General features: G+C 71.8%; 44 protein-coding genes and 2 pseudogenes (2 of these 46 running past the window's edge). 15 read left to right on the top strand and 31 right to left on the bottom strand.

Going from position 1 to position 57,084, the window contains the following annotated elements; translation table 11 throughout:
* On the bottom strand, positions 1–402 hold the 5' portion of the coding sequence (locus SGA01_RS04925; protein WP_174867208.1) for a SigE family RNA polymerase sigma factor. It extends 138 nt beyond the left edge of the window; 402 of the gene's 540 nt are visible here — the first part of the coding sequence; it begins with the start codon at positions 400–402; its stop codon lies off the left edge, out of view.
* Complete coding sequence (locus tag SGA01_RS04920) at positions 383–1,540, bottom strand: LacI family DNA-binding transcriptional regulator (RefSeq protein WP_229918304.1); 1,158 nt, start codon at positions 1,538–1,540, stop codon at positions 383–385. Before SGA01_RS04920 ends, SGA01_RS04925 begins: the two co-directional genes overlap by 20 nt.
* Positions 1,541–1,813: 273 nt before the next feature.
* Here SGA01_RS04920 and SGA01_RS04915 point away from each other — a divergent pair, with 273 nt between their 5' ends.
* Complete coding sequence (locus tag SGA01_RS04915) at positions 1,814–4,690, top strand: glycoside hydrolase family 2 TIM barrel-domain containing protein (RefSeq protein ID WP_141293653.1); 2,877 nt, start codon at positions 1,814–1,816, stop codon at positions 4,688–4,690.
* Here the strand turns inward: SGA01_RS04915 and SGA01_RS04910 are convergent, their stop codons facing one another.
* From SGA01_RS04910 to SGA01_RS04875, 8 genes are all read right to left on the bottom strand, one after another.
* Complete coding sequence (locus SGA01_RS04910) at positions 4,691–5,740, bottom strand: rhamnogalacturonan acetylesterase (RefSeq protein ID WP_141293651.1); 1,050 nt, start codon at positions 5,738–5,740, stop codon at positions 4,691–4,693. It abuts the gene before it with no gap.
* A 17-nt stretch (positions 5,741–5,757) separates the two neighbouring features.
* The gene (locus SGA01_RS04905) at positions 5,758–8,490 is read right to left on the bottom strand and encodes an exo-rhamnogalacturonan lyase family protein (protein ID WP_141293649.1); all 2,733 of its coding nucleotides are present in this window, start codon (positions 8,488–8,490) and stop codon (positions 5,758–5,760) included.
* 572 nt (positions 8,491–9,062) lie between these two features.
* Entirely contained in the window at positions 9,063–9,647 is a 585-nt protein-coding gene (locus SGA01_RS04900) for a hypothetical protein (protein WP_141293647.1), read from the bottom strand.
* The gene (locus tag SGA01_RS04895; protein WP_141293645.1) at positions 9,644–10,516 is read right to left on the bottom strand and encodes a carbohydrate ABC transporter permease; all 873 of its coding nucleotides are present in this window, start codon (positions 10,514–10,516) and stop codon (positions 9,644–9,646) included. Before SGA01_RS04895 ends, SGA01_RS04900 begins: the two co-directional genes overlap by 4 nt.
* Entirely contained in the window at positions 10,513–11,547 is a 1,035-nt protein-coding gene (locus SGA01_RS04890) for a carbohydrate ABC transporter permease (protein ID WP_141293644.1), read from the bottom strand. The genes SGA01_RS04895 and SGA01_RS04890 overlap by 4 nt, the downstream gene beginning before the upstream one ends.
* Positions 11,547–12,797, bottom strand: a complete 1,251-nt coding sequence (locus SGA01_RS04885) for an ABC transporter substrate-binding protein (RefSeq protein WP_141293642.1) — start codon at positions 12,795–12,797, stop codon at positions 11,547–11,549. Before SGA01_RS04885 ends, SGA01_RS04890 begins: the two co-directional genes overlap by 1 nt.
* Positions 12,798–12,990: 193 nt before the next feature.
* Complete coding sequence (arfA, locus tag SGA01_RS04880) at positions 12,991–14,505, bottom strand: arabinosylfuranosidase ArfA (RefSeq protein ID WP_141293640.1); 1,515 nt, start codon at positions 14,503–14,505, stop codon at positions 12,991–12,993.
* Positions 14,506–14,688: 183 nt separating this feature from the next.
* Positions 14,689–17,592 (bottom strand): glycoside hydrolase family 48 protein, encoded by a 2,904-nt coding sequence (locus SGA01_RS04875; protein ID WP_141293638.1) that lies wholly within the window; start codon positions 17,590–17,592, stop codon positions 14,689–14,691.
* A gap of 326 nt (positions 17,593–17,918) precedes the next feature.
* Here SGA01_RS04875 and SGA01_RS04870 point away from each other — a divergent pair, with 326 nt between their 5' ends.
* A complete protein-coding gene (locus SGA01_RS04870) occupies positions 17,919–19,433 on the top strand; it encodes a cellulase family glycosylhydrolase (protein WP_141293636.1) in 1,515 nt (504 codons plus the stop codon).
* 82 nt (positions 19,434–19,515) lie between these two features.
* A complete protein-coding gene (locus SGA01_RS04865; protein ID WP_141293635.1) occupies positions 19,516–21,279 on the top strand; it encodes a glycoside hydrolase family 6 protein in 1,764 nt (587 codons plus the stop codon).
* A gap of 147 nt (positions 21,280–21,426) precedes the next feature.
* Here SGA01_RS04865 and SGA01_RS04860 read toward each other — a convergent pair.
* Positions 21,427–22,101, bottom strand: a pseudogene (locus tag SGA01_RS04860) (MmyB family transcriptional regulator); the annotation flags it as partial.
* Here SGA01_RS04860 and SGA01_RS41735 point away from each other — a divergent pair.
* From SGA01_RS41735 to SGA01_RS04850, 3 genes and pseudogenes are all read left to right on the top strand, one after another.
* Positions 22,051–22,173, top strand: coding sequence for a hypothetical protein (locus tag SGA01_RS41735; protein ID WP_255325151.1), 123 nt, complete (start codon positions 22,051–22,053; stop codon positions 22,171–22,173). The pseudogene SGA01_RS04860 and the gene SGA01_RS41735 sit on opposite strands and share 51 nt — an antisense overlap.
* Positions 22,174–22,208: 35 nt before the next feature.
* Positions 22,209–23,183, top strand: a pseudogene (locus SGA01_RS04855) (aldo/keto reductase).
* Between the two features lie 44 nt (positions 23,184–23,227).
* Entirely contained in the window at positions 23,228–24,079 is an 852-nt protein-coding gene (locus tag SGA01_RS04850) for an aldo/keto reductase (RefSeq protein ID WP_141293633.1), read from the top strand.
* Between the two features lie 129 nt (positions 24,080–24,208).
* Here SGA01_RS04850 and SGA01_RS04845 read toward each other — a convergent pair whose 3' ends face one another.
* Complete coding sequence (locus tag SGA01_RS04845) at positions 24,209–25,276, bottom strand: LacI family DNA-binding transcriptional regulator (protein WP_141293793.1); 1,068 nt, start codon at positions 25,274–25,276, stop codon at positions 24,209–24,211.
* A gap of 332 nt (positions 25,277–25,608) precedes the next feature.
* Between SGA01_RS04845 and SGA01_RS04840 the strand changes: the two genes are divergently transcribed.
* The 4 genes from SGA01_RS04840 (at position 25,609) to SGA01_RS04825 (ending at position 30,501) form a co-directional block, all read left to right on the top strand.
* Complete coding sequence (locus tag SGA01_RS04840; RefSeq protein WP_141293631.1) at positions 25,609–26,946, top strand: ABC transporter substrate-binding protein; 1,338 nt, start codon at positions 25,609–25,611, stop codon at positions 26,944–26,946.
* 90 nt (positions 26,947–27,036) lie between these two features.
* Complete coding sequence (locus tag SGA01_RS04835; protein WP_055640315.1) at positions 27,037–28,041, top strand: carbohydrate ABC transporter permease; 1,005 nt, start codon at positions 27,037–27,039, stop codon at positions 28,039–28,041.
* A 4-nt stretch (positions 28,042–28,045) separates the two neighbouring features.
* Positions 28,046–28,987, top strand: coding sequence for a carbohydrate ABC transporter permease (locus SGA01_RS04830; protein WP_141293629.1), 942 nt, complete (start codon positions 28,046–28,048; stop codon positions 28,985–28,987).
* A gap of 71 nt (positions 28,988–29,058) precedes the next feature.
* Positions 29,059–30,501: a GH1 family beta-glucosidase gene (locus tag SGA01_RS04825; RefSeq protein WP_141293627.1), complete on the top strand. Its 1,443-nt coding sequence runs from the start codon at positions 29,059–29,061 to the stop codon at positions 30,499–30,501.
* 71 nt (positions 30,502–30,572) lie between these two features.
* On the opposite strand, the gene SGA01_RS04820 is transcribed toward SGA01_RS04825, so the two are convergent.
* A complete protein-coding gene (locus SGA01_RS04820; RefSeq protein ID WP_141293625.1) occupies positions 30,573–31,781 on the bottom strand; it encodes an erythromycin esterase family protein in 1,209 nt (402 codons plus the stop codon).
* A gap of 58 nt (positions 31,782–31,839) precedes the next feature.
* On the opposite strand from SGA01_RS04820, the gene SGA01_RS04815 reads away from it, so the two are divergent.
* Positions 31,840–32,574, top strand: coding sequence for a TioE family transcriptional regulator (locus tag SGA01_RS04815; protein ID WP_141293623.1), 735 nt, complete (start codon positions 31,840–31,842; stop codon positions 32,572–32,574).
* A 162-nt stretch (positions 32,575–32,736) separates the two neighbouring features.
* Positions 32,737–33,639: a glycerophosphodiester phosphodiesterase gene (locus tag SGA01_RS04810; protein ID WP_141293621.1), complete on the top strand. Its 903-nt coding sequence runs from the start codon at positions 32,737–32,739 to the stop codon at positions 33,637–33,639.
* A gap of 16 nt (positions 33,640–33,655) precedes the next feature.
* On the opposite strand, the gene SGA01_RS04805 is transcribed toward SGA01_RS04810, so the two are convergent.
* From SGA01_RS04805 to SGA01_RS04790, 4 genes are read right to left on the bottom strand one after another with little or no spacing between them, the layout of a single operon-like run.
* Positions 33,656–34,744 (bottom strand): CU044_5270 family protein, encoded by a 1,089-nt coding sequence (locus SGA01_RS04805; RefSeq protein WP_141293619.1) that lies wholly within the window; start codon positions 34,742–34,744, stop codon positions 33,656–33,658.
* On the bottom strand, positions 34,741–35,406 hold the full coding sequence (locus tag SGA01_RS04800; protein WP_141293617.1) for an RNA polymerase sigma factor: 666 nt from the start codon (positions 35,404–35,406) through the stop codon (positions 34,741–34,743). The genes SGA01_RS04805 and SGA01_RS04800 overlap by 4 nt, the downstream gene beginning before the upstream one ends.
* A 45-nt stretch (positions 35,407–35,451) precedes the next feature.
* The gene (locus tag SGA01_RS04795; RefSeq protein ID WP_141293615.1) at positions 35,452–35,970 is read right to left on the bottom strand and encodes an HD domain-containing protein; all 519 of its coding nucleotides are present in this window, start codon (positions 35,968–35,970) and stop codon (positions 35,452–35,454) included.
* A 7-nt stretch (positions 35,971–35,977) separates the two neighbouring features.
* On the bottom strand, positions 35,978–36,913 hold the full coding sequence (locus SGA01_RS04790) for a hypothetical protein (RefSeq protein ID WP_141293613.1): 936 nt from the start codon (positions 36,911–36,913) through the stop codon (positions 35,978–35,980).
* Positions 36,914–37,042: 129 nt separating this feature from the next.
* On the opposite strand from SGA01_RS04790, the gene SGA01_RS04785 reads away from it, so the two are divergent.
* On the top strand, positions 37,043–37,708 hold the full coding sequence (locus SGA01_RS04785; RefSeq protein ID WP_229918302.1) for a class I SAM-dependent methyltransferase: 666 nt from the start codon (positions 37,043–37,045) through the stop codon (positions 37,706–37,708).
* A gap of 10 nt (positions 37,709–37,718) precedes the next feature.
* Here the strand turns inward: SGA01_RS04785 and recQ are convergent, their stop codons facing one another.
* The 8 genes from recQ to SGA01_RS04740 all read right to left on the bottom strand — a co-directional run bounded on the left by recQ (position 37,719) and on the right by SGA01_RS04740 (position 49,294).
* A complete protein-coding gene (gene recQ, locus SGA01_RS04780) occupies positions 37,719–39,776 on the bottom strand; it encodes a DNA helicase RecQ (protein WP_141293611.1) in 2,058 nt (685 codons plus the stop codon).
* A gap of 114 nt (positions 39,777–39,890) precedes the next feature.
* Positions 39,891–40,661, bottom strand: coding sequence for a DsbA family oxidoreductase (locus SGA01_RS04775; protein WP_141293609.1), 771 nt, complete (start codon positions 40,659–40,661; stop codon positions 39,891–39,893).
* A complete protein-coding gene (locus SGA01_RS04770; protein ID WP_141293607.1) occupies positions 40,658–44,464 on the bottom strand; it encodes a multicopper oxidase domain-containing protein in 3,807 nt (1,268 codons plus the stop codon). Before SGA01_RS04770 ends, SGA01_RS04775 begins: the two co-directional genes overlap by 4 nt.
* Before the next feature lie 123 nt (positions 44,465–44,587).
* A complete protein-coding gene (locus SGA01_RS04765) occupies positions 44,588–45,892 on the bottom strand; it encodes a methyltransferase domain-containing protein (protein ID WP_229918301.1) in 1,305 nt (434 codons plus the stop codon).
* On the bottom strand, positions 45,889–46,779 hold the full coding sequence (locus SGA01_RS04755) for an iron-containing redox enzyme family protein (RefSeq protein WP_141293605.1): 891 nt from the start codon (positions 46,777–46,779) through the stop codon (positions 45,889–45,891). Before SGA01_RS04755 ends, SGA01_RS04765 begins: the two co-directional genes overlap by 4 nt.
* Positions 46,776–47,573, bottom strand: coding sequence for a dihydrodipicolinate synthase family protein (locus SGA01_RS04750; protein ID WP_141293603.1), 798 nt, complete (start codon positions 47,571–47,573; stop codon positions 46,776–46,778). Before SGA01_RS04750 ends, SGA01_RS04755 begins: the two co-directional genes overlap by 4 nt.
* A gap of 1 nt (position 47,574) precedes the next feature.
* A complete protein-coding gene (locus tag SGA01_RS04745) occupies positions 47,575–48,120 on the bottom strand; it encodes a DUF6190 family protein (protein WP_141293601.1) in 546 nt (181 codons plus the stop codon).
* Positions 48,110–49,294 carry an aminotransferase class I/II-fold pyridoxal phosphate-dependent enzyme gene (locus tag SGA01_RS04740; protein ID WP_055640328.1) on the bottom strand — a complete coding sequence of 395 codons (1,185 nt, stop codon included), beginning with the start codon at positions 49,292–49,294 and terminating at the stop codon, positions 48,110–48,112. Before SGA01_RS04740 ends, SGA01_RS04745 begins: the two co-directional genes overlap by 11 nt.
* Positions 49,295–49,737: 443 nt before the next feature.
* Between SGA01_RS04740 and SGA01_RS04735 the strand changes: the two genes are divergently transcribed.
* Positions 49,738–50,349 carry a TetR/AcrR family transcriptional regulator gene (locus SGA01_RS04735; protein WP_141293599.1) on the top strand — a complete coding sequence of 204 codons (612 nt, stop codon included), beginning with the start codon at positions 49,738–49,740 and terminating at the stop codon, positions 50,347–50,349.
* A 189-nt stretch (positions 50,350–50,538) separates the two neighbouring features.
* Here the strand turns inward: SGA01_RS04735 and SGA01_RS04730 are convergent, their stop codons facing one another.
* Together SGA01_RS04730 and SGA01_RS04725 are read right to left on the bottom strand one after the other, a co-directional pair.
* Positions 50,539–51,108, bottom strand: a complete 570-nt coding sequence (locus SGA01_RS04730; RefSeq protein WP_055640330.1) for a YceI family protein — start codon at positions 51,106–51,108, stop codon at positions 50,539–50,541.
* 18 nt (positions 51,109–51,126) lie between these two features.
* On the bottom strand, positions 51,127–51,456 hold the full coding sequence (locus SGA01_RS04725; RefSeq protein WP_055640331.1) for a rhodanese-like domain-containing protein: 330 nt from the start codon (positions 51,454–51,456) through the stop codon (positions 51,127–51,129).
* An 84-nt stretch (positions 51,457–51,540) separates the two neighbouring features.
* Here SGA01_RS04725 and SGA01_RS04720 point away from each other — a divergent pair, with 84 nt between their 5' ends.
* The gene (locus tag SGA01_RS04720; protein ID WP_055640332.1) at positions 51,541–52,002 is read left to right on the top strand and encodes a MarR family winged helix-turn-helix transcriptional regulator; all 462 of its coding nucleotides are present in this window, start codon (positions 51,541–51,543) and stop codon (positions 52,000–52,002) included.
* A gap of 12 nt (positions 52,003–52,014) precedes the next feature.
* On the opposite strand, the gene SGA01_RS04715 is transcribed toward SGA01_RS04720, so the two are convergent.
* From SGA01_RS04715 to SGA01_RS04700, 4 genes are all read right to left on the bottom strand, one after another.
* Positions 52,015–53,523: a M48 family metalloprotease gene (locus SGA01_RS04715; RefSeq protein WP_167534012.1), complete on the bottom strand. Its 1,509-nt coding sequence runs from the start codon at positions 53,521–53,523 to the stop codon at positions 52,015–52,017.
* Positions 53,524–53,883: 360 nt separating this feature from the next.
* Complete coding sequence (locus SGA01_RS04710; RefSeq protein ID WP_229918300.1) at positions 53,884–54,426, bottom strand: Pycsar system effector family protein; 543 nt, start codon at positions 54,424–54,426, stop codon at positions 53,884–53,886.
* Positions 54,427–54,428: 2 nt separating this feature from the next.
* Positions 54,429–55,637 (bottom strand): SPFH domain-containing protein, encoded by a 1,209-nt coding sequence (locus tag SGA01_RS04705; RefSeq protein WP_141293595.1) that lies wholly within the window; start codon positions 55,635–55,637, stop codon positions 54,429–54,431.
* Positions 55,638–55,774: 137 nt separating this feature from the next.
* Positions 55,775–57,084 carry the 3' portion of a hypothetical protein gene (locus SGA01_RS04700; RefSeq protein WP_141293593.1) on the bottom strand. The gene runs 1,057 nt beyond the window's last position, so only the last 1,310 of its 2,367 coding nucleotides appear in the window; the start codon falls outside the window, past its right edge; its stop codon occupies positions 55,775–55,777.

The raw sequence follows: 57,084 nt of genomic DNA, 5'->3' as shown, positions 1-57,084 counted from the left end.
GTCGAAGGCGTGCCGCAGCACCACGCAGGCGCGCTTGCGGAAGGGCAGGGAGCGCAGCGCCGTCCGTACGTCGAGGACGGCCGGGACGTCGGGGTCCTCGACGTGGTCCGGGCGCCGGTCCCAGAACGCGGCGATCCGGCGCCGCTCGCGCACGGTGCCCCGGATCCGGGTGCGGACGAGGTTGGCGACGACGCCCCGGGCGTAGGCGGCGGGGTGATCGGCGGCGCGGACCCGGTCCCAGCGGTGCCACAGGGCGAGCATGGCGTCGGCGGCGAGGTCGTCGGCGGCGTCGGTCTCGCCGGTCAGCAGGTGCGCGAGGCGGGCGAGTTCGGCGTAGTGGCGCGCGAAGAAGGCCCGGAACTCCGTCGCGCTGTCGTCGGTGTCAGCGTCCACCGTGACCACGACGGCCCTCGGTGGACGCGACCTGCGATTCGGTCGGTTCGGCGCCCGACGCCGTGCCCGCACCCGTACCCGCACCCGCACCCGTGCCCGCGACCGCACGAGTGGCGCCCGCCGCCGGCCCCGTGCTCGCGCGCTCGGTCAGTAGGGGCGCGATCAGTTCCGTACCGCGCGCGGCCTCTCCCCGGAGGCGGGCGACGAGCCGTTCCACGGCGAGCCGCCCCATCTCCTGGGCGGGTACGGAGACCGCGGTGAGCGGGACGGAGGCGTGGACCGCGACCTGGTCGGGGCAGATGGCGGCGACGGAGACGTCCTCGGGGACCGCGCGGCCCTGGTGGCGCAGGAGCGCGAGCAGCGGTTCGACGATGGCCTCGTTCTGGACGACGAGGGCCGTGGTGCCGGGGCGTTCCTCGAAGATACGGGTCACGGCGGCGGCGACGGCCGCGTAGGTGCCCTCGACCGGCCGGTGGAGCAGCCCGACGCCGTGCGCCTCGGCGGCGGCCCGCAGCCCGGTGAGCGTGCGGGCGGCGAAGCCGGTGCCCCGCGCGTAGACGGCGGGCGGCTCGCCGAGGACGGCGATGCCGGTGTGGCCGAGGCCCGCGAGGTGCTCGACGCAGCGCGCGCCGGCGGCCTCGAAGTCGAGGTCGACGCAGTCGAGAACGGTCGAGTCGGCGGAGTCGACGGTGTCGGCGGACGCGGCGGGGAGCCCGATGAGGACGGCGGGACGCTCGGCCTCCCGGAGGCAGGGCAGCCGGGGGTCGTCGAGCTCGACGTCCATGACGATCATGGCGTCGGCGATGGCGCTGCCCTCCACCCGGCGGACGGCCTCGGGGCCCTCCTCGCCGGTGAGCAGCAGCACGTCGTAGCCGTGGGAGCGGGCGGTGGTGGTGACGGCCATCGCGATCTCCATCATCACCGGCACGTAGAGCCCGGTGCGGAGCGGCATCATCAGGGCGAGGATGTCGGTCCGGCTGCTGGCGAGCGCGCGGGCGCCGGCGTGCGGCCGGTAGCCGAGGGCGTCGATGCTGTGCTGGATCCGCTCGCGCGTGGGGGCGGATATGGAGCGCTTGCCGCTGAGCACGTAGCTGACGGTGCTGGCCGACACCCCGGCGTGGCGGGCGACATCGGCGAGGGTGACCACGTGCGCGCTCCTCGGCAGTTCCCGGTGTTCCGGGCGACCGCCCGACGGTGATGGTTCCGGGCGACCGCCCGTTGATCCGGCTCCCGACCCTAAGCGGCTGCTCGACGAGCTGTCCAGGCGGGTCGCGAAGAGTCCAAGGGTCCGGTGGCCGCGCGGGGTTGTGCGCCGGTCTCCCGCGCGATGGGATGGATCTCGGACGGAAAGCGCTTTCTGCATCACTGACCTCTCCTTTCCCTCCCACACACTCCTTTCACTCACTCCGTCAGGAGCACCATGGACGCCCTGCCCTGGTACGAAGACCTCTCCCCCGGCCGCGGCACGCTCCCGCCCCGCGCCTGGTACGCCGGCTCCGACGCCGCCGCCTTCTCCCTGAACGGTTCCTGGGGCTTCCGCCTCTCCCCCACCGCCGACGCCGAGTACGAGTCCTTCGCCGCCCCGGACTTCGACGCGAGCGGCTGGAGCGCGATCACCGTCCCGGGCCACTGGGTGCTCCAGGGCAAGGAGAAGGAGTACGGCGGTCCCGCGTACACCAACGTCCAGTACCCCTTCCCCGTCGACCCGCCCCGGGTCCCCACCGAGAACCCGACCGGCGACCATCTGCGCCGCTTCGACCTGCCCGACGGCTGGCCGGCGGACGGCCGGGCCGTCCTCCGCTTCGACGGGGTCGAGTCCTGCGCCCGGGTCTGGCTCAACGGCACGGAGCTCGGTGACTTCAAGGGTTCGCGGCTGGCCCACGAGTTCGCCGTGGGACACCTCCTGAAGGCCCGGGACAACGTCCTCGCGCTCCGCGTCCACCAGTGGTCCTCCGGCTCCTACCTGGAGGACCAGGACCAGTGGTGGCTGCCGGGCGTGTTCCGTGACGTGACCCTGCTGCACCGGCCGGCGGGCTCCCCCGGCGACTTCTTCACGCACGCCTCGTACGACCACACCACCGGCACCGGCACCCTGCGCGTCGACTGCGACGTGCCCGGCCGCGTGACCGTGCCCGAGCTCGGTCTCGACCTCGCCACCGGAGAGGCGGTGACCGTGCCGGTCGAGCCGTGGAGCGCCGAGGCGCCCCGGCTGTACGAGGGCGTACTCACGGCCGGCGGCGAGCGGATCCCGCTGCGGATCGGCTTCCGGACCGTGGCCGTGGAGGACGGGGTCATGAAGGTCAACGGCCGCCGGATCCTCTTCCGTGGCGTGAACCGCCACGAGTTCCACCCGGAGCACGGCCGGAGCCTGGACCTCGCAACCATGCGCGAGGACGTGCAGCTGATGAAGCGTCACAACATCAACGCCGTGCGCACGTCCCACTATCCGCCGCATCCGGCCTTCCTCGACCTGTGCGACACGTACGGCCTGTGGGTGATCGACGAGGGCGACCTGGAGACCCACGGCTTCCAGGACCTTGGCTGGCGGGGCAATCCGGTCGACGACGAGCGCTGGACCCCCGCCCTGCTCGACCGGGCGGCCCGGCTCGTCGAGAGGGACAAGAACCATCCCTCGGTGGTCGTCTGGTCGCTCGGCAACGAATGCGGCACCGGCGCCGGTCTGACCGCCATGGCCCGGTGGATCCGCGACCGCGACCCGTCCCGGCTCGTCCACTACGAGGGCGACCGCTCCTGCGCGGACACCGACCTGTACTCGCGGATGTACCCGACGCACGCGGAGGTCGACGAGATCGGCCGCCGGGCCGACGAGGGACCCGAGGCGAGGCGCCGACTCCCCTTCGTCCTCTGCGAGTACGCGCACGCGATGGGCAACGGCCCGGGAGGACTCTCCGAGTACCAGCGGCTGTTCGAGACCTACGAGCGCTGCCAGGGCGGCTTCGTCTGGGAGTGGATCGACCACGGTCTCGTCCACCCGGTCCACGGCCACGGCTACGGCGGCGACTTCGGGGAGGAGGTGCACGACGGGAACTTCGTCTGCGACGGGCTGCTCTTCCCCGACCGGACGCCGTCGCCGGGGCTCGTGGAGTACAAGAAGGTGATCGAGCCGGTACGGATCACCCCCGGCCCGGCGAACTCCGTGCGGGTGGCCAACGGCCACGACGTCGTCGATCTGGCGCATCTCGCCTTCACCTGGTCCTTCCTGGCCGACGGCGAGACCCTCGCCACCGGCCCGCTCGACGTCCCGCCGCTCGCCTCCGGAGCGAGCACGCGGGTGACCCTGCCGACCGCGCCCGCCCACCCGGCGGACGCCGAAACCCTGTGGACCGTCCGGGCGTTGCTCGCGCACGACACGGCGTGGGCGCCCGCCGGGCACGAGGTGGCCTGGGGACAGATCCCCGCCTCCGCGCCGGCCCCCGCACCACGGAAGGCGACCGGTGCGCGGCCCGTCCGCTCGGCCGGCCGGATCACCCTCGGCCCCGCGGTTTTCGACGCCCGTACGGGCGAGCCCCTCGCCGTGGGCCCCCTCCCCGTCACCGGCCTGCGCCTCGACGTCTGGCGGGCACCGACGGACAACGACGAGGGCGCGCCCTGGCAGCCCGACGACCGCCACGGACCGCTCTGGCGCGAGCTGGGCCTGCACCGGATGCGGCACCGCCTCGACGAAGTCGTCCTGGAGGACGACTCCTTGACCGTACGGACCAGGGTGGCGCCCGCCGCCAGGGACTTCGCGCTGCGCACCACGTACCGCTGGACCTCGGACGGCACCGCCCTGAGGCTCTCCGTCGAAGTCGTCCCCGAGGGCGAGTGGCGGGTGCCGCTGCCCCGGCTCGGCGTCAGGCTCGGGCTGCCGGCCGCCCTGGACCGGGCCGTCTGGTACGGCGCCGGGCCGGGCGAGGCGTACCCCGACACCCGGGCCGCCGCGCGGCTCGGCCGCTGGGAGGCTGCCGTGGACGCGCTCCGGACCCCGTACCTGCGACCGCAGGAGAACGGATCCCGGGTCGACACCCGATGGCTGGAGCTGACCTCGGGGAGCGAGGGCGTGCGGGTGGAGGGCGATCCCGCCTTCGCGTTCACCGCCCGTCGCTGGACCACCGAGCAGCTGGACGCCGCCGCCCACGACACCGACCTCGTCGCGGGCGACACGCTCTGGCTGCACCTGGACCACGCCCAGCACGGCATCGGCTCGCAGTCCTGCGGACCGGGTGTGCTGCCGGAGTACCGGCTGGACGCGGCCGCGGCGACGTTCGCCCTGACCTTCACCCCCGTGGCGCGTTAGTCAGCGGAGCAGCCGGTCCGGGAGGATGTCCCGGGCCCGCAGCTCCGCGGCGACGAGGGCCGCGTACTCCGTGGCCCCGCGGACCGAGGTGTGGGTGTTGTCCCGCTTCTCGGTCGTCAGGTAGAGCGCCTTGGAGGCCTCGGGCCCCAGCTGTTCGACCCGCGCCTTCGTGAGGGCGGTGAGGTCGATCAGCGGGGTGCCGAGGGAGGCCGCGAGGGCGCGGATCTCGGCCGGGTGGTCGACGCCGAGGCCGTTGACGAGCAGCGCGATGCCGTTGTCCAGGGTGCCGTCGGCGTTGAACCAGCGGCGGACGATCGGGGTGACCAGGACGGGTTCGCCGCCCCGGGCCCGTACCCGCTCGACCAGGCTGGTCAGATTGGCGCGGTAGGTGGCCGCGTCGGTCTGCTTGTCGTTGTGGGCGAGCTGGATCAGGACGGGGTCGCCGGGGCGGATCGCCGCCTCGACCGTGTCGAAGAGCGCCGGGTTCGCCAGGAAGGTGACGGTGCTCTCGCCGGAGTCGGCGTGGTTGGCGACGGCGATCCCGCGCCCCAGGTGGACGGGGAGCCGCTGCCCCCAGCCGGTGTACGGGTCGCCCGGCTGGTCGCAGACGGTGGAGTCGCCCACGAGGAAGAGGCGCCGGGCGGCGGGGGCGGGGGTGACCCGGAGCGCGGTGACGCGCGGGGCGGCGCCGCCGAGGACCAGGTCGAGGCCGGGGCTGCCGGCGGGCCCGGTGGGCTCGCCCTCCGGTTCGCGGACGTCGACCGTGAACGAGCGCCGGACGGTCCGCCCCGCCGCGGTGGCGGTCTCGGCGAGCAGGGCGCGCCGGGTCTCGCCGGTGACGGCGGTGGAGCCGGCGGTCTCGCCGCCGAGGGTGACGGTGACGTCGTACGTGCCGGGGGCGACGTCGAAGTGGCAGGCGAGCGCGCCGGTCGCGGTGGCGGCGCAGTGGTCGAGGCCCTGGCCGTACGGGCCGTCGGCGTGGGCTGTGGGGGCGGCGGCGAGCGACCCGAGGAGGGTCGCGGCGGCGGCGAGGAGCGCGGTCCTTCGCATGGTGGTCCTCTCGGGTCTCAGGCGGGGAGGTGGTCGCCGACGAGGGCGAGGTTCTGGATGGCGGCCAGGCCGTACAGGGCGGTGGTGTTGGTGCTGATCCACAGGTGCTCGTAGCCGGGTTCGAGGGCGGCGGAGCCCTGGACGGGTGTCTTGTCCCAGACCATGGCCGCCGTGTAGCCGTCGCTCTTGTCGAACTTGGCCCAGGCGCGCTGCGCGAGCTTGGTGTCGTTCAACTGGGCGGCGGCGTAGGCGTCCTGGCGCGAGTGGCCCTGGAAGAGGAGGAGGGTGCCGAAGTTCTTGCCGTAGCGGGCGGCCTGTTCGGTCTTGGAGGCGTTGAAGTAACGGCAGTAGTCGAGCCAGGCGGCCTTGAACTGCGGCATGTCGACGAGGTCGATGAGTTCGGCGCACATCTCGACGAGGCCGAACATGGCGGAGAGGTGGGAGACGCCGACGACGGGTTCGGTCGCGACGGCGAAGCGGCCGGTGTCGAGGTCGTAGAGACCGGCGCCCTGGACGAAGCCGTTGGGCTGGGCGGCGATGGTCTCCATGGTGGAGCGCAGCCGGGCCTCGGCCTTGGCGGCCTTGGGGCCGCCGCGCTCCCACTCGGTGAGCCAGGCGGCGGCGAGGCCGCTCCAGTCGGTGCCGAAACCGATGGAGAGGGCGTGGCGGTCGGGCGTGTACGGCTCGGTGCGGATCTTGCGGATGGGGTCGAGGACGAGGAAGGTCTCGTCGGAGTCGACGAGGTCGTGCATGAGGTCGCCGACGCGTTCGTCGGCGGTGAGGAAGTAGTACGGGCGCCGGTACACGGCGGTGGAGATGCGCTGCTGCTTGGCGCTGCAGGCGAAGTGCTGGACGCCGTGGCGGGTGCCGAGCCCGGCCCACTGGCCGATGTGGTAGACGTCGACCTCGCCGGTGTGGCGGGTCATGGCCTCGGCGAACCGGAAGACGTCGGCGCGGCCGGAGCGCAGGTAGGCGTACCAGAGCCACAGGTCGGGCGAGAGCTCGGAGTTGTCCCAGGCGTAGCCGCCGACGTCGTACCGCCACTGGTGCCGGTCCTCGTCGTAGGTGTGCATGATGTCGCCGTAGTCCCAGAAGCCGTACCAACGGCGCTGCTCCGCCTGGTCCTTGTAGTAGGTGAAGAGGTAGTCGAGGTGGTCCTCGATCTTCGCCTTGGCGGGGGTGGAGCGGTCGACGGGCGAGAAGAGTCCGCCGAACACCCGGGCGCGGACGAGGTCTTCGGGGGCGACGGCGAGCTGCGGCGGGGTGCTGACGGCGGCGGACTGGGCGACGAGGGTCTCGGCGGCGGGGGTGGCGGCGTTGGCCCAGAACATCAGCTCGCTGGTGCGGGCGATGCCGTACGGGGTGCCGAAGCCGGGCTCGTAGTCCTCGTAGGTGATGTTGAGGCCTTCGAGCTGCTCGGGGAAGGCGTCCTGGCCCATACCGTCGTGGTAGAAGCGCAGGTCCATGGGCTGGGCCTCGGGCGACCAGAGCCAGAGGGTGACCTCGGCCTCGTCGCCGGCGGCGCCCCGGATGTCGAGCTGGGCCGGGTGCTTCTGCCAGAAGTCCCGCAGGCCGAAGGAGAGTCCGCCGGTCACGCCGCCGACGTAGCCGAAGCCGTTCGCGCGGCGGCCGCCGCCGGCCGGGATCCAGCCGTGGCCGGCCTTGGTGCGCTTGCGCAGGGCGAAGCCGTCGGCGGAGAGCTGGGAGAGGGTGTAGTCGCCCCAGGTGGGGACGTACTGCATCCGGGTCGTGACGCGCTGGTCCCAGGTGGCGGGGTCGGGCAGCTTCTCGCCCTTGACCTGGGCCGTGCGGACGGCCGCGCCGGGGTCGCGGCGCAGGCCGGTGATGCCCTGGACGGCCTCGGTGAGGAAGCCCGCGCCCTCGCCGGCGATGCGGACGTGCCGGTCGTAGGCGGCATCACGCATGGGGACGGTGAAGCGGACGCCGAGGCCGCGGACGAAGTCCTTGTTCTGGTCGCCGTCGTAGGTGATGGTGTGGACCATCCGGAAGGACTCGGAGCCCGCGTAGAAGTAGAGACGCACGGAGAATGGCAGCCAACTGCGGCTCCCCTTGCGGTGCTTGCCGTCGATCCGAACGACGGCCCGTACGGGACCGCTCTGTTCGACGACGGCTCCGGAGATCTCCCCGTCGAACCGCTCCCACTTCTCGTTGCCCTGATCGCCGTCGTCGAGGTCGCTCTGCCGGAGCAGGACAAGCCGCCCGTCGGTGGCGATCTTCACTCCGTCGCGGGTGACGGATTCGACGAGCTTCCCGCCGTCCTTCCAGATGACGGCGCGGACCGTGCCGGTGTCGACGGTGATCCTGCGCCCCGTCTCGGTGACGGAGACGGTCTTCGCGGCGGTGGCGGGGGTCCCGGGGGCGAGGGTGAAACGCTCGGCCCCGGCGGCCTCGGGCCCGACGGCGTGCGCGGTCCACTTGAGGGAACCGTCGGGCCAGCGGGCGGTGGTCCAGGTCTGCACGGGGACGTCGGCGCCGTCGGCGGTGGTGAGCGCGAAGGCCTGGTCGCCGGGGTGGACGCCCTGGGGCCAGGCGGCCCCGAAGGTCGACCCGGCGGCGGCCCCGAGCCCACCGGGCTCCAGCCAGCTCACGGTGGAGGGCCGGTCGGCCGCCGGCGTCTCGGCGGACACGGCGGCCTGGGCGCCTCCGCGCCCGAGAACCCAACTGAACTGCGCGGCGGCACCGGCGACGGCGGCGGCCTTGAGGAGGGAGCGACGAGGTAGGGAGGACACGGAATCTCCTTTCAGGGGCATGCGTGACGGCATGCCTGCGGAAGCGGGTTACGGGGGGCCGCCTCGGTCGGCGCGGCCATGGCGCCACGGGGCGGCGTGCTTGGGGGCACCCCGGGCCACCCCCGTGTGGGCACGGGGCACCGGGGCCCGCCCACACCGTGCGGCGGGGGCTGTCCGGGTCACCTCCGTATGGCGGGGGCTTTCCGGGTCGCCTCCGTGCTCGCACCGGGGGGAACCCGGGCCACCCCCGTGCGAGCACGGGGCACCCGGGCCCGCCCACCCCCCGTGTGGGCATTCGTCCCGCTGGGGCTGGGGGTCCCCCCTCTGGGGGAGGGTGGGCACACGGGACGGCGCCCTTCGCGGGCGCCTCCGCCCCCTGTACCGGCCCGCACCATCAGCGAGCCGCGCACCGGGTGCGGGTCAAGGCGCGGAAGCCTCTGGCGCCGGCAAGGGCGCCGTCCCGTTGTGCCCACCCTCCCCCAGAGGGGGGGGACCCCCAGCCCCAGCGGAACGACAGCCCACAACGGCGGGTTCGGCGCGGCCGGGAGTGGCCGTGGCCCCGGGAGTGTGGGTCAGCGCGGCACGGTTCCGCGGTGTTCGGCCGCCACCGTGGCGGCGACGAGGATGCCGAGGGCCGGCAGGGCCAGAGGGGCGGAGAACCAGGCCGAGGCGGCGATCACCGCCAGGCCGCAGACCACGAGGAAGGAGCCCGCGGGGTCGCGCAGCGCCCGGCGGGCCGCCGGGCCGAGGAGGGCCCGCCACCGCAGGTCCGGGCGCCAGGCCGTGGCCGCCCGCAGGACGGTGACCGTCAGCCAGAGCGCCGCCAGGATCGCGAGGGCCCCGGTCGCGCGCCCGCCGGGCACCGGCAGCGCCCGTACGAGAGCGAGGTCGGCGGCCACCAGGGCGAGGGCGGCCCCGTAGGCGATCCCCGCCGACCAGCCCCCGCCCCGGAGGGCGGCGCGGAGGTCGGTCGCGAAGAACCGCAGGCCGGCCTGCTCGTCACCGGTCCAGCGCCGCAGGTGCGCCGCACCGGCGGCGAGCGCCGCCGGCAGCGTCACCAGGGGCAGCGCGGCGACGGCGATCCACACCCCCACAAGCAGGCACTCGGCGAAGACCCCGAATCCCGCCAGGAACCGGCCCCGCGGACGCGCGCTCATCCCTTGAGGCCCGACGTGGCCATGCCGTCGATGAGGTACCGCTGGAAGGCGAGGAAGAAGGCGACCACCGGGAGCAGCGCCACCAGCGACATCGCGATCATGCCTCCGTAGTTGGCGACGCCGTCCTGGTCGACGAACATCTTCAGACCGAGCGAGACCGTGTACTTCTCGGGTTCGTTGAGGTAGATCAGCGGACCCATGAAGTCGTTCCACGCGTTGATGAACGTGAAGATCGCGCTGGTGATGAGGGCCGGCCGGCACAGCGGCAGCACGATCGACCAGTACGTCCGCAGGTGCCCGCAGCCGTCGAGGCGGGCGGCCTCGTCGAGCTCCTTCGGCAGCCCGCGCATGAACTGGAGCATCAGGAAGACGAAGAAGGCGTCCGTCGCCAGGTACTTGCCGAGCAGCAACGGTGTGTAGGTGTTGATCAGTTCGAGCTTCTGGAAGAGCACGTACTGCGGGATGAGCAGCACGTGGTACGGCAGGAGCAGCGTGCCGATCATCAGGGTGAAGAGCACTCCGCGGCCGGCGAAGCCGATCTTGGCGAAGGCGTACGCGGAGAGCGAGCTGGAGATCAGCACGCCCACCACCGAACCGACCGCCAGGAAGAGGGAGTTGCCGAAGAACGTGGAGATGGGGATGTCGGCGATGCCGTCGGCGAGCCGCCGGTAGTTGTCGGTGAGGGGGTCGGCGGGGAAGAGGGTCAGGCTGCCGACGATCTCGTCGTTCGGTTTGAAGGAGCCGCCGATCACCCACACCACGGGGTAGAGGATGACGGCGAGCACGGCCAGGGATCCGAGGTGCCAGGCGATCGAACCCGCCGTGCGGGCCTTCGCGGCGCCCCCGGTCGTACGTGTGGCGAGGCTCATCGGGCCCCCTCCTCGTAGTGCACCCAGCGCCGCTGGGACCAGAACAGCACCGCGGTGACCAGGCCGACGGCGAGCAGCAGCATCCAGGCCATCGCCGAGGCGAGACCCATCCGGCTGTTCTCGAAGCCCTGGATGTAGAGGTAGCAGGTGTAGACGAGCGTGCCGTCGGCCGGCCCGCAGGCGTTGCCCTGGCTGCCGATGATGTAGGCGGAGCCGAAGATCTGGAAGGAGTGGATGGTCTCCAGGAGGACGTTGAAGAAGAGCACCGGGGAGATCATCGGCAGGGTGATGTGCCAGAACCTCCGCCACGGGCTCGCCCCGTCGACCTGCGCCGCCTCGTACAACTCCCTGGGCACCTGCTTGAGTCCGGCCAGGAAGATGACCATGGGGGCGCCGAACTGCCAGACGGTCAGGGCGACCAGGGCGTAGATGATGCGGTCGGGGTCGCCGATCCAGCCTCCGGCGTCCATGCCGAAGACCTGCTGGGCGCGGTCGACGGCGGCGCCGTCGGAGAAGATCGCGCGCCAGACGATGGCGATGGAGACGCTGGCCCCGATGAGCGAGGGCGCGTAGAACGCGGCCCGGTAGAAGCCCTGTCCGCGCCGGCTCTGGTTGAGCAGCAGGGCGACGCCGAGCGCCGCGGCCAGTTTCAGCGGGGTGCCGATCACCACGTACCAGCCGGTGATCTCGACCGAGGTGCGCCAGCGGGGGTCGCCGAACATCTCCGTGAAGTTGTCGAGGCCGATCCACTGCGGGGCGTCGAAGAGGTTGTAGTCGGTGAAGGCGAAGTAGAGCGAGGCGACCATGGGACCGGCGGTGAGCAGGAGGAAGCCCGCGATCCAGGGGGACATGAAGAGGTAGCCCGCGAGGTTCTCGCGGCGGGCCCGGTGGGGGCGGGGCGTGCGGCCCGCCGCCCGGGGCGGTCGCCCTGCGCCGGACGGGGGGTCCGCGGGTGCGGTCCTCCCGTCCGGGCCGGTCGCCGGCACGGGGTGCGGCGTGGGGGTCGGTGCGGAGGTCACGGCGGCGTCCATCAGGAGGAGAGCGCCGTCTTCGCCTCGGTGAAGTACTGCTTCACCGCGTCCGCGACCGGTCGCTCGCCCAGGGACATCTCCTCGGCGAGCCGCATGAACGCGGCCTCGCAGACGTCGGCGCCGGCCGGGTGCGGGGTGATCGGCTCCAGGACGCGGGACTCGACGAGCTGCTTCTCGTACGCGGCGATCTGCTTGCCGACCTCGTCGGTCGGCACGTACGCCTGGTACTGGGCGTCGGTGGCCGGGACGCCCCGGTCGTATCCCATGATCTTCCCGACCTCGGGGTCGTGGACCATGAAGTCGATGAACTGGGCGGCTTCCTTGGGGTGCTTGGTGCGCTTGGAGGCGCTGAGCATGAGGGAGCCGAGGTACTGGCCGGTCTTGCGGCCGTCCGTGGTGGGGATGGGGGCGAGGCCGTACCGGCTCTTGCCCTCGGCGGTGTAGCGGACGGCGAAGTTGTCCCAGGTGAACTCGCAGCCGGCGAGTTCGGCGGTGACCGCCGACTTGGGCTTGGCCGGGATGGTCTTCTTCGGGTCGGCGTAGATGCCGGACTTCACCCGCGCCGCGGCCTTGGTCCACCAGTCCGTCAGGTCCGCCTCGGTGAAGCCCAGGCCGGAGGTGGTGAAGAAGGCCTTGCCCTGCTGGCGCAGGTAGAGGTCGTACAGGTACATGATCCCGTACGGGCCCGCGTCGCCGGCCCTGCCCTGGGTCTGCTGGATCTTGGTGAGGGCCGCGTGGTACTCGTCCCAGGTCCAGCCGGGCTTCGGGGTGACGCCGGCCTTGGTGAAGACGGCCTGGTCGACGACGAGGGCCATCGAGTTGCTGCCGACGGGGACGCCGAGCAGCTTGCCGTCGACCTCGCCGAACTTCTCCAGGCCGGCCCGGAAGCCGTCGAGGCGGAGGTTCCCCGCCCCGGCCTGCTCACGCAGGTCGAGGAGGACGTTCTTCGCGTCGTACTTGCGGAGGAAGCCGATGGCGTTCTGGAAGACGTCCGGCGCGTTGCCGCCGGACGCCTGGGTGTTGAACTTCTTCCAGAAGTCGGCGTAGGGCTGGAAGTCGGTCTTGATCTTGATCTTCGGGAACTTCTTCTCGAAGAGCGCGATCGACTGGTTGATCCGCTTGGCCCGGTCCTCCGAGCCCCACCAGCTGTACCGGATCGTGACGGTGCCGTCTCCGGAGCCCGAGCCGGTGCCACAGCCCGCCGCGGTCAGGCCGAGGGCCGCAAGGGAGCCGCCGGCGACCTTCAGCATGCTCCGACGGTCAACAGTGCTTCGAGTGCGCACAGTTCGTCCTCCGCGCGTTAATGGAACGTTTCAGGAAAGCGCTTGCTGGGACAAAGTAGGGTCGTCGGCCAGCCACGTCAACGCTTGTGACCGGATCTTTCGAAGCGCTTCGAATCGACCCAGGCAGGGACCCTTGTGAAAGGATTCAACACGGGGGTGGTCAGGCCAGCCGGATGACGTTCCAGGACATCGGCTCCAGGACCGCCCGCAGCAGCCCGTCGTCGAGCGTCGAGCCGTCCACCGCGTGCGGCAGGACCCGGTCCGGCTCGTCCCGTGTGTTGCGGGCCTCGGGGTCCGCGTCGGCGAGCGCGCTGTGCTCCACGACCCGGTCGAGACCGAGGCCGCGCAGGGTCACCTCCAGCGGCAGGGACGCCTCCCGGTCGCGGTTGACGGCGAAGACCGTCACGGTGCCGTCCTCGGCGCGTACGGCCGTGGCGTGGAGCAGCGGGACCTCCCCGTACTGCGCCGTGGGGTACGCGGGCGCGTCCACGCGGACGTCGAGGACGGTGCCCCTGCCGTGCCGGGAGGCCTGGGCGAAGGGGAAGAAGGTGGTCTGCCGCCAGGCGGGGCCGCCGGGCTCGGTCATGATCGGGGCGATCACGTTGACGAGCTGGGCGAGACAGGCCACCGCGATCCGGTCGGCATGGCGCAGCAGCGTGATGACGAGCGTGCCGAAGACGACGGCGTCGGTGACGGTGTAGACGTCCTCCAGGAGGCGCGGGGCCTCCTGCCAGTCCTCCACCGGGTGCGGGTTGGGCCGGCGCTGGTACCAGACGTTCCACTCGTCGAAGGAGAGAGTCAGCTTCTTCGCGGACTTCAGCCGGGCGCCGACGTGGTCGCAGGTCGCGACGACCTCCTCGATGAAGGCCTCCATCTCGACGGCGGAGGCGAGGAAGGAGTCGCGGTCGCCGTCCACCTCCTCGTAGTAGGCGTGCAGCGAGACGTGGTCGACGACCTCGTACGTCTCCGCCAGGACCGTCGCCTCCCAGGCGGCGAAGGTCGGCAGCCCGCGCGCGGAGCTGCCGCAGGCGACGAGTTCGAGGTCCGGGTCGATGCTCCGCAGGGCGCGCGCGGTCTGCGCGGCGAGCCTGCCGTACTCCTCGGCGGTCTTCTGGCCGGTCTGCCAGGTGCCGTCCATCTCGTTGCCCAGGCACCACAGGCGGATGCCGAAGGGGTCCTTGTCGCCGTGGGCGACGCGGCGGTCGGAGAGCTCGGTGCCGCCGGGGTGGTTGGCGTACTCGACGAGGTCCATGGCCTCGGTGATGCCGCGGGTGCCGAGGTTGAGCGCCATCATCGGCTCGGCCTCGGGTCCGGCCTTCCGCAGGAAGGTCATGAACTCGCTCAGGCCGAAGCGGTTGGTCTCGGTGGACCGCCAGGCGACGTCGAGCCGGCGCGGCCGCTCCTCGACCGGACCGACGCCGTCCTCCCAGCGGTAGCCGGAGACGAAGTTGCCGCCTGGGTAGCGGATCGCGGTGACGCCCAGCTCACGGACGAGCTCCAGGACGTCGGTGCGCAGGCCGTCCTCGTCGGCGGCCGGGTGCCCGGGCTCGTGGATGCCGGTGTAGACGCAGCGCCCGAGGTGCTCGACGAAGGAGCCGAAGAGGCGGGGGTCGACGGGGCCGACGGTGAAGTCGGGGTCGAGGGTGAAGCGGGCGGTGCGCTCGGGGAGTGACACGCGGGTCCCTTTCGTTCGAAATTTCGACCACTGGTCGTGTGTCCGAACGAGAACGTAGGAGCCGGGACTTCGGGCGTCAATGGATCACCGACGGGGCCGGGAACGCGTGAAGGCCGGGCGGCCCCCTCTCGGGGTCCACCCGGCCTCGTCGCACGCGGAGCCGGCTCCATGCGGGGCGGGCTGTTATTCGAGCAGCTCCGCGTACGAGCCCATGGCCAGGGCGATGTCCGCCTGGGCCCAGAACCGGTGGTAGGTGAAGACGGGGGCGGCGCCGCCCGCCAGATAGGCCTCGATCTTCGGCCAGGCCGGGTCGTCCTGGTAGAAGCTGCGGATCGAGGCGAAGGTGGAGGAGGTGTTCACCGCGTCGCCGTTCGGCATGACGCCGGTCCAGCCGCTCGGGACGAACACGGGGTCGTCGAAGCGGTTGTAGTCGGCGCGGGTCTCCTCGACGGCGATGCCCAGCGGGTCCTGGTGGTGGTCCCACATGCCGTCGAGCAGGGCCTTGGCGACGCGCTTGGCCTCGGCGTGGCCGGACTTGGCCGCGTAGTAGGTGAGGGTCTTGGCGTAGGCGGCGGCGACACCGACGTCGTTCGTGTAGTCGGCGACGGTGACGTGCAGCCCGGCGTTGGCGCCGGGGTTCGCCGCGTTCCAGGTGTCGGGCGCGCCGGACCACTGGAGGGTGGAGGGGATGCGGTAGGTGCCGTCCGGGTTGATCGTGGTCTTGGACAGCGCCCAGGAGACCCACTTGTCGAGGACGGTCTTCGCCCCGGCGTCGCCGGTCTGCTGGTAGTACTCGGCGACCCGCTCCATGGACCAGGCCTGGAAGCCGAACCACTGGTTCGACGCCGGGTCGTGGTAGACGGGCTTCTCGTCGTAGAAGAGGCCGTGGAAGGTGGGGGTGCCGGCCGGCGGGGTGGCGTAGCGGCCCTGCCAGCTGTTGGTGGCGCCGCCCGCGATGGCGCCCTCGTCGGACTGGAGCCAGCGGTAGAACTCCAGCTGCCGGTCGAGGCTGGTCGCCCAGTCGGCCGCACCCGTCGTCGACTTGGGCTTGAGCGGGGCGTACTCGCTGAGCGCGTACGCGGCGAGCGGGTTCTGGTAGCCGCCGTGGGCGTGGCTGGAGCCGATCCGCCAGGACCAGCCGGCCGAGGTGTCGGTGGCGCCGCCCCAGGCGTAGTACCAGGACATCAGGTAGTGGGCGCTGTCCTTGCCGGTGCCGGCGGGGCAGGCGGTCGGGCCGACGCAGTTCCCGGCCTTCTTGAAGTACTTGTCGAACATCGCGTACCGCAGGTAGTCACCCATCTTGGCGGCCTTGCCGACCGTCGCGGAGACCTGCGTGCCCTTGCCCTGCTGCTTGGCCCAGAGGTCGGCCCAGTAGGCGGCCTGGACGGCGCGGGCGTCGGCGTCGGGGGCGTTGGTGAACTTCCACTGCTTGGCGTAGGAGGCGTCCCCGGTGAAGAGGTCGAGGTAGCCGTTCTTTCCGCCGTAGGAGAAGTTGTCGCAGGTGGGGTGGGTGACGGTCTCCCAGACGGACTCCTGCGGGCCGCGCTGGAAGGTGTTGATGTAGGAGGGGCCGGTCGCCGTCGGTCCGGCGGAGCACTTGCCGGGTTCGTTGCCGAAGCCGTAGACGTTGTCGACGTCCTGGATCCAGTGCATCCCGTAGATGTCGTCGGTGTTGTAGGCGCTCTTGAGCTCGGCGGCGATCGGGTCGGAGCCGGAGGTCACGCCGGAGTCGAGCCGCGCCGGGTACTGCGAGGGCAGGTCCCACTCGGGGGCGTAGGTCGCCGGCTTGGAGGCGTTGTACGAGCCGGTGGTGGGCGTGTCGGCGTGGGTGGGGATCATGAATTTCTCCATGGTGTCCCAGGCGCCGTTGAACTTGGTCCAGTCGCCGGTGATCTTGCCGTACATGGCCTGGAGCCAGATGAGGTAGCTGTACGCCTCCGAGGTCGTCTCGTGCCCGTGGTCGGGGGCCTCGACGATCAGGGTCTCGACGGAGTGGTACGGGATGCCCTCGGGCGAGAAGTAGCCGTTGGCCGGGTTGGTGATCTTCCCGTGGAGGTCGAGGAAGCGGGCGTCGTACGTGGAGTTCGCGGCCAGCTGGGCCACGGTGACCTCGGCCTTGGCGTGACCGGGGGCGGTCGCGGTGAAGACGGCCGAGCCGGTGCCGGTGGCCGCGGCGGCGACGGTCACCTTCTGGGCGGTGTTCCAGTTCGCCGGGGTGAAGGTGAGGGAGGCCGGAGTCGCGGTGAGGTTGGTGTTGCCGGAGGTACGGGCGACACTCACCGTGACGTTCGCGGTGGGGGCGGTGGAGAGCTTCAGGTCGAAGGTGCCGGTCGCGCCCTGGCGGACGCCGAGCTGACTCGGGGAGGCGACGAGCGCGGCCCCCGCGGCGACGGTGATGCCGACCGGCGCCGATTCGGCGGAGGCGCCGAGGCTGTCGTAGGCCTTGGCGTAGAGGGAGTGGGAGCCGGCGGCGAGGCCCGCCGCGCTGAGGGCGAACGGCGCGGTCGTGTCAGTACCGAGGAGCGTGGTGTCGCTGTAGAACTCCACCTTGCCGACGGTGGCGCCGTCGGCGGCGGCGGCCGTGGCGGCGAGCGGCACCGCGTCGCCCGCGGTGAAGACGGCGCCCGCGGCGGGGCTGGTCAGGACGGCGACCGGCGGCTGGTGGGCACCGGTGCAGAGGGTGCCGTTGACCGCGAAGGCGGTGGGGGCGGCATTGGCCCCGCTGTAGGTGAACTGGGCGCCGGTGGTGGTGGCGGCACCGGCGGCGAGGGTGCCGTTCCAGGACGCGTTGGTCACCGTGACGTTCTTGCCGGACTGGGACCAGTTGCCGCTCCAGCCGTTGGTGAGCTTCTGGTCGCCGGCGTAGGAGTAGGTCAGCGTCCAGCCGTTGAGGGCTTCGGCCGCCCGGTTGGTGAGCGTGAGTTCGGCCGTGAAGCCCGAACCCCAGTCGTTGGTCCTGTAGTCGACGCTGCACTGCACGGATGCGGCCTGGGCGGTGGAGACGGCGCCGACGGCCGTGAGACCCAGGGGGAGGGAGAGGGCCGCGGCCAGCGCGGTCAGTGGCCGACGTGGTCGTAGTCGAGTCATGCGGGTGGTTCTCCTCGCGGCTCGGGAGGATGGGGGGTGCGAAGAGCGGATGAGCCTGTGGGGACAAGCTCTGAACCAGTGGGAGCGCTCCCACTGTGCAGTTGGGCCGCATCGGCGTCAAGGTGTGCGAAGAGTCGAAGGCGGATGACGGGGAAATTTACCCAACCCCTCTTTTCCTTGGCGGCAGTTGACGCTACGGTCTGCCCGACCAGTGGGAGCGAATCCGTCCGGTCGGCACATCGCCAGAGGTGTGCCCTCGCTGCGAGGACTCGCTCATGCGACATCCCCCACGTCTTTCCGCGCTGCTCGCAGGAGCAGCGCTCACGATGGCGAGCACCGCGTTCGCCGTCATGGGTACGGCCTCAGGAGCCGCGGCCGCATCCGTCTGCACAGTGGAGTATTCGGTCGTCGGCCAGTGGGCCGGCGGCTACCAGGGTGCCGTCACCGTCACCAACAACAGCGCGGCGCTGAGTGGTTGGAGCCTCGGCTTCGACTTCCCGGCCGGCCAGGTCGTCAGTCAGGGCTGGGGCGGCAAGTGGTCCCAGTCCGGGGCCTCCGTCACGGTCGTGAACGAGAGCTGGAACGCGGCGCTCGGCACGGGCGCCAAGGTGACGGGCGGCTTCATCGCCTCCTGGACGGGCGCCAACACGGCCCCCACCGCCTTCACGCTGAACGGCACGCCGTGCGACACGGGCGCGCCGCCGACACCGACGCCGACGCCGTCGACCACGACGCCGACGCCGACGCCCACCCCCACCGCCCCGACGACACCACCCACCACTCCCCCGACCACTCCCCCGACCTCACCGCCACCGACTCCCGTCACCGGCGCGCCCGAACTCGGCGTCACAGGCAACAAGTTCACCGACCAGAACGGCGCGGTCCGCCGCCTCCTCGGCGTCAACCGCTCCGGCGGCGAGTTCATGTGCGTCCAGGGCTACGGCTTCTTCGACGGCCCCGTCGACGACGCCTCGGTCAAGGCCATCGCCGACTGGAAGGCCAACACGGTCCGCATCCCCCTCAACGAGGAGTGCTGGCTCGGCCTGGACAACATCAAGCCCGAGTACCGGGGCGCGAACTACGTCAACGCGGTCAAGGACCTCGTGACCAAGGTCCTCGCCCACGGCATGACCCCGGTCGTCGAACTGCACTGGACGCACGGCCAGTACACGGGCAACTCGGCGGGCTGCTCCGACGTGCACGCCTCCTGCCAGAAGCCGATGCCGGGCGCCCAGTACACCCCGGCGTTCTGGACCTCGGTGGCGAACACCTTCAAGAACGACAAGCGGGTCGTCTTCGACCTGTTCAACGAGCCCTACCCGGACCGGGCGACCTCCACCGCGACCCAGGCCTGGTCCTGCTGGCGCGACGGCGGCACCTGCCCCGGCATCGGCTACGAGGTCGCCGGCATGCAGGACCTGGTGGACGCGGTCCGTGCCACGGGGGCGAAGAACCTGGTTCTCGTCCCGGGCATCGCGTACTCCAACGACCTGAGCCAGTGGCGCGCGTACAAACCCACGGACCCGGCGGGCAATCTGGCCGCCGCCTGGCACGTCTACAACTTCAACACCTGCGCCGACGAGACGTGCTGGAACAACACCCTCGCCCCCGTGGCCGCCGAGGTTCCTCTCCTCGCGGGCGAGATCGGTGAGAACACCTGCGGACACGCGTTCATCGACCGCGTCATGAAGTGGTTCGACGACCGCGGCCTCTCGTACCTGGGCTGGACCTGGAACACCTGGAACTGCAACTCGGGTCCCGCACTGATCAGTTCGTACGACGGCACCCCCACCGCATTCGGCATCGGGCTGCGCGATCACCTGCGCGCCCTCACCCCGTGAAGTCCCTCGCGAGTCCCTGGCGAGTCCCTCGCGAATCCCTCGTGAATCCCTCGTGAATCCCCGGAAAGGAACCCCCACCCGCATGAGCCGCACCAGAAGCACCAGCCGTACCGCCCTCCTGGCGGCACTCGGCCTCATCACGGCCACCGGCGCGACCGCCACGGTCCTCGGCACCGCCACCGCCGGCGCCGCAGCCCCCGGCTGCAAGGTGGACTACCAGATCACCAACCAGTGGAACACCGGCTTCGGCGCCAACGTGACCGTCACCAACACCGGTGACCCGGTCGCCTCCTGGACCGTCGAATGGTCCTACGCCGGCAACCAGCAGGTCACCCAGGGCTGGAACGCCACCATCACCCAGTCCGGCGCCGCCGTCACCGCCAAGAACGTCTCCTACAACGGGACGCTCGCCACGGGCGGCTCCACCTCCTTCGGATTCAACGGCTCCTACACCGGTACGAACGCGGTGCCGGCCACCTTCACCCTGAACGGGGTCGTCTGCAACGGCGCCACTCCGACGACGCCGCCGACCACCCCGCCCACGACGCCGCCGACCACTCCCCCGACCACGCCTCCCACCACACCGCCGGTCGGGACCAAGGCCGACAACCCGTACGCCGGCGCCAAGGTGTACGTGAACCCCGAGTGGGCCGCGAAGGCCGCCGCCGAGCCGGGCGGCACCAAGGTCTCCAACCAGCCCACCGGTGTCTGGCTCGACCGGATCGCCGCCATCAACGGCTCCGCCACCTCGATGGGCCTGCGCGCCCACCTCGACAAGGCCCTGGAGCAGAAGGGCTCCGGCGAGCTCGTCGTCCAGCTGGTCGTCTACAACCTGCCCGGCCGCGACTGCGCCGCGCTCGCCTCCAACGGCGAGCTGGGCCCGACGGAGATCGGCCGTTACAAGACCGAGTACATCGACCCGATCGCCGCGATCCTCGCCGACTCCAAGTACGCGGGCCTGCGGATCGTCACCACGGTCGAGATCGACTCGCTGCCCAACCTGGTCACCAACGTCTCCGGCCGCCCGACGGCCACCGCCAACTGCGACGTCATGAAGGCCAACGGCAACTACATCACCGGTGTCGGCTACGCGCTCAAGAAGCTGGGCTCGATCGGCAACGTCTACAACTACATCGACGCCGGACACCACGGCTGGCTGGGCTGGGACGACAACTTCGGCCCCTCCGCCGAGCTGTTCAAGCAGGCCGCCGTGGCCGAGGGCTCCACGGTCGACAACGTGCACGGCTTCATCGTCAACACCGCCAACTACAGCGCCCTGAAGGAGGACCACTTCACCATCAACGACAGCGTCAACGGCACCTCCGTGCGCCAGTCGAAGTGGGTCGACTGGAACCGCTACACCGACGAGCTGTCCTACGCCCAGGCGATGCGCGCCAAGCTGGTCTCGATCGGCTTCAACAGCAACCTCGGCATGCTGATCGACACCTCCCGCAACGGCTGGGGCGGCACCGCGCGTCCCACCGGCCCGGGCGCCCTGACCAGCGTCGACACCTACGTCAACGGCGGCCGCTACGACCGTCGCATCCACCTCGGCAACTGGTGCAACCAGGCCGGCGCCGGTCTCGGCGAGCGGCCCCAGGCGGCGCCCGCCGCGGGCATCGACGCGTACGTCTGGATGAAGCCCCCGGGCGAGTCCGACGGCGCCAGCAAGGAGATCCCGAACAACGAGGGCAAGGGCTTCGACCGGATGTGCGACCCGACGTACACGGGCAACGCCCGGAACGGGAACAGCATGTCGGGCTCGCTGCCGGACGCCCCGATCTCGGGCCAGTGGTTCTCGGCCCAGTTCCAGGAGCTCCTGAAGAACGCGCACCCGGCGCTGTAGCACCACCCTGCACGAGACACGTCGCGAGACCCTTCGCGAACGCCCTCGTATGAGGCCTGCGGCCGGCCGGACCCCCAGGGTCCCGGCCGGCCGCAACAGTGTTTCCCGTACACCGGAAAGCGCCTGGACCGTTCGTGAGGACGGTGGTCAGGTCGACGTGTGGGGGATCTCCTGGCCGGCCGCGGCCACGGGCGCGGTCATGTCGAGCAGCAGCAGGGCGTCGTGGTCGGGGGTACCGGGCTCGGCGGTGTAGACACCGATGCGCTGGCCGGGTGTGCCTTCCAGCTCCATCGACTGGCCGGTGAGCGTGAGCGCGCCGACGCGGGGGTGGTGGAAGGTCTTCCGCGCGGGCTTGCGGCCGGTGACCTCGTAGCATTCCCACAGCCGGGCGAAGTCGGGGCTCTTCAGGAGGAGCTCGCCGACGAGGTTGGTGAGGTCGGGCGCGTCGGGGGCGGTGCCGGCGACGGCGCGCAGACGGGCCACGCAGGCGGTGATCTGGCGGTCCCAGTCGGGGAACAGGTCCCGTGCGGCGGGGTGGAGAAAGAGGTAGCGGGCGAGGTTGCGGTGCTTGGCGGACCAGTCGTCCAGGCCCGCGTACAGGGCAAGGCCGCCGGGGTTCCAGGCCAGCATGTCCATGCTGCGGCTGATGACGTAGGCGGGGTTCGGCCGCAGCGACTCCAGCAACAGCTTCAGGTGGGGACGCACGGTGCGGCTGGGGGCCGGGGGCGGTTCGGGGGCATATCGGGCGGCTCTGGCGGCAAGGTCGCGCAGATGCTGGTGTTCCTGGTCGTCCATGTGCAGGCCGCGGGCGAGGGCGTCGAGGTGAGGAAGACGCCGCCCCTCGGCGTCGCCCAGGCTCCGACCTGCACGACCTGCCGGGCCGGGCGAGGCTGAGGGGAGGGGCAACGCCACCGACCGGAGAAGGCGAGATGCGGTACATCACACTGCGTGACCTGGAGGTTTCCCGGATCGGGCTGGGGCCATGGGCATGTCCCACGGCTACACCGGCTCGGGCACCGATGACGCGGAGTCCATCCGGACGGTGCACCGGGCGCTTGAGCTGGGTGTCACGCTGATGGACACCGCCGAGATCTACGGCCCCTACACCAACGAGAGCTGCTCGGGCGGGCACTGAAGGGGCGCCGGGACCAGGTGGTTCTGGCCACCAAGTTCGGCCTGGTCTCCCACTCCGGCGACGGCGCCTGGAACCTCGACTCCCGCCCGGCCGACATCCGTACCGCGGTCGAGGGCTCGCTGAAGCGGCTGGGCACCGACCACATCGACCTGTACTACCAGCACCGGGTCGACCCGGACACGCCGATCGAGGAGACAGCGGGCGCCGTCGGCGAGCTGATCGCCGAGGGCAAGGTCCGCGCTTTCGGACTCTCGGAGGCCGGACCCGACACGATCCGCCGAGCCCACGCCGTCCAGCCGGTCACCGCGGTCCAGTCCGAGTACTCCCTGTTCACCCGAGGGATCGAGGAACGCGTCCTGCCCGTCCTGCGGGAGCTGAACATCGGGCTCGTGCCGTTCTCCCCGCTGGGCCGCGGCTTCCTGACCGGCGCCGTGCGCTCCACCGCCCAATTCGACGAGAACGACTTCCGCCGCGACAACCCCGCTTCACCGGCGAGAACTTCCGGCGCAATCTCGCCCTGGCCGACCAGGTCAAGGCCCTGGCCGACGAGGCCGGTGCCACGCCCGGGCAGGTGGCGCTGGCCTGGCTGCTCGCGCAGGGCGACGACATCGCCCCGATCCCCGGCACCAAGCGCGTGGCCCGGGTCGAGGAGAACACCGCCGCCGACGCCGTCACGCTGACCGCCGAGCAGCTCGACAGGCTCTCCGGCCTGCCGCCCGCCGCCGGCGCCACCCACACCGAGGCCCAGGCCCGGATGCTCGAACGCTGACACTCCCACCCGCCCCCACCCGCACATCGAAGGACACCCCGCTCATGCAGACCGTCACCCTCAACAACGGCGTCGAGATGCCGCTCCTCGGCTTCGGCGTCTATCAGATCCCCGCCGAGGACACCGAGCGCGCCGTCTCCGACGCCTTGGCCACCGGCTACCGCCTGCTGGACACCGCCGCCGCCTACGGCAACGAAGAGGCCGTCGGCCGCGCCATCCAGTCCAGCGGCATCGCCCGCGAGGAACTGTTCGTCACCACCAAGCTCTGGGTCCAGGACGCCCCCGCCCAGGACAACACCCGCCGCGCCTTCGAGGCGTCCCTGATGAAGCTGGGCCTGGACCATCTCGACCTGTACCTGATGCACCAGCCCTTCGGCGACGTCTACGGTCAGTGGCGCGCAATGGAGGCCCTCCACCGCGAGGGTGCGGCCAAGGCGATCGGCGTCGCCAACTTCTACCCCGACCGGCTGATCGACCTGATCGTCAACAACGAGATCACCCCGCAGGTCAACCAGATCGAGACCCACCCCTTCTTCCAGCGCGCCGACTACCAGGACCTCATGCGCGAGCACGGTGTGCAGATCCAGTCCTGGGGCGGCTTCGCCGAAGGCAAGAACGACCTGTTCACCAACCCGCTGCTCGCCGGGATCGGCAAGGAGCACGGCAAGTCCGTCGCCCAGGTCGTCCTGCGCTGGCTCACCCAGCGCGGCGTCGTCGCGATCCCCAAGTCCGTGCGCGCCGAGCGCATGGCCGAGAACATCGACGTCTTCGACTTCCGGCTCTCCGACAAGCAGATGGCCCGGATCGCCGCCCTCGACACCGGCGGCACCCTGTTCTTCGACCACCACGACCCCGCGATGGTCACCTGGCTGGCGGGGCGCCGCGTGGACAGCTGAAGCACGGGGAGACGCCCTTCACCGTCCGCGGGTGCCCTGCACGCCAGAACACCCGCCGCCGGTCCCCGCCTTTTCCACGGTTCACCGAGAGCCGTCGTCAACCAGATATCGCGGGCGAACTCGTGAGTCTCAGCAGGACTCGCGCACGATCAGCTCCGTCGGCAGGACGTGCCGCCGCGGCTCCTCCGACGCCTCCCCGCCCTCCTGGATCCCGTGGATCTCCCGGATCAGCATCCGCGCCATCGTGCGCCCCATCTCCTCGATGGGCTGCCGCACGCTCGTCAGCGGCGGATCCATCAACCGCGCCACCGCCGAGTCGTCGACCCCCACCAGCGCCACGTCCTCGGGCACCCGCCGCCCCGCCTCCCGGAGCACCCCGCGCGCCCCGGCGGCCATCACGTCGGAGGCGACGAAGACGGCGTCCAGGTCCGGCCTGCGGTCGAGCAGCAGCCGCATGGCCCGCCGGCCGCCCTCCTCGGTGAAGTCGCCCGCGGAGACGAGGGCCTCGTCCGGCGCGTGCCCCGCCTCGGCGAGGCCCGCGCGGTAGCCGCCGAGCCGGGCGCGGGCCACGTACATGTCGAGCGGCCCGGTGACGGTCGCGATCCGGCTCCGGCCGCCGCCCACGAGGTGCGCGACGGCCGCGCGCCCGGCTCCGATGTTGTCGGAGTCGACGTACGGCACGGGCTCGGCCTCCGAGCGGCGCCCGTTCATGACGACCGGGAGGCCGAGCTCGCGGATCCGGTCGGGCAGTGGGTCGTCGCCGTGGACCGAGGCGAGCAGCACCCCGTCGACGCGCTGGGCGGCGAGGTACTGCTCGAAGCGCTGCCGCTCCTGCTCGCTGCGGACCAGAGTGAGCAGCAACTGCTTGTCGGCATCGGCCAGTTCGGCACTGACACCGCGGATGAGGTCGAGGAAGTACGGCTCCGCGAAGAGCCGGGCCTCGGCCTCGGGGATGACGAGCGCGATGGCGTCGGTGCGGCTGCCCGCGAGGGCGCGGGCGGCCTGGTTGGGTACGTAGCCGAGTTCGGCGACGGCTCTGGCGACGGCCGTTCTGGTCTGTTCGCTCACCCGGGGAGAACCGTTGATCACCCGGGAGACCGTTCCCCGGCCGACCCCGGCCCTGGCAGCGACCTGCTCCAGGGTCGGTCTGCCGTTCTGCCGTCCGTTCACAACCGCCGAACTCCCCTCGTAGGACATCGTGCAGCCCACCACGACCGGTATGGCAATGGGAGCGCTCCCACACTAGTTCACCAGCCTCCCCCCGCGCCACGCGCATGCGTTCAGGAGATGACGGCCCCCTCCCCGTGGGGCCCCTGCGAAACCCCCCGAACACCTTCCGGTAACGAATCCGCGTTCATGTCTTGACACCCGTACCCGCCAGGCAGCAACCTTCCGGCAACGACGTGGGAGCGCTCCCATCGGGGCGCACACAGCCTGCATCAGGTCCTGGCGGGCAGCCGCCGAGCCGCGATCAGCCGGCCGGACCTCTTGGCGCACAACGAGCACCACCTTTGGACGAGGAGAGTGGAATGCGCACTTCCAGCAGCAGACGCGGACGCCGTGCGGCGATCGCGGCGGTCGCCGTCGTCGTGACCGGTACGACCCTGCTCACCGGTTGCGGCAGCGACGACGACGGCGGCGACGCCCAGGGCGGCGGCAAGATCACCCTGCGGGTCGGGACCTTCGGTTCCTTCGGGTACGACAACAAGACCGGCGCCAAGCTCTACGCCGAGTACGAGAAGGCCCACCCCAACATCAAGATCGAGGAGACGAACGTCTCCGACGGCCAGAAGTACTGGGACACGCTGAAGCTGCGCCTGGGCCAGAACAACGGCCTCGCCGACATCCAGGCCGTCGAGGTCGGCTACATCGCCGAGGCGACCGGCGAGACCATGGCGGACAAGTGGGTGGACCTGAGCAAGGAGGGCGGCTCGGACATCGGCGCCTTCCTCGACTGGAAGGTCAAGCAGGCGACGACGGCGAGCGGCAGCGTCATCGGCCTCGGCACCGACATCGGCCCCATGGCCGTCTGCTACAACAAGGAGCTCTTCGCCAAGGCCAAGCTGCCGACCGAGCGCGAGGCCGTCGCCAAGCTGTGGGCCGGCGACTGGGCCAAGTTCATCGAGGCCGGGAACACGTACAAGAAGAACGCGCCCGCCGGCACCGCCTTCCACGACTCGGCCAGCGGCCTCTTCAACGCCGTGATCTCCAGCGACCCCGTCCAGTACGCCAATGCGAGCGGCAAGCTCGACTGGGAGAACAGCCCCGGGGTGAAGAAGGCCTGGGAGACCGCCGTCGCGGCGAGCAAGGGCGGACTCACCGCCAAGCTCCGCCAGTTCGACGAGAAGGGCACCTGGAACGCCGCCTTCAAGAACTCCAAGTTCGCCACGGTCGCGTGCCCGAGCTGGATGACCGGCATCATCAAGGACCAGGCGGGACCCGCCAACCAGGGCAAGTGGGACATCGCCGCGCCGCCGGTCGCCGGCAACTGGGGCGGCGCCTTCCTCGCCGTGCCGAAGTCCGGCAAGCACACCAAGGAGGCGGCCGAGCTCGCCGCCTGGCTGACCGCCCCCGAGCAGCACGCCAAGGTCTTCGCGGTCAACGGCAACATCCCCTCGTCCAAGGACACGCTCACCTCCTCGGCGGTCCAGGACGCCAAGCTGCCGTACTTCGGCGAGACCCCGGTCGGCAAGATCTTCTCGTCCGCCGCCGCCGGGATCACGCCCGCCGTCATCAGCCGCTGGGACGGCCAGGTGAAGACCTTCCTCACCGACAACGGCATCCTCGACATCGAGCAGCGCGGCACCGACCCGGCCAAGGCCTGGGAGAACGTCAAGAAGCTGGTCGACGACAAGATCGACCAGTAGCGGGGGGCGCCTGCCGGTCCGCCGCCGCCCGCGGGCGGCGGACCGGCACCGTCCGCACCACCGCACGCATCGACCTGGAAGGACGCCCCCGTGGCCACCTCCGTTCGGGCGAGGTCCGACGGCTCCCCGCCGCCCGCCGCACCGCCCTCCTCCTCCGGCCCCCGGAGCCACCGCTCCGCCTCGGGCGGCTGGCGCAGCACGCTCTACCGCTGGGACATCAAGGCGATCCCGTACGTCTTCATCGCCCCCTTCTTCCTCACCTTCGCCGCCTTCGGCCTCTTCCCGCTGGTCTACACGGGCTGGCTCTCGCTCAACCGGGTCGAGCTCGGCGGTGACCCGCAGTGGAAGGGCCTGGAGAACTACACCGATCTCGCGACCAGCGAGTTCTTCTGGAACGCCCTCGCCAACACCTTCACCATCGGGGTCATCTCGACCGTCCCCCAGCTGCTCATGGCCCTGGGCCTGGCACATCTCCTCAACTACAAGCTCCGCGGCCGCGGCTTCTTCCGGATCGCGATCCTCGCCCCGTACGCCACGTCGATCGCGGCGGCGACCCTGGTCTTCGCCCAGCTCTTCAACACCGACTACGGGATGATCAACACCGTCCTCGGCTGGGTCGGCTTCGATCCCGTCCAGTGGGAGTCGTCCAAGTGGCCGGCGCAGATAGCGATCTCCGTGATCGTCACCTGGCGCTGGACCGGCTACAACGCCCTGATCTACCTGGCCGCCATGCAGGCCGTGCCGCAGGACCTGTACGAGGCCGCCTCCCTCGACGGGGCGTCACGCTGGCGCCAGTTCATCAGCGTCACCATCCCGTCGATCCGGCCGACCATCCTCTTCACCGTCGTCGTCTCCACCATCGGCGCCACCCAGCTCTTCGGCGAGCCGATGCTCTACGGCGGCAGCGTCGGCATCAGCGGCGGCAGCGGCAACCAGTTCCAGACGCTGAGCCTGCTGATGTACGAGAAGGGGTGGGTGAACAACGCGCTGGGCCAGGCCTCCGCCATCGCCTGGATCATGCTGCTGCTCCTCCTGCTCATCGGCGGCGTCCAGGCGCTGGTCTCCCGTCACAACCGCAAGAAGCTGGGAGGCTGACCCCATGGCCCGCACGCTCGCCACGAAGACCGTCGAACCCGAGGTCCCGCGCCTGCCGGAGACCCGCGGGTCCGGCCGGTCCGACCGCCGGTCGGGTCCACGCTTCCGTCAGACGGCCGGCCGCCAGCACCACGCCGGACCCCTGACCTACGTCCTGCTGGCCGTGGCCGCCGTGGTCTCGCTCTTCCCGCTGTACTGGAACCTGGTCGCCGCCTCCCACAGCGGCGAGCGCGTCGTCCAGGCCCCGGCGCCGCTCCTGCCCGGCCCCCGCCTCCTGGACAACCTCAGCTTCGCCTGGAACCAGGTCCACATGGGCGAGGCGCTGATCAACACCACGATCGTCGCCGGACTGGTGGCCACGTCCACCGTCGTCTTCTCCACGCTCGCCGGCTTCGCCTTCGCCAAGCTGCCCTTCCGGGGGCGCGGCATGCTGCTCTCGCTCGTGGTCGCCACGATGACGATCCCGCCGCAGCTCAGCGTCATCCCGCTGTACCAGATCATCACCGACCTCGGCTGGTTCGACCAGCTCCAGTCGGTCGTCCTGCCCTCGCTCGTCGCCGCCTTCGGCGTGTTCTTCATGCGCCAGTTCCTCGTCGAGGCCCTGCCCATCGAGCTGGTGGAGGCGGCCCGCATGGACGGTGCGCACAGCCTCCGGGTGATCTGGCACGTGGTGTTCCCCGTGGCCAGGCCCGCGATGGCCGTGCTCGGCATGCTCGTCTTCGTCCAGTCGTGGAACGACTTCTTCTGGCCGTTCATCGCGCTCACCCAGGACGGCAACCCCACCCTCCAGGTGGCCCTCGCCGGCCTCGGCGCGGGCAACCACACCGTGGACCACGCCGTCGTCCTGACGGGCGCCCTGATATCCACCGTGCCGCTGCTGCTCGTCTTCGCCTTCCTCGGCAAGCACATCGTGGGCGGCATCACGGCAGGCGCCGTCAAGAGCTGAGCAGCCGCACCTGCTTCACACCGCATTTTCCGAACGTACCGACCCCGTACCCGCGTTGGGAGCGCTCTCCTATGACCGCGTCCGAAACCCGGCCGCTCACCGCCACCCGCTCGTTCCCGTCCGACTTCCTCTGGGGCGCCGCCACCGCCGCGTACCAGATCGAAGGGGCGGCGGCCGAGGACGGCCGCACGCCGTCCATCTGGGACACCTTCTCTCACACCCCCGGCAAGGTCTTCGAGGGCCACACCGGTGACGTGGCCGTCGACCACTACCACCGGTTCCGCGAGGACGTCGGCATCATGTCCGAACTGGGCCTGAACGCCTACCGGTTCTCCGTCTCCTGGTCCCGCGTACAGCCCACCGGGCGGGGCCCCGCCGTCCAGAAGGGCCTGGACTTCTACCGGGCCCTCGTCGACGAGCTGCTCGCCGCCGGGATCGCGCCGGCCCTGACGCTCTACCACTGGGACCTGCCCCAGGAGTTGGAGGACGCCGGCGGCTGGCCCGAGCGGGCGACCGCCGAGCGGTTCGCCGAGTACGCCGGGATCGTCGCCGAGGCCCTCGGCGACCGGGTCACCCGGTGGACCACGCTCAACGAACCCTGGTGCAGCGCCTTCCTGGGGTACGGCTCCGGGGTCCACGCCCCGGGCCGCACCGACCCGGTCGACTCGCTGCGGGCCGCCCACCACCTCAACCTCGGGCACGGCCTCGCCGTCCAGGCCCTGCGGGCCGCGCTCCCGGCGGACCGGCAGCTCGCGGTCTCCCTCAACCTCCACGAGGTGCGCCCGCTGACGGACTCGGCCGAGGACCTCGACGCGGCCCGCCGCATCGACGCCGTCGGCAACCGGATCTGGCTGGGCCCGATGCTGGACGGCGCCTATCCCGAGGACCTGCTCGCCGACACCGCGCACCTCACCGACTGGTCCTTCGTCCGGAACGGCGACACCGCGGCGGCGCGGCAGCCGCTGGACCTGCTGGCCGTCAACTACTACACGCCGACGCTGGTCTCGCAGGTCCCGGAGGGCGCGGAGAAGCCGCAGGACGACGGTCACGGCAACAGCGAGCACTCGCCGTGGCCCGGCGCGGACTCCGTCGCCTTCCACCGTGCGCCCGGCGAGCGGACGGCGATGGGCTGGCCGGTCGACGCGAGCGCGCTGTACGACCTGCTGAGCCGGGTCTCCGCCGCCTACCCGGACCTGCCGCTGGTGATCAGCGAGAACGGCGCCGCGTACGAGGACGAGGTCGGCGAGGACGGCTCGGTGCACGACCCGGAGCGGGCGGCCTACGTGCACGCGCACCTGGAGGCCGTACACCGCGCGCTCGCGGACGGGGTGGACGTACGCGGCTACTTCCTGTGGTCGCTGCTCGACAACTTCGAGTGGGCGTACGGCTACGCGAAGCGGTTCGGCGCGGTCCGGGTGGACTACGACACCCTGGAGCGCACCCCGAAGTCCAGCGCCCGCTGGTACGGACGGGTGGCACGGACGGGCGAGCTGCACACCCCGTACAGCGACTGAGTCGACCGCGCGATCGGGCCGTGCCGGACCACCGGCACGGCCCGATCGGCGTGCCACCGCCCAGTCGGCCGCTAACTCGGCGTCGACGGCATGTCCTTGACGAACACGAGTCCGTCGCTGTCCGCCAAGTGGGCCGGGTCGAGCGGGGCGTAGCCGAACCAGGGGGAGACGCGGGGCACGGGCGGAGTTTCGCCGAGGACGGTCGCGAGGCGCCGGTTGTCGACGAGGCAGGCGTCCTCCGGGAGCGCGTACAGGAGGCCTTCGAGCGTGTCCGGCGGGGGTGTGCCGACGCCGTGGTGCCGGATGGTGCCGAGGGCCGTGGCCACGAAGGCGTACTCCTCGCCGAGCCGGGCGCTCACCAGCGCTCCGGCGCTCCACCACTCCAGCCGCTTCCCTCCCATGCGCATCGAGCTCTTCTCCCGCTGGAGATGGGAGTTGTGGGTGTGGACGAAGACCGGGCCCCGCGCGGCGAGAGCGAGGAGGTTGTCGGCCATCATCTGGTCCCGCAGGCCCACCAGTCGGCTCAGGCGGGCCGGTGAGGTGTCGGCCATCCAGTGGTGGTAGCGGAGGAGACCGACGGCGGTGCGGGCGTGGAGGCACGCCCGGTGCCACTCCTCCGGCGAGGAGACCGCGAGCAGGTGGGGTCGCTGGGCGTCGAGGAGGGATGCCAAGTCGTCGGCGAGCAGGCGCAGTTCGCGGGCGTCGGCCGACTGACCCACGGACCGGGCCGGGTCCCGCATCGCGGCGGGCTCGGTCCAGCGGTCGTCGGTGCCGAGCAGGCGGTCGAGCGTGTCCGCGGTGCAGGGGAACAGGTCCGCGTCGAGCCGGGCCGCGAGGTAGGTGTGGAGTGCGGTGAGGGCCTGCCGGGGGCTCGCGGCGGCGGTGATCTCCAGCGGGCCGTCGAAGCCGGCGAAGCGGACCTGTTCGGACGCGGGCCGGCCGTCGTTGTAGGTGCGCATCCAGCGGACCAGCTCGCGGTTGGCCGCGGACGTGCCCCAGCCGTGACTGAAGCCGTGCTCCATGACCTCGTCGAGGGTGCCGGTGCCCGAGGTGACGTGGTCGTCCACGAGGAGGCTCGCCAGGCAGTCGGTCTCGATCGCGAGGGTCCGGTAGCCCTCCTCCTCGACGAGCTGCCGGAGGAGGTCGTTGCGGAGGTCGAGGAGGGTGTCCTCGCCGTGGGTGGGCTCGCCGAGGGCGAGCAGCCGGGGCCTGTTCGGAAGCAGCCGCAGGACGGCGGCGGCCTCGACGGCCTGGACGGTGTCCTTGATGTCAGTCGCCATGCCTTCAACGCTATCGTTGAAGCCTCGGTGGAGACTTTTCCCCGATATCGTCGGCCGCATGGGCAGAAACCTTCAAAGCGGTGAGCGGCTGCGGCCGATCGATCTGGCGCGCGGGCACGGTCTGTCCACGCAGGCGGTCCGCAACTACGAGGAGGCCGGCATCCTTCCGGCGGCCGACCGCACGCCCCACGGCTACCGCACCTACACGTCGCTGCACGCGGGTGCCCTGCGCGCGTTCCTGGCGCTGGTGCCCGGCCACGGCCACGGCACGGCGGCGTCGATCATGCGGGCCGTGAACGAGGGCGCGGTCGACGAGGGGTTCCGCCTCATCGACGAGAGCCATGTCCAGCTCCTCGACGATCGGCGGACCCTCCGGGCCGTGGAGATCGCCCTCCGCGACCTCGCGCCCGTCATCCACGACCCGGAGCCCGTCACGGCCCGCGAGCCCGGCGGCACGTTCATCGGGCCGCTGGCGGGAAGGCTCGGCATCCGGCCCGCGACGCTGCGCACCTGGGAGCGCGCCGGTCTGGTGAGCCCGCGCCGCGACCCGCTGACCGGCTACCGCGTCTACGACGAGGCCGACGTGCGGGACGTACGCCTTGCGCACCAGCTCAGGCGGGGCGGTTACCCGCTGGAGCGGATCGCGCCGCTGATCGCCCAGGTGCGGGCGGCCGGTGGTCCGGAGCCGCTGGAGGCGGCACTGGGCGACTGGCACGGGCGGCTGTCCGCCCGCGGGCGGGCGATGCTGGCCGGGGCGGCGGAGCTGGAGGCGTACCTGCGAATGCGGGGCTGAGCCTCGGCCGCCGGCCGGGGTGGGGACGGTGCTGCCCGGCCGACGGGGTGGCGACGGTACCCGGCCGCCGGGGCCGGGGCCGGGCGGGTGTCGACGATTCGTCACGCGCGGGCCGGTGTGTGGCCCCCGGCACGTCACCCGCCGTATCTATGCTGTGCGTCCATGAACGACGGACGATCGACCGCGCCTCGGTCCCGGTACCCCGGACGCGTCACCTACGGCTCGGCGGCGCTCGCCACCATGCTGGTGCTGGCTGCTCCCTCCACGCTCTTCGCCGACCCGGAGGACCGTGCCGCGGGGCAGGCGGCGGCCCGGGCCGCGCCGACCGTCATCGCCCATCGGGGCGCCTCCTCCGCCGCCCCCGAGAACACACTGATCTCCGACGAGGTCGCCCGGCGGGGCGGGGCGAGGTGGATCGAGAACGACGTCCAGCCCAGCAGCGACGGCGTGCCGTACATCCTGCACGACGCGACCGTCGACCGGACGACCGACGGCACGGGCCCGATCCGCTCCCTCACCTCCGCCCGGATCGACGAGCTGGACGCCGGCTCGTGGTTCGCCCCCGCCTACGCCGGGGCCCGGGTCCCGACGCTGGCCGCCCAGTTGGCGGACCTGCGCGAGCGAGGCGGGAACCTCCTCCTGGAGATCAAGGGCCGCCACAGCCACGCGGAGGTGGCCCGGATCGTCCAGGACGTCCGGGAGCAGTCCATGACCGGCCGGGTCTTCGTGCAGAGCTTCGACATCCCGACGCTGAAGTACACCCGTGAGCTGGCGCCCGAGCTGCCGATCGGACTGCTGCGCTCCACCCTCGACACGGACCCGGTCAGGCTCGCCGAGGACCTGGGCCTCGCGGCGTACAACGTCTCGGACACCGCGCTCGCCGGCCGGCCCGGGATCGTCGACGAACTGCACGCCGCGGGCGTCGCCGTGAACGTCTGGACGGTCGACAAGCCCGCCCGCTGGAAGGCGCTGGACGCCCTCGGGGTGGACGGGATCATCACCAACCGGCCGACCGAGCTCGCCGGCTGGATCGCGGGACAGACCTCCGGGTCCGCCGCGGGCTGAGCTCGGCCGCCGGACCTTACGGGGTGACCTTCATGTCGTCGACGAAGGACCGGACCATGATCGCGTTGGTGGAGACGACGGTTCCGGGCTTGATCAGTCCGCCCTCGCCGGCGTTGCCCTCGACCTGGACCGTGCGCTCCCCCAGGAAGACGAGGGTCTTGGGGTCGAAGATCCACTCGGTGCGCTGGCCGCCGACCTCGTCGAGTCGCGCGACCGCGACGCCCTGGCGGCCGACGGCGTCGGTGGCACTGTCCACCGTGACCACGCCGGGGATCTTCGCGGCGGCCCGGTAGAGCGCGGCGGTGAGCTGCGGGGACGGCCAGCTCTCGCCGAGCAGGTCGCCGATGGTGGTGAAGGCCTGCTGGTCCGGGCCGTTGCCCTGGCCCTGGGTCTCCTCGTAGATCTTCCGCAGCAGGGCGTCGGGGTCGGTGGGGAGCTTGGCGAGGTAGTCGTGCGAGGGCGCGCCCAGGTGCGGCTTCGGGTCGTTGCCCTGCTCGTCGGGGCCGGCGAGGGTGATGCCCTCGGGCTCGGTGTTGCCCGGTTCGATCAGCCAGCCGTCGCTGCCGTCGGTCGACTTCCAGATCTGCCGGGTGTGCAGGGGCACGCTGACGAGCTTGCTCACGCCACTGTCTGTGCGCACGTGGGTGCCGGCGGAGCGGGACTCGATGTAGACGAACTGGTCCGCCCGGGCGGCCTTCGGGGCGTCGGCCTCGGCGGCCGCGAGCGAGATGCGGTCCAGGAGCTGCGGGGCTCCCTTCGGGTCGACGACGCCGATCCGGGTGGTGAGGGCCGGGCCGTCGGCGCGGCCGTCCCCGGATCCGGCGGTCCCGCCCGGGGTGAGGACGAGGGCGCCGACCACGAGCGCGCCCGCGAGGGCGGTCACGGCGGGCAGGAGGATCGCCTTCCGCAGGAAGGGGTTACGGGCGCGGGCGGTGTGCGCCGCGCGCGCTTCGGCGGTGGTGCGGCGGTCGTCGTGGATCTGGCTCATCAGGCGCTCCTTGTGGAACTGGTGACGGCCCGGAGGAAGCTCGCGCTCCTCGATCGCCGGAAGGTCACCGGCCTCGTGCCGGGGTGCCGTACGGGCTTCGGTCGGGTCGGGGTTCATCGGATTCCCTCCTGTGCGGGCCGGACCGCGTTCACGCGATCACCTGTTGTCTGTCGGGTGCGAGGGGCGGGTTCCCGGATTTCCCGTGCCGATTTCCCGATGTCGCGGGCGAGTTCCTCCTCGGCTCCGGTGCGGAGCTTGGCGCGGGCGCGTGAGAGGCGGGAGCGGACGGTGCCGACCGGGACGCCGAGGGCGGCGGCGACCTCGGTGTAGGCGAGGCCTTCCCAGAGGCAGAGGACGAGGACCTCGCGTTCGGTGCGCCGCAGCGTGCCGAGCGCGCGCAGCGTGGCCGCGATGCGGCGCCGGTCGTCGAGCCGGCCCGCGACCTCGGAGGCGTGGTCGGGCATGGCGGCCTCGGCGGCGCCGGCCGCGGCGTACGCGGAGGCGGCCCGCCGGTAGCGCCGGTTGCCCCGGCAGTGGTTGCGGGCGACGTTGGTGGCGACGCCGAGAAGCCAGGGCCGGAGCGATCCCCCTTCGGGGTCGACCTTCTGCCGCAGCCGCCAGGCCTCAAGGTAGGTCGCCGCCATGACGTCCTCGGCGACCGACCAGTCGCCGGTCAGCCGGAAGGCGTGGTTGTAGACGCTCCGGGCGTGGGAGTCGAAGAGTTCGGCGAAGGCCGAGGGGTCCCCGGCCCGGATCCGTGCGCGTGTGTCGGTGTTCACGACTGTCGTCTGTCCGGCTCACGGGACGGGTTCCCGTGAGCCGCGTCACATCCGTCCGGTGGTCCTGGCGCGCAGTTCGGTCAGGAGGGCGGGGTTGACGATCGTCAGGACGGTCGCGACGCGCTCGGCGTCGACGCCCGCCCACAGGATGTCCCGCGCGCCGCGGTACTTGGCGGCGAGCCGCTCGCGCCGGGCGGGCGGAAGCTCCGCGGCGCGGTCCTGGCGGCTGTTGTGCGCATTGTCGGCGATCTTGACGAGGGTGGCGTCGGGGTCCTGGGCGATGAGGTGGAGTTTCGCCTCGTAGGACAGGCCCGGCCGGTTGGTGACGGCTTCGACGACGGCGACGACCCGGTCCGGGACTCCGGCGGCCCTGAGCCGCTCCGCCGTCCACGCGGTGTCCTCGATGACGTCGTGCAGGAGGCCGGCCATCACCAGTTCCTCGCCGAAGGGTTCGAGACCCGCGGCGACGGCCCGGACGTGCTCGACGTACGGGACGCCGATCAGGTCGACCTGATCGGCGTGCGCGCGGGCCACGAGTGCGTCGACCTCCGCGAGCGTCGTCATCTCCGCCTCACCTTCCGCTCATGAGCAGCTTCGGCAGCTGCATCGTGCGGTTCTGGTCGCCGGGGAGCGTCCGGGGGCCGTTGGCCCACTCCATCGTGACCATGGGGGTGTCGCCGCTGCCCGCGTCGACGGTGGCTCCCGCGAACCGCTCGCCGGAGGCGGTGGCCGACCGCAGCGTGTCGGCCGTGCGCCGGGCGCCCTCGGCGGAGACGGTCAGCGCGCACAGCCGCTCGCGCGAGGTGCCGTCGGCCTTGGCGGTGGCCCCGATGGCGTACAGCGTGACGTCCGGCGTCCGGTTCTCGCCGCCCTTGCCGTAGAAGGTCGCGTAGTAGGTGGCGTCGCCGACGCAGCGGGCGACGGCCTGGTAGGCGGGGTCGTCCGCGACGGACTTCTCGGGCGCGGCGAGGGCGGGCGGGGGCGTGTCCGGCGAGAGGGACAGGGCGCGTACGGACGCGGAGACGGCGACCCGTCCGCCCTTCGGGTCCTTCAGGAGCGCTCCGCCGTCGGTCGCGCTCTCGGCATACCCGAGCTTCTTCATGCCGTCGGTGACGGCGTCGACGTCGAAGCCCCCGGTGAGCCGCCAGCGGTCGGAGCCGACCTGGAGCGCGGTGGTCACGTCGTTCTCGTCGAACCCGTGGGTGTCCTTGAGGGGGCGGTTCTCGTATCCCGCCTGCGCGACCTCGGGGATTCCGTACGTGGCGAGGCCGCCGTACAGCTTCTTGTCCTGCTTGACGAGCCGTCGGGTCGCCGTCACGTCCGTGTAGGTGAGGAGCGCGCCGGCGTCCGCCTCTGAGACGGTCCCGAGCACGGCGGTGAGTCCGGCGGGCGAGCCGCCGGCCGAGTCCGCGGAGTCGTCCCCGCAGGCGGCGGCTCCGGCGCCCAGAACGCCGACGAGCGCCGTCGCGGCGATCCCTCGCAGGACCCTTCGTCCGTTCCCCGTCATTCGCAGCCTCCGATGTCGGCACCGGCGATCCCGGTGGTAAGGATCGCCACAGAAGGGTAGTGGGTCCGCCGGACGGCCTCGTATCGGGCCGTCCGGCGGACCCTGACGGTACGAGGGAAGGGAAGCGGCGTGCGGGAACACGAGGCGGAGGGACGGGCCTTGTCGGCTGCGGAGCTGTTCGACGGTATGGGGATCGAGTACGAGCGGGCCTTCGGGCGTCTTCCGGCGCAGCTGGAGGCGGTCGGGTGGCTCACGGACCGGCTGGGCGCGGGGGCCCGCGTCCTGGACGTCGGCAGCGGCACCGGCCGGCCGGTCGCCGACCTGCTGGTCGGGGCCGGCTGCGACGTGACGGGGATCGACGTGTCCCGGACGATGGTCGAACTGGCCCGTGCCCAGGTGCCGGGGGCCCGGTTCGAGCAGTGCGGGGTCCACGACTTCGAGGCTCCGGAGGGCAGCTTCGACGCGGTGTGCGCGTTCTTCCCGCTGCTCGTCATGAGCCGCGCGGAGGTGTCCGCCGCGCTGCGGCGGATGGCCGGCTGGCTGGCGCCCGGCGGCTATCTGGTGACGGCCACCGTCCCGGCCGACGTCGATGACGTGGAGATCGAGTGGATGGGGCGCCGGGTCAGGGTCTCCAGCTTCTCCGCCGAGGAGTACGTGCGCCAGGTCCGCGAGGAGTGCGGACTCGACGTCCTGCACCACGCCGTCTCCGTCTTCCAGCCGGACGACGAGCAGGCGGGCCCCGAGGAGCACGTCTACTGCTACGCCCGCCGGGCGAAGGAACTGCCCGGCGGGTGAGCCCCGTGTGTCACTCGTCCCAGGGCGGCTCGAACTCGTCCATGTCGGCCGGCGGCTCGTCCAGGTCGAAGGGCGGCTCGTCGTCGTACGGCGCCGCCCGGCCGGACGTCGCCGCGCGACGCGCGGGGGCCCGACCGGCGGAGCCCGCACGTGCGGGTGCGGCGGGGCTTGCGGATGCGGCGGGTCCGGTCGCCTGGGCCGGACCCGGGGCCGGGGCCCCGCACTCCGCGAGTGCGGCGAGGACGCCCTCGGCGTACTTGGCGAGCTTGGCCTCGCCGACTCCGCCGACGGTGCCCAGCTGCTCGGCCGTGGTGGGGAACAGCGTCGCGATCTCGCGCAGCGTCGCGTCGTGGAAGACGACGTACGCCGGGACGCCCTGCTCGCGGGCCGTCGCGCCCCGCCAGGCACGGAGGGCCTCGAAGACCGGCACGACGGCGGCCGGCAGGTCGACCGGCACGCGGGCGCTCTTCCCGGAGCGCGCCCCGGATTCCTTGCGGGCCGCGGCGGCGGGCGCCTTCTCCTTGCGCATCGGGACCGTGCGCCGGCCTCCGAGCACCTCGCCGCTGTTCTCCGTCAGGACGAGCGTGCCGTAGTCGCCCTCCACCGTGAGCAGGCCCTGGGCGAGGAGCTGCCGGACGACGCCGCGCCACTCCGCGGTCCCCAGGTCCGAGCCGACGCCGAACACCGAGAGGGCGTCGTGGTCGAACTGGATGACCTTGGCCGTCTTCTTGCCCTGGAGGATGTCGATGATCTGGCCGGCGCCGAACTTCTGGCGCCGTTCCTTGGCCAGTCGCCACACCGTGGACAGCAGCTTCTGCGCGGCGACCGTGCCGTCCCAGGACTCGGCCGGAGTCAGGCAGGTGTCGCAGTTGCCGCACGGCTCGCCCGACTGCCCGAAGTAGGCGAGGAGCCGGACGCGGCGGCAGTCGACGGTCTCGCAGAGCGCGAGCATGGCGTCCAGGTGCATGCCGAGGGAGCGGCGGTGCGCCTCGTCGCCCTCGGAGCCGTCGATGAGCTTGCGCTGCTGGACGACGTCCTGGAGGCCGTACGCCAGCCAGGCCGTGGCCGGCTCGCCGTCACGGCCGGCGCGGCCGGTCTCCTGGTAGTAGCCCTCGACCGACTTCGGCAGGTCGAGGTGGGCCACGAAGCGCACGTCGGGCTTGTCGATGCCCATGCCGAAGGCGATCGTCGCGACCACCACGACGCCGTCCTCGCGGAGGAACCGGGACTGGTTCGCGGCACGCGCGCGGGCGTCCATGCCCGCGTGGTACGGCACGGCGTCGATGCCCTGCTCCACGAGGGCCGCCGCGGTCTTCTCCACCGACGCCCGCGAGAGGCAGTAGACGACTCCGGCGTCCCCGTCGTGCTCGGTCCTGATCAGCTCCAGGAGCTGCTTGAGCGGGTTGTTCTTCCCGACGATGCGGTACTGGATGTTCGGCCGGTCGAAGCCGGCGACGAAGTGCCGGGCCTCCTCCAGACCCAGGCGGGCCGCGATCTCGGCGTGGGTGGCCTCGGTGGCCGTCGCGGTCAGCGCGATCCGCGGCACCTTGGGCCAGCGCTCGTGGAGCATCGAGAGCGCCAGGTAGTCGGGCCGGAAGTCGTGGCCCCACTGGGCGACACAGTGGGCCTCGTCGATCGCGAAGAGCGACACCTTGCCCCGGTCGAGCAGCCGCTGCGTGCCCTCGGTGCGCAGCCGCTCGGGGGCCAGGTAGAGGAGGTCCAGCTCGTCCGCGAGGAAGGCCTGCTCGACGGACTGCCGCTCGTACGGGTCCTGCGTCGAGTTCAGGAATCCGGCCCGCACGCCGAGGGCGCGGAGCGCGTCCACCTGGTCCTGCATCAGCGCGATGAGCGGCGAGATCACGACGCCCGTGCCGTCCCTGACGAGCGCCGGGATCTGGTAGCACAGCGACTTGCCGCCGCCGGTCGGCATCAGGACGAGTGCGTCGCCGCCGCCGACGACCTGCTCGATGATCTCCTGCTGCTCCCCGCGGAAGGAGCTGTAGCCGAAGACGCGCTGGAGCACCTGCGAGGCGTCGGAGAGCTGGACGGATTCGTCGGAAAGGACCATTCGTGAAGCCTAGCGGCCACCGCCGACACCTCGGCGCCGTCCGATGGAACCTGTGGACAAGCGGAGAGGGGGCGCTGGCGGTCCCTGGGCGTGGGACCGCCGGCGCCGCCGGTGCTACAGCAGGTCCGCCGCCTGGGTCAGGAGCTTCTCGTAGATCTCCGGCCGGTCCTCGTCGATGACGGGGAAGCCGGTGCCGAAGTCGCCGTTGACCCAGCGCGCCCGGATGCCCGGGTTGGCGCTGTCCCTGCCGTCGTGCAGGAAGAGGTGCGGGCTGCAGTTCACCCGGCCGTCCCGTGCCGACGCGTACTGGGCCATGACCGCCGGGCGGGCGGTGCCGCTGTCGAGGACCTCGGCGAGGGCCGTCACGTCCACCGCGCCCGTCTCCTCGGCCACGTCGAGGATCACGTGGCGCTGGGAGATGCACCGGCCCTCGGCCCAGAAGGCGCGGCGCAGGGCCCGGTCGAGCTGTTCGCTGGCGTGCCAGCTCTGGTCCTTGGCAGCGTGGACCGCCTCCAGGGCCGGCAGGGTGGTCACCGGGTAGGTCCAGTCCGGTCCCTGCCACAGCCGCCAGCCGGCCTCCGGCTCCAGGGCGCCGAGGACGGAGATCTCCGAGTCCACCCCGGGCCGGGCGTTGACCTCCCGGTTGAACAGCTCCAGCGGGAACGCCCGCAGATCGAACCAGACGCGCCCTTCGAGGCCGAGGCGCCGCCGGGTCTCGTGCAGGCGGTGCACGGCGACGTGCGCGAAGGAGCAGTTGAGGTCGGTGTAGACGGCGATGGTGTCGGGTGCGGCGGGCAGCCGGGGGTCGGCGGCCCTCCCCCGCTCCTCCGCGGCCGTGCCGTCGGTCGTCCTGATGGTGGTCCTGTCGGTGGTCCTGTCGGTCATGGTGCCTCCTCGACGCGGATCAGTCCCCACCAGCCCTCACTGACACCCCAGTGGAGGTTCCCGGTGCGGTACACATGGTCGCCCGGGTGCTGGGCGCGGAAGCGCACCGTCCGGGTGCTTCCGGAGGCCAGGGCGCCGAGGGTCGACACGTACCAGCCGAGACCGGTCTCCGAGGCGTCCCACACCTGGCCGTGCACGGTGAAGCCCTGGTTGCGCATGCGGTGCGAGGCGACGGCCAGGTGGACGGCCACCTGGTCGCCGGCGCGGCAGGTGAGCAGCGGGGTCGGCGGCTCCGGGTCGGACAGCACCGGGTCCAGCGGGTGCAGGGCGGCGCTGCGGTAGTTGTACGTCTTCTGGCCCGCGTCGTCGGGACTGTCCGAGAAGAGGTCGGTGACCGGCTGGGTCAGGTCCCCTTCGTGGTAGAGCCGCAGGCCGTCCTGGGAGACCAGGACGAGTTCCCGTACGGGCTCGGCGTCCGGCCTGCGGACCACGGCCCGCTCACCGGTCCACCGCTCCAGGCCCGTGTCGGGGTCGTACGGCGTGGCGTCGGCCTCCTCCACCACGAGCACGCCGGCCAGGCCGCGGCGCGGGTGGGAGATCACGTCGGCGTGGGAGCGCAGCAGCACCACCCCGGGCTCGGCCGCGAACCAGCGGTACGTGCGGGAGGCGCCCGGCTTGACGGTGGTGTCGGCGTTGCGGCCGACGTGGGCGCCGTCGTCGGTGCGCACGTCGAAGTCGAGCAGGGTGGGGTGGAGGGAGACGCGGCCGGAGATCGTCCGGGCCCCGCTGTCGGCCTCGTTCATCAGCCGCGGGTCCAGCGGGCTGGCGGGCGGCGGCCCGTCCAGCTCGTTGATCAGGGTGACCTCCACCCACTCGCCGGCCCGGCAGCGCAGGACCAGCGGCCCTTCCTCGGGGCCGCCGTCGCCGTCGGCCGTGAAGACGAGTCCGTACGGGTCGGTGCGCAGCGGGCTGTACGTGACGACCTCGGCGCGGGCCCGGACGGTGTGGCGGCGGACCCGTCGGCGCGCGGGCCTCCGCGGGGCGTCGGCGGCGCGCCCGGGCAGGGGCGGCAGGTCGGCCTGCGGCCGGCCGTACAGCCGGAGCAGTCCCCAGCAGCCGAGCCACAGGTCGTTGCCCGCGCCGAACGACCACAGGTGGTCGCCGGGTCCCAGGGTGGGGGCGAGGGCGAGTTCGGCGACGTTGGAGATGCCGAGGGTCTGCTGGTTGCGCCAGGCGGTGTCCTCGCGGTCGGGCCACTCGCGCCAGCGGGCTCCGGAGAGCGTGAAGCTGTGCTGGAGGTCGTGGGAGCCCTGGAGGACGTGGACCCGCAGGTCCTCGCCGGGGTAGCCGCGGAGCAGCGGGGTGCCGGGGTCGCCGTGGACGGCGCTGGAGAACCAGTGGGCGGGGTCGCCGCCCCGCTCGGACAGCGGCGCGCTGCGGTAGTTGACGCCCATCGAGCCCTGGTCGTCGGGGGCTCCGGGGAACGGCGGCGGGTTGACGGGGCCGCCGTGGTCGTGGTGGCCGTGTTTGACCATGGGGACGAAGTCGCCGATGGCCAGGACCATTTCGCGGTGGGACGTGCCGTCGGCGTTCTTGATGACGGCCTGCGTGCCGCGTCGCAGTTCCTTGTCGTGGTCGTCCGGCGACACCCAGACGGCGCCCTCCGGTTCGGTCATGAGCGCACCGAACAGGCCGTGCCGCTGGCGGTAGTTGGCGAGGAGGTGGTCGTGGAAGAGGACGGTGCCGAAGTCCTCGTCCACGTACCAGCGGTACGTCCAGGAGTTGTACCGGGCGTTCGCCTCGGCTCCCTGGTCGGCGGTGGTGGTCGCCGACAGGTAGTTCCAGCCCACGGCGGAGCCGTCGGAGATGAGCGGGTCGTATTTGACGAGGTGGGTGTGGAGTCCGCACTCGGGCTGGAAGGGCAGCTTCGGGTCGAAGGCGGATTCCTTCTGGGGGCCGGGCGGCAGGGAGTTGGTCAGGGTGAGTTCGAGGATCTCGCCCTTGTTGGCCCGGATGACGAGGGGTTCGAGGGTCCTTTCGCCCTTGGCCAGTCGGCGCTTGAACTCAGCCAGGCCGCCCGCTTCCTCGATCTCCTCGGCGAGGACGTAGAAGTGGGCGTTGTGGTCGTGCCAGGTCGCGGCGTGCTCGTCGGTCGGGTCGCCGTAGTAGTGCAGGGTGCCGTTGGTGACGACCAGGTCGTAGCGGCGTACCGGCGCGTCCCGCGGGCCGACCCTGGTGAAGGCCTCGCCGGGCCGCGGGTCCGTGACGAAGGCGGCCGCTTCCAGCGGGGTGGGCTCGCGGCCCATGCCCGGCGGCTGGAGCGGGGTCCGCGGCGGCCGGGGGTTCTTCTGCGGGAAGGTGGCCGCCTCGGCGAGGAAGCCGGGGAAGCCGGGGCGTTCGGGTGTGGGGACCGGTGGGGCCTCCCGGTGCGGCAGCGGTACGAGCCGCTGGATCGGCCGGCCGTCGGGGTAGCCGCCGGTGCCGTCCTGGAGGGTGTCGAAGATCCGGAACATGCCCCACATGCCCATGTGGAAGTGGACGTACATGTGGCAGTGCCAGATGGAGTCGCCGACCGCGCCCTGCGTCGAGCCGAGGCCGCCGATCAGTTCGAGGGTCATGGCCTCCTGCGGTCCGATGCTGACGGAGTCGACGATCGGAGCGTTCTCGTCGTCCGGCCGCAGTCGCCACTGGTGCAGGTGGGTGTGGAAGACGTGGGTGTCGCGCATGCCGCCGTGCACGAGCCGGATGACCGTGGGGTCGCCGGAGTAGCCGCGCAGGACGGGCGTGGACGGGTCGCCGAACAGCCAGGAGCTGTGGTGCACCTCCTCGCCGAGGACCGCGTCCCGCACGGGGTCGATCCGGCCCTCGTCGAGGAGCTGCTGATAGCGGTGCATCCGCCATTCCATGGGCTCGATGCGGTGGTTGACCGGGAGCATCGCGATGTTGACCGGTGTCAGGTCGTCGACGGTGTCCGAGGTGCCCGGTCCGGCCGCCGGGGAGCCGGTGGCGGAGACGGCCGGCCGGTGGATCCCGGCCGCCGCGGCCTCGGCGGTCGCCTGGCCGCCGAGGGCAGCGCCGTGTCCTCCGCCGTGCCCACCACCGTGACCGTGGCCGGGCATCGGCGGCGGGACCGCCGGGTTGTCGTTGCTCGGGTACTCCATCATGAAGATGACGAACTCGCGGAAGCTGCGGTCCGGCAGGTGGATGTCGGCGTACAGGCCCGTGGCGAGCGGGTCTCCGGTCTCCGGGTCGGTCCAGGTGGCCTCGGGCGCCTCGACGACCACCGCGCCGACCATGCCGTGGCTCTGCGAACCCTCGCCCCGGGCGTCGGACATGTCCCCGAAGTGGAACACCCCTTCGTGCTCGCACACCCACTCGTACACGCGGGTGCCGCCCGGCGGGACGCTGCTGTCCGGGTTGGCGCCCGCCGCGAGTCCGTCCATGGTGCGGACGTCGTACCGGACACCCTGAAGGGTGATGCCGGCGGGCCGCGCGAGCTCGTTGGTCAGCCGGACCCGCAGCCGCTCGCCGCGCCGGACCCGCAGGACCAGCGGGCGGGCGAGCGGGTTCGGTCCCGGCACCAGCTCCGGGTGCTCCAGATAGCTGGGGAAGGGTTCGGGCCAGGTGGCCGCGACCTCCCTCAGCTCCGGCGCGTCCGAGGCCAGGACGTACAGGGTGCCGTTGCGGTCGTGGTCGCCGAACTCGTTGTACGCGATGGGTACGTGGAGGGCGACGACGTCGTACGTCCGCACCGGCCTGCCGTCCCCGTGGCGCTCGGCCGGTAACGCTGTGGTGCTGTTCATGATGGCGGTACTCCCCCGTGCTCGATTGCTTCCTTGCGGTTGCTTCCTTGCGGGCGGTTCCTGCGGGCGGTTCCTGCGGGCGGTTCCTGCGGGTGGCTCCTTGCGGGTGGGTCCTTGCGGTGGTCAGTCGGCGGCGGGACCGGTGCTGTGGGCGAACCGGTCCACCACCCGGGTGCCGGAGAGGACCTGCCCCTCCCAGCTGTAGGTCTGGCCGAAGGGATCGCCGTCGCGGCCGCCCCGGCGGGCGAAGGTCAGCGCGATGCGGTCGCCGCGCCGCACCCGTACCGGCCGCTCGATCGGCAGGTAGCAGTGCTTCCAGCTGTCGGACGTGGTGCGTCCCTCGATGTCGTCCCCGGAGATGTCGAGGGCGACGGACTCCGAGAGCTGGGCGACGAAGTACCCCTTGAACCCGGTGAACACGCCATCTCTCTGCACCGTGTACGCCAGCGGTACGCGGTACGAGGTCTCCGTCCCGGCCGCCGCGGCCGGCGCCGGGTCGTAGCGCCGGATCAGCCGGGGCGAGGCGAGGTGGCCCGCGATCGGGAGGACGGTGTCGTAGTACAGCGAGAAGGGGCTCTCCGCGCCACGGGCGGCGAGCAGGCCCGCGAACGCCTCCGGCCCTCCCGCGTCCCGGGGCCCCTCGCCGGTCAGCTGGGCGTGGGCGGTCTCCGCGGTCACCGGTACGAGGAAGCTGTCCACCAGGCCTGGCAGCATCGTGCCGCCGGGCCGCAGGAAGCGCTCGCGGGCGTCGTCGAGGATCGCGGAGAAGTTCTCGTTGTCGGCGAGGTTCCCCATGATCTCGGAGATCACGATGTCGACCCGCTCGGGCAGCTCCAGGTCGAAGGAGAGACCGGACAGCGGGACGAAGCGGTCGGCGAAGCCCGCCTCGGCGAGGCGCTCGGCCGCCGTGGCGAGCACGTTCTCGTTGAGGTCGATCCCGTACACCCGGGCCGCCCCGGCCTCCAGGGCCCAGCGGGCCAGGATGCCGGTGCCGGTGCCGAGGTCGAGGACGACGTCCCCGGGGCGTACGGCCTCGGCGATGGCGGTCCTGAAGGCCGTCATGCGGAGGTCGTCGCCGAGCATCAGCTCGTGGAACTCCTCGCCCCATGCGAGCAGTTGCTCGGAGGCGGGGAGCCAGACCTGCTCGGAGCCGTAGTAGCCGGGCCAGACGCCCGCCCGGTACACGGTCAGCGGGTCGTCGCCCGGGCCGCGGGCCGGGCAGCCGGTCGCCAGGTCGAAGCTGCTGTGGTGGAGCGGACAGCTGATGCGCAGGGTGCCGGGGTTCACGTAGCCGTGGACGAGGCGTCCCTTGCGGTGCGGGCAGGAGGCGTCGATCACGAACTCCTGGCCGGCGGCGCGGACCCGCAGCCGGTCGCCGGGGAGTTCCAGGAGGGACGGCGGCTCGGTGGCGGGGTCGCGGCCCGTCATGCCGCCGCCCGGTCGGTGAGTTCCCTGGCCCGCGCCACGGCGGCGTCGAACGCGTCGCCGATCAGCGCGGAGAGGAGCCGGGCACCGGTCCACAGCCGGGCCGGGTCGAGACCGTACGCCGTCTCGTACTCCTTGATGGCCAGCTGCATCTCCTGCATGTGGAAGGTGTCGATGTGCAGGTGCTCGGTGTAGTAGCGGCCCTGCCGGATGCCGAGCCGCTCGCAGGCCCGTGCCTGGTGGGTGAACGCGTCCGGGATGGACGCCTCCAGGTAGGCGAGGGCCCCGAGGAAGTACTCGACGTGCGGGGCGCGTTGGGTGAGCCAGTAGAAGACGTTGAGGAACTGGAAGGTCTCGTCCCCGGTGGTGTCGAGGAAGCCCTCGGGCTCCTGCGGCAGGCCCAGCTCGGCGAGGAGCAGCCGGTAGAGCTGGGAGTGCGCCTGCTGGAGGTTTCCGCAGCCGAACTCGTCGATCAGGACCCGCATCACGGCCATCTGGGCCTTGATCGGAAGCCGGGGGACGGCCGGGAAGAAGTTCTGCGCCTCGGTGAGTCCGTCGAGCGCGAACTCCCTGACGATGAAAGTGAATTCCTCCCGGCTGGCGTGGTCGGCGAGATAGTCGCCGGACGGGCTGCCCGCCCGCTCGTCCGCCAGCAGGCCGTCGAGGAGCCGCTGCCAGGCGGCCCGGTCGGGGACCCGCTCGCCGGTGGAGTCGAGGGAGTCCACGAGCGGGACGATCCAGTCCCGCTCGATCTCCTCGACCCGGGCGAGCCGGCGGGAGTCCAGGACGCTGCGGTTGTGCCGGAACAGCTCCCGGTGCACCGACTCCGCCTCCGTACGAGCCGAGCGGGCGGCCGGGACCGTCTCGACGGTCTTCGCGGAGACGCTCATGACGGAACCTCCCCGGTGTCCACGGTCCTGTCGTTCTCCAGCACCCCACGGCGGAACAGCTCGGTCTTGACCCAGCGGTACCAGTCGTCCTTCTCCAGGCCGTAGCGCTCGCAGGCCGCGGTGAGGGAGCCCTCCGGGTCCGCCAGGCGACCGGCGAACAGGTCGGCACACAGGGCCGGTTCGACGTTGGCTAGCGCGACCACGTAACCGTCGACGGCGCCGGATTCGAGCAGCAGGTGTTCGAGGCCGGCGAGGACGCGGGCGCCGGGCCGGGCCTCGACGAGCCGCCGGGTGAACTCGGAGCTGCCCGAGGAGTCCTTGACGCCCGCCACCGAGGGCAGCGCGCAGATCCGGAGCAGCGTGTCGAAGTCGGCGGCGTTGCCGGAGACTTCGGTGCCGTGGTAGACGACCACCGGCAGGCCGCTGTGCTCGGCGAGGTCCGCGAAGTGACGGTAGATCTCGGCCTGGGTGACGCCGGTGCCGTACGGGCTGGTCGCGACCAGCCCGTGGGCGCCGAGGTCGGCGGCCGTCCGGGCCCGTTCGAGGACCTGTTCCGTGGTGGGCCGCAGGACGCCCGCGAGCACGGGCAGTTCGCCGGCGTGCTTCACGGTGGCCCGGAGCATGTCCTCCCACTGGCGGTCCGTGAGCCAACGCCCCTCGCCGGTGCTGAGGTTCGGCAGCAGGCCGTCGACGTGGGGGCGGAGGGTGTCGAGCAGTCGGGCGACGCCGCTCTCCGAGACCTCGCCGGTCTCCGAGAAGGGTGTCACCAGGGCCGCGATCACTCCCTGGTTCATCTCAGACTCCCTGGGACAGGGCGCCGGTGCCGACGGGCAGGCGCAGCGCGAGCGATTCACGGTAGAGCCGCTCCAGCGGCTCGGGGAAGGCCGGTTCCGGCTGACCGACGGGCCAGTCGGTCACGGTGCGGACGGGCAGCCCGTCGAAGGCGGCCGACCGGGGGCCGACGGTGTGCAGCAGTCCCTTTCGGTTGATCACCTGACCGAGCAACATGCGGTCGATGAAAAGGAGTTGTCGGGGTGTGTCGGTGTCGGAGAGGGCCAGGTGGACGTCCGCCCGGTCGTATCCCTCCCGGCTGATGTCCATGACCGTGTGGAGGTGGTCCATGAACGGGTAGTAGAGGTCCTGGAGTTCGCGCGAGTAGCCCCAGATCACGTCGTCGCAGCGGCCGACCTGCTCCAGGCTCATCACGACGTGCCCGTCGAGGTGCCGTACGAAGAACGCCTTGGCGGCGACGCGCACGGTGTCGTCGGCGCTGTGCATGCCGAGGAAGAGCGCCGCGTCGATGAAGTCGTCCCGGGCGGTGCCGGTTTCGTCAGCGCTCATGGCGGTCCAGCACCTCCCGCAGGCGCTTCATGGCGCCGGCGAACATCTCCGGCTCGCGCGCGAGGGCCATCCGGACGAACGGCTCGCCGCGGCCCGGCTGACTCCAGTAGAAGAACCGCCCCGGCAGGATGTACACGCCCACCTCCCGCAGCTCCCGCTGGAGTTCGGTCGCGGTGAGGTCGGGGTGCTGGATCCTGGCCCAGGCCACGCTGGTCTTCGCGATCGGCTCCTGGTATTCGAGGATCGTGCCCTGGAGGGCCTCCTTGACGGCGACCCGGTTGATGTCGAGGACGTCACGGATCGACGCGAGGTCGTCCGCCTCCGAGTTCTCCACGTACTGGGTGAGCATGTTGAGGACGAAGGGCGAGACGTTCAGCAGGACGCTGGTGTGGAGGTTGTACACCTCCTCCTTGATGTCGTCGCTGGCCGTGAGCATGGCCGCCTTCGCGTCCTGCACCGGCCAGGTCTTGCCGGTGTCCTCGATGGCCAGATACCGCACCCCGGACTCCTCGAGCAGTTCGTATACGTCGAACCGCGCGAGCTCGGGGTCGTAGAGGGTGAAGGAGGCGAAGCAGAAGTCGATGATCAGCAGCTTGTTGTGGTCCTTGCAGAACCGGACGACCTCCTCGAAGCCCTTGCGCCCGGAGTGCATCAGGCTGAACCCCGTGGGGTTGTTGGGGTCGACGAGGAAGAGCGCGTCGGTGCGGACCCGGCGCTTGAGCTCGGCGTAGATCCGGTCCGGGTCGTGCAGCGCCGACTCCTCGACGGGGTACAGCGGTACGCCCATGTTGGACAGGACGTCGTGGAGGTTGTCGAAGCAGGGCTCGACGAGGGTCACGGCCATGCGCTGCTGCTTGAGGTACATCGCCACGACCATGGTGGAGATGGAGGCCGCGTAGGACAGCAGCGTCTTGTTCTTGGCGAGCGCCGTGGGCTGGCGGTGGAGGCGGAAGAACGCCTCGATGAACCGCTGCTCGTAGGTGGCCTGGAGGCCCTCTTCCGCCTCGTACCAGAGCTCGGGCAGCCGCGCGACGATCTTGTGCTGGGCGGCGGACTGGCGCTGGTGGGTGTGGGCGTCGGCGAGGTTGAACTCGGTGAGCAGGGCCTGGATCTCGTGCTGCGTGAGATCGAGGAGTTCCTGGCTGCTCAGGGTGGTGCCGGCGTGCGCGGTCATGGTTCCTCCATGCGAACGGCATACGGGTGAGCGCGTGCGGAAGTGCCGGCGTGGCACGCGGGGGCGCCACGGTCTTGCGCGTCTTTTGCTCGTCTTTTGCTCGTGTCCCGGCGGGTTGCCGCGGTGGGCCCGCGACCCCAGGGCACACGGAAGACCGTCACGGACGGACGGTGGGGGGACTGCCTCTACGGGCAGTGGCCGAGGCGCTCAACGTCGGCGATGCAATATCGGAAACCTGTTCCAGACATGTATCTCCCCCGTAAACGGACTGCGGTCCGATTGGGGGCGACTCTGCCACACGTGGCGGCGGCGGGACAAGCGATCCGGACCGGGACGCGTCGCGGCGTCCGAGCGGCCTCACGGGGCGTCCTGGCCGTAAACTGCGCAGACGCCACCCGGCCCCACCGGGACCCCCCACGGAGCGTGAACCGAGAGGCCCTCAGGTGCAGCACGTTTCGCCGGACAGCTCTCCCCTTGCCGCCCCCGAGGCACCACCGGAGCGGTCGGATGCCGCACGCAACCGCTTGCGCATCCTGGCCGCCGCCGGCGCGCTCTTCGACGCCCACGGGGTCGAGAGCGTGTCCATGGACCGCATCGCGGCGGAGGCGGGCGTGGGCAAGGGCACGCTGTTCCGCAGGTTCGGGAGCAAGGCGGGGCTCGCGGCAGCCCTGCTCGACGCCCAGGACAGCCGACTCCAGGAGCGCATCCTCTTCGGCCCGCCCCCGCTGGGCCCCGACGCTCCGGCGGCCGACCGGGTCCTGGCGTTCTTCGACGCGTACCTGGACCTCCTGGACGAGAACCTGGAGCTGCTGAGGCTCTCCGAGACGGCCGCGCCGGGCGCGCGCTACCGGATAGGTTCGTACGGCTTCTGGCGCGTCCATCTGGCACTGATGCTCCGCGAGGCCTGCCCGGACCTCGACGCGGACTGCACGGCCCACCTGCTGCTCGCGCCGCTGGACTCCGACCTCCAGCACGCTCTGCGGCAGGGGCAGTTCACCCCCGAACGCGTCAGAAGCACGCTGCTCGCGCTGGTGAGACGCGTGATCGCCGGCTGACACGACCCCGCGGCGTGCGCAGAATGTCAGGGCGTGCCGGAGCACGCCTACGCCCCGGCACGTGCCGGCGTACCCCGGGCACGCCGGGGTACGCGAGCACAGGCCGGGGCGCACCACGCACGCCGGGGTACGCCGAAGGCGCCCCGGTACGGGCATGCGCGCCGCACCGGGGCCCCTTGCCGGATCGGGTCAGCTCTCCCTGATCGCCTCGAACTCCAGGGACAGCTCGATCTCCTTGGAGACGAGGATGCCGCCGGATTCCAGGACCATGTTCCAGGTCAGGCCCCAGTCCTCACGGTTGACCTTGCCGTGGGCGGAGAAGACCGTGCGGTCGTTGCCCCACGGGTCGCGCGCGTAGCCGAGGTAGTCCACCGCGAGCGTCACCGGGCGGGTGACGTCCTTGATGGTCAGGTCCCCGACGAGCGTGCCGCGCCTGCCGTCCCACGTCACCGAGGTGGAGGCGAAGACGGCCTTCGGGTACTTCTCCACGTCGAAGAGGTCCGCGGAGCGCAGGTGCTCGTCGCGCGTGGCGTCACCACTGTCGACACTGGCCACGTCGATGACCGCGGTGACCTTGCTGTCCTCCGGCCGCTCACCGATGACGAGGGTGGCCTCGACTCCGGTGAAGCGCCCGCGGACCTTCGTCAGCATGAAGTGACGCCCGACGAAGCCGACCTCGGCGTGACCGGGGTCGATCTTCCACGGGCCGGCGGCGGGCAGCTCCACGCCGTCGACGGTACGGATCGGTGCAGTGGTCATGTCCGTGCGCTCCTTCGGTCAGGCGACGGACTCGGTCGGCAGGCCCGCCTCGACCCAGTCGTCCTTGCCCTCGTAGTACTCGTACACGTTGGTGTAGCCCAGCTCGACCAGCCGGTCGGCCGCGATGCCCGAGTTGGGGCAGGGGCTGTTGGCGCAGTAGACGGCGATCTCCGCGTCCTTGTTCGGAAGCAGCGTCGGGGCGAGCGCGTCCACCTGGTCGTGCGGCAGGTTGAGCGCTCCGGGGAGGTGCTTGTCGTTGTAGTACTGCGCCGGCAGCGCCTCGAGCACCGTCACCAGGTTCTCGTCGATCTTCTTCTTGAGCTCGTCCCGCGAGATCCGCTGGGCCATGACTGTTCTCCCTCAATGAATAGTCCGTGCGTCTGCACACACTCTAATAGTCCGTGCGTGCGCACACAAGCTATACTTCTCGTCATGGTCATGAGAGAAGGTGAGTACCGGGTCGAAGCGTGGCGAGCCCTGCTGCTGGCCCACAACGCCGCCGTGCGTGCCATCGAGAGCGACGTGCAGCGCAACGGCCGGATTCCGCTCACGTGGTACGACGTGCTCCTGGAGCTCCGCGGCGCGGGCGAGCAGGGACTGCGCATGCAGGAGGTCGCCGAGCGCGTCGTCCTCAGCAGGACGCGGGTGAGCCGGCTCGTCGACGAGATGGCCCGCTCCGGCCTGGTGACCAAGGAGCCCGACCCCACGGACAAGCGCGTGACCTGGGCGGTCATCACCGACGAGGGCCGGTCGGCCCTGCGCGCGACCGCACCGGCCTATATGCGCGGCATCCGCGAGCACTTCGGCCGCTACCTCACGGACGAGGAGGCCGCCGTGATCACGACGGCGCTCCTGCGCGTGGCGCACTCGGGCGACGACATCCAGCTGGGCTGACGCCCCTCGGTACTACGGAGCCGAGCGCTGGACCTGCTGGGACATGACGAGTCGCACGTTCCGCAGGCGCGCCTCGGTGTTCGTGTGCGCGGCCCTGGCCGCGATCCCCCTGCCGCCGGTCTTCCCGGTCTCGGGGCTCGGCGGTACGGGATGAGGCAGGCCGGGGTACTGCTGCCCCGGGTACTGCTGCTGCGGGAACGGGGGCGTCCCCGGAGGCAGATGCGTCGGCATGGGCGGGGTCCCGTGCCCCTGCGGGGGAAGGCCCGGCACCGCCGTCGCCTGGGCCTCTTCCACGAGGACCGTCTCCAGCGCCTGGCCGAACCCGAGCCCCACGGCGTACGCGTCGGCCCGGAACTCGGCCCGACGGTGGAGCCAGGCGATGAACAACGGAGCGGCCGCCACCGGAAGGACGAACCACCAGTACCCCTGCACGAACGTGAAGACGAAGAGCAACTGGACGATCATCAGGGTGAGGCAGCCCCCGCAGGCGATGCCGGCCCAGTGCTTCGTCCGGAAGAGGACGAAGAGAAGAAGGACGACGGCCCGTCCGGCCGCCCGCGCGGGCAGGGCGTACCAGTCGGCCAGCATGGCCGCCCAGGTGTGACCGCCCACGTGGTGGCCGAGCTCGTGCGCGAGCACGGCGCCGAGGCGGGAGTTGGGCAGCCGGTCCATCGCGTGCCGGGTGACGGCCACGATGTGCCCCGCGGCGGCCGTCGCGTTCAGCTCGGTGCGCTCCTGGATCCAGAGCTCGTACGTCTCCCGGTCCACGCCCGCGCGCCGCGTCACCTGCTCCCACACCAGGTCGAGCCGCTGCGCCTCCTCGGGGGTGGGCCTGCGCATCCCGAACAGGCGCCGGGCGATGGCCGATTCGACCTTGCGGTGGAAGACCAGCGGCCCGGACAACAGCCAGACCACCGGCACGACCACCGCGAGGACGGGGTTGACCAGGGCGGACAGGAAGGTGACGACGCCCAGGCTGATGAACCCTATGGGCAGGGTCACGAGGAGGTGCGACAGCGCGGCGCCGTCGATCCCCCGCTGTACGGACTTCACCATCCGGCGACCGTGGTCCAGGGCCAGGTCGTCATGGGAGGCGACGGTCCCGGGCGGCGCGGCGGGGGCCGCCGGCAAGGAGCCGTCGACGGACGCCACCTGCGCCACGTCGCCCCCGACCCGGGGCGCGGGCACCGCGGGCGACGAGCCCTCACCGTCGTACGCAGGCGGCGCCCCGTCCCGTAAAGCGGTCTGCACGTCCGCCGCGGCGCCCAGGAGGCCGGCAGCCGAGACCGCCTCCGGGTACGCGGGCGGGGCGTCGAGGGCAGGGATCTCCCCCGGGTAGGCGGGGGGAGCTTCCCCGGGGAAGGCGGACACGGCCTGGCCCGAGGGCGCGGAGGGTACGGCGTCACCCGGGTAGGTCGGCGGAGGGATCTCCCCCGGATACGCGGGAGGAGCGTCCTCCGGGAAGGGTGCGGCATCGCCCGGGTACGCGGGGGCGGCGTCACCCTCCGGGTACGTGGGCACGGCCACTTCCCCCGGATACGCAGGCGGTGCACTCTCCCCCGGATACGAGGGCGCAGCCATCTCCCCCGGATACGCGGGCGCAGCCGCCTCCCCCGGATACGCCGGAGGCGCGGGCTCGTCCGGGTACGCCGGAGGCGGGGGTGGTGCCGGGGCATCGGTCGGGTAGACAGGGGGTGTTTCCCGCTCGCCCGGGTACGGGGGCGGGGGCGGGACCTGCGCTCCCGGGTAGGGCGGCGGGACTTCCTCCCCCGGGTACGGCGGCGGGACGTCCTCGTGGTCGGACATGGCGATGTGTCTCCTGACGGTTTTGCGTGACGAATCGTCGACGGCGTCGTCCGCCCGCGCGGCGGTCCGGCCGTCTCAGCCGGCGAGCAGCGCGCCGGGCAACAGCACCAGCGCCACCGTGAACCCGGCGATGCCCACCCTCAGCCAGTCGTACTTGATCGAGACGATCCGGCTGTTCTCCATGAGCGAGGCGATGACGGCGGCCCTCGGCGCACGGTCGGTGTCCCGCAGCGCCTCCTCCAGGACCTCCTGTCCCCGACGGGCCGCGCCACGGATGTCCGCGAAGTGGGTGAGGGGGTCGCCGGGCTGCCAGCCGACCGTCCGGTAGCGGGGTACGACGGCCATGAGCAGGGCCGTGAGCGAGACGAGGAAGCACCCGGCCCCGGCCCACCACAGCACCTGGCCGAGACCCGAGAGGTCGGTGGGGTGCCAGCCGCGCGCGGCGAGCACGCCGACGAGCGCGGCGGCTGCCATGCCCTGGGCCGCCACCAGGATGGAGCCCTTGGTGTCGGCGCGGACGGCCTCCTGCCGGAGTTCGCCCAGGAGCCGTTCGGCCGCGCCCGGCGACAGGTGCCGGGCCCGCGGTTCCGTTCCGGAACCCTCTTCGGGAGCGGTCACATTCATCGCGGCGGCTGCGGAGGCGTGTGGTAGCCGAAGACCGGCCCGTCCTCCGGCGGGGGCGGGGCCTGCGCGGTCTCGGGCGCCCCGGGCACCTGGTCCTCGACGGGGTCGACGGTCGGGGCTCCGCTCCCCCCGACCGCTGCCGCGTCGACCGCCGGCTGGGTCTGTACCGGGCCCGGCGACAGCTTCGCTCCCAGGACCTCCTTGATGACGTTGGCCGCGAGCCTGCGCGGTTCGTCCATCTGGTGTTCCTCCAGGCCGCCCGGGCCGCCGCCGAGCGCCTGGATGGCGACCGTCAGCTGGTTCTTCATCGCCAGCAGCTGGTCCTGGCGGAGGTTCTCCATCACGAGCCGGGCGTCCTCGGGGTGCCGGGCGAGCTGGAAGGCCATCGCGGCCGGGCCGCCGCGCTCCAGGTAGTAGGCGTAGTACTCGATCTTCTTGGCCTCGATCTCCTGGAGTTCCAGCTCCTGCCGGCCCCGGGCGAGATTGCGCTCGTGGTCGAGGTCCTGCTGCTGGAAGTCGATGCGGTGCTGCTGTCGGCCCTGGACGAGGGCGCGCTCCGCGGCCAGTTCGTCCTCCCGCATGAGGAGGGCGTGCTGCGGTTCGAGCTTCTCGCGCGCGAACGCGATCTCGCGCATCTGGCGTTCCTGTTCGAGGGCCGCCTCGTCCCGCCGGATCTGGAGGCCGCAGCGGACGTCGAGTCCAGCCCGTGCGGCCAGGGGCCCGGCGGCCTCGACGGCCTTGCGGGCGTGGGACTCGGCCGCCGCGCTGTCCTCCATGTCGAAGCCCCGGAGTACGGGCCGGACGGCGTCTTCGACGAGGCGCTGCACCAGGGCCGGGACGTTCCGCTCGCCGCTCGCCACGAAGGCGGCCGGGTCGACGACCTGCCAGGTGCAGCTCAGGGACACCTCGAACAGGAAGGCGTCGCGCCGGCTGGGGAAGGCGAGGACGGTGGCGGCCTCGTGCCGGCCCATGTCCACCTCGTACACGCTGGTCCAGCGCTTGGTGGCGAGTTCCGTGCGGCTCGGCCGGCTCGGCGGGAGATAAGTGTCGCGGCCTCCCTGGGCCGTGGTGAACACGAGGGCGTGGTCGATGCGCGTGGCGCGCAGCGGCTTGAAGCGGGACAGCTCCTGGATCGTGACCACCGGGTCGACGAGTGCGGTGTGGCGGTTCGCTTCCTGCTGCCACTGGGGCGGCTGGCTCATCATGGTGACTTGGCTCCTTGGGACCGTTCTGGCGGCGTGCGCACGAGGCTCACGCCGGGGTTCTACGCCGATGACTTACGCAGGGGATGTACGCCGGGGGTTCACGCGGCGGGCTCGCTCCGGAGATGCCTGCCGGGGAATCACGCCGGGGACGGACGCCGGGTACGGGCGTCCGCGTGCGGAGGCGTGGACACCAGGACGAGGGCACGTAGCCGGAGGGCCACGGAGGGCGGGGCGGAGTCGCCCTCGCTCCGCAGGTTCTCCAGGAGGTAGACGAGCCGCTTGTGGTCCTCGGTGGAGACCGCGAGCAGCGGCAGCAGCTCGGCGAGCGCGGCCTCGGCCCCCCGGTCGTCCTCGGCGGCGCGGACCCATTGCCGCAGGGTGTTGAGTCCGGACGCGGAGCACACGGGGTCGTTGAGGACGCCGCGCCACAGGGCGGCGAGGGCGTGCCGCAGAACCGCTCCGTCCGTCCCGGGTGTCGCGTCGGCCCGCGCGAACAGGTCGAGCAGCAGGGGGCGTCCGGTGCCGACGGGCCCGTCGGTGGGCCCTGCGGCGTAGACCGTGGCACGCAGCACGTAGTCCCTGGTGGCGCCGCGCAGGAGAGGCGGGAACGCGCCCCACAGACGGGCGACGGCGTCCCAGTCGTCCCGCGCCGCCGCTTCCTGTCCCGCCGCGAGCAGCAGGGCCGCGGCCGACTGGGCGAGGTCGTCGCGTTCGTTCGACCATCCCTGGGCGGGCCCGCCCCGGGCCTCCAGGGCCCGTACGGCCTCGGTGAGGGCGGCGAGCGCCTCCTCGGGGAAGGCGTCCCCGACCAGGGCGTAGCCGCGTACGGCCGTCCAGCGGAGCCGGTGGTCGGGGGCGACGCACCACTCCGCGAGGATGCGGGAGACGTGCGGGGCGCCCAAGTGGTGGGCGAGTGCCAGGGCGTTGGCGGCGGCGAGCCGGGCGCGCAGCCGGCGGTCCGCCGCCCAGGAGCGGATGAGAAGGGCCATCGCCGACGGCAGGTCGGCTGCGGCCATGACGGCGGCGGTGGCGGCGGCGCGCGTACGGACGACGGGCCGGGGGTCGTCGGCGAGGCGGCGCAGCCACGCGACGAGCGCGGGCCGGGATGAGGGGTGTCCCGTCCAGACCTCGCGCAGCAGGGTGATGGCGGTGAGCCTGTCCCTGAACTGCACCTTCGTCTGGAGCACCGGGCCCCACTCGGTCTCCTCGGGCTCCTGGTAGCGGTCGGCGAGCGCCTGCTCGACGCGTTGGGCGCTGGAGGTGCCGAAGACGGGGATGCGGGCCGGTTCCCCGGGGTTCTCGATGCGCTGGAGGAGGGCGAAGAGGACGTCGCTCAGTTCGGCGGTGAGGGGGTAGGGCGCCTCGTCGAAGGTGGCGAGGGCGATGAGGAAGGCCTTGTCGTGCAGGCTGTGGTCCGCGCTGTCGAACCACTCCCTGACCTGGCGTT

The sequence above is a fragment of the Streptomyces gardneri genome, from assembly GCF_006539185.1.
Lineage (GTDB): Bacteria > Actinomycetota > Actinomycetes > Streptomycetales > Streptomycetaceae > Streptomyces > Streptomyces gardneri.
The sequence above is the reverse complement of the archived record's forward strand: the minus strand, read 5'-3'. Positions and strand labels throughout refer to the sequence as shown.

What these genes read in the sequence shown, in the direction of transcription:
- SGA01_RS04845 (WP_141293793.1), bottom strand. Translation starts at nt 25,276, where the DNA reads ATGTCCTACGAGGGGAGTTCGGCGGTTGTGAACGGACGGCAGAACGGC.
- SGA01_RS04745 (WP_141293601.1), bottom strand. Translation starts at nt 48,120, where the DNA reads ATGAGCGCTGACGAAACCGGCACCGCCCGGGACGACTTCATCGACGCG.
- SGA01_RS04815 (WP_141293623.1), top strand. Translation starts at nt 31,840, where the DNA reads ATGGGCAGAAACCTTCAAAGCGGTGAGCGGCTGCGGCCGATCGATCTG.
- SGA01_RS04900 (WP_141293647.1), bottom strand. Translation starts at nt 9,647, where the DNA reads ATGAGCGCGCGTCCGCGGGGCCGGTTCCTGGCGGGATTCGGGGTCTTC.
- SGA01_RS04830 (WP_141293629.1), top strand. Translation starts at nt 28,046, where the DNA reads ATGGCCCGCACGCTCGCCACGAAGACCGTCGAACCCGAGGTCCCGCGC.
- SGA01_RS04750 (WP_141293603.1), bottom strand. Translation starts at nt 47,573, where the DNA reads ATGAACCAGGGAGTGATCGCGGCCCTGGTGACACCCTTCTCGGAGACC.
- SGA01_RS04910 (WP_141293651.1), bottom strand. Translation starts at nt 5,740, where the DNA reads ATGCGAAGGACCGCGCTCCTCGCCGCCGCCGCGACCCTCCTCGGGTCG.
- recQ (WP_141293611.1), bottom strand. Translation starts at nt 39,776, where the DNA reads ATGGTCCTTTCCGACGAATCCGTCCAGCTCTCCGACGCCTCGCAGGTG.
- SGA01_RS04840 (WP_141293631.1), top strand. Translation starts at nt 25,609, where the DNA reads ATGCGCACTTCCAGCAGCAGACGCGGACGCCGTGCGGCGATCGCGGCG.
- SGA01_RS04865 (WP_141293635.1), top strand. Translation starts at nt 19,516, where the DNA reads ATGAGCCGCACCAGAAGCACCAGCCGTACCGCCCTCCTGGCGGCACTC.
- SGA01_RS04775 (WP_141293609.1), bottom strand. Translation starts at nt 40,661, where the DNA reads ATGACCGACAGGACCACCGACAGGACCACCATCAGGACGACCGACGGC.
- SGA01_RS04725 (WP_055640331.1), bottom strand. Translation starts at nt 51,456, where the DNA reads ATGGCCCAGCGGATCTCGCGGGACGAGCTCAAGAAGAAGATCGACGAG.
- SGA01_RS04795 (WP_141293615.1), bottom strand. Translation starts at nt 35,970, where the DNA reads ATGACGACGCTCGCGGAGGTCGACGCACTCGTGGCCCGCGCGCACGCC.
- SGA01_RS04825 (WP_141293627.1), top strand. Translation starts at nt 29,059, where the DNA reads ATGACCGCGTCCGAAACCCGGCCGCTCACCGCCACCCGCTCGTTCCCG.
- SGA01_RS04705 (WP_141293595.1), bottom strand. Translation starts at nt 55,637, where the DNA reads ATGATGAGCCAGCCGCCCCAGTGGCAGCAGGAAGCGAACCGCCACACC.
- SGA01_RS04850 (WP_141293633.1), top strand. Translation starts at nt 23,228, where the DNA reads ATGCAGACCGTCACCCTCAACAACGGCGTCGAGATGCCGCTCCTCGGC.
- SGA01_RS04870 (WP_141293636.1), top strand. Translation starts at nt 17,919, where the DNA reads ATGGCGAGCACCGCGTTCGCCGTCATGGGTACGGCCTCAGGAGCCGCG.
- SGA01_RS04730 (WP_055640330.1), bottom strand. Translation starts at nt 51,108, where the DNA reads ATGACCACTGCACCGATCCGTACCGTCGACGGCGTGGAGCTGCCCGCC.
- SGA01_RS04765 (WP_229918301.1), bottom strand. Translation starts at nt 45,892, where the DNA reads ATGACGGGCCGCGACCCCGCCACCGAGCCGCCGTCCCTCCTGGAACTC.
- SGA01_RS04755 (WP_141293605.1), bottom strand. Translation starts at nt 46,779, where the DNA reads ATGAGCGTCTCCGCGAAGACCGTCGAGACGGTCCCGGCCGCCCGCTCG.
- SGA01_RS04805 (WP_141293619.1), bottom strand. Translation starts at nt 34,744, where the DNA reads ATGAACCCCGACCCGACCGAAGCCCGTACGGCACCCCGGCACGAGGCC.
- SGA01_RS04875 (WP_141293638.1), bottom strand. Translation starts at nt 17,592, where the DNA reads ATGACTCGACTACGACCACGTCGGCCACTGACCGCGCTGGCCGCGGCC.
- SGA01_RS04770 (WP_141293607.1), bottom strand. Translation starts at nt 44,464, where the DNA reads ATGAACAGCACCACAGCGTTACCGGCCGAGCGCCACGGGGACGGCAGG.
- SGA01_RS04740 (WP_055640328.1), bottom strand. Translation starts at nt 49,294, where the DNA reads ATGACCGCGCACGCCGGCACCACCCTGAGCAGCCAGGAACTCCTCGAT.
- SGA01_RS04790 (WP_141293613.1), bottom strand. Translation starts at nt 36,913, where the DNA reads ATGACGGGGAACGGACGAAGGGTCCTGCGAGGGATCGCCGCGACGGCG.
- SGA01_RS04810 (WP_141293621.1), top strand. Translation starts at nt 32,737, where the DNA reads ATGAACGACGGACGATCGACCGCGCCTCGGTCCCGGTACCCCGGACGC.
- SGA01_RS04720 (WP_055640332.1), top strand. Translation starts at nt 51,541, where the DNA reads ATGGTCATGAGAGAAGGTGAGTACCGGGTCGAAGCGTGGCGAGCCCTG.
- SGA01_RS04915 (WP_141293653.1), top strand. Translation starts at nt 1,814, where the DNA reads ATGGACGCCCTGCCCTGGTACGAAGACCTCTCCCCCGGCCGCGGCACG.
- SGA01_RS04890 (WP_141293644.1), bottom strand. Translation starts at nt 11,547, where the DNA reads ATGGACGCCGCCGTGACCTCCGCACCGACCCCCACGCCGCACCCCGTG.
- SGA01_RS04820 (WP_141293625.1), bottom strand. Translation starts at nt 31,781, where the DNA reads ATGGCGACTGACATCAAGGACACCGTCCAGGCCGTCGAGGCCGCCGCC.
- SGA01_RS41735 (WP_255325151.1), top strand. Translation starts at nt 22,051, where the DNA reads ATGCTGGTGTTCCTGGTCGTCCATGTGCAGGCCGCGGGCGAGGGCGTC.
- SGA01_RS04895 (WP_141293645.1), bottom strand. Translation starts at nt 10,516, where the DNA reads ATGAGCCTCGCCACACGTACGACCGGGGGCGCCGCGAAGGCCCGCACG.
- SGA01_RS04885 (WP_141293642.1), bottom strand. Translation starts at nt 12,797, where the DNA reads ATGCTGAAGGTCGCCGGCGGCTCCCTTGCGGCCCTCGGCCTGACCGCG.